General features: G+C 72.6%; 50 protein-coding genes and 1 pseudogene (1 of these 51 cut by a window edge). 27 read left to right on the forward strand and 24 right to left on the reverse strand.

Going from position 1 to position 56,107, the window contains the following annotated elements; genetic code table 11:
• Positions 1–251: 251 nt before the first annotated feature.
• Complete coding sequence (locus tag AB0472_RS39145; RefSeq protein WP_366363981.1) at positions 252–1,910, forward strand: tannase/feruloyl esterase family alpha/beta hydrolase; 1,659 nt, start codon at positions 252–254, stop codon at positions 1,908–1,910.
• 15 nt (positions 1,911–1,925) lie between these two features.
• Here AB0472_RS39145 and AB0472_RS39150 read toward each other — a convergent pair whose 3' ends face one another.
• A complete protein-coding gene (locus tag AB0472_RS39150) occupies positions 1,926–2,546 on the reverse strand; it encodes a LysE family translocator (protein WP_366363983.1) in 621 nt (206 codons plus the stop codon).
• Positions 2,547–2,628: 82 nt separating this feature from the next.
• On the opposite strand from AB0472_RS39150, the gene AB0472_RS39155 reads away from it, so the two are divergent.
• Positions 2,629–3,081: an Lrp/AsnC family transcriptional regulator gene (locus tag AB0472_RS39155; RefSeq protein WP_366363985.1), complete on the forward strand. Its 453-nt coding sequence runs from the start codon at positions 2,629–2,631 to the stop codon at positions 3,079–3,081.
• Between the two features lie 66 nt (positions 3,082–3,147).
• On the opposite strand, the gene AB0472_RS39160 is transcribed toward AB0472_RS39155, so the two are convergent.
• Positions 3,148–3,795: a TetR family transcriptional regulator gene (locus AB0472_RS39160; RefSeq protein WP_366363987.1), complete on the reverse strand. Its 648-nt coding sequence runs from the start codon at positions 3,793–3,795 to the stop codon at positions 3,148–3,150.
• A 122-nt stretch (positions 3,796–3,917) separates the two neighbouring features.
• Here AB0472_RS39160 and AB0472_RS39165 point away from each other — a divergent pair, with 122 nt between their 5' ends.
• Positions 3,918–4,652 carry a VOC family protein gene (locus AB0472_RS39165; protein ID WP_366363989.1) on the forward strand — a complete coding sequence of 245 codons (735 nt, stop codon included), beginning with the start codon at positions 3,918–3,920 and terminating at the stop codon, positions 4,650–4,652.
• A gap of 199 nt (positions 4,653–4,851) precedes the next feature.
• Positions 4,852–7,194, forward strand: a complete 2,343-nt coding sequence (locus tag AB0472_RS39170) for a serine/threonine-protein kinase (protein ID WP_366363991.1) — start codon at positions 4,852–4,854, stop codon at positions 7,192–7,194.
• A gap of 303 nt (positions 7,195–7,497) precedes the next feature.
• On the opposite strand, the gene AB0472_RS39175 is transcribed toward AB0472_RS39170, so the two are convergent.
• From AB0472_RS39175 to AB0472_RS39185, 3 genes are read right to left on the reverse strand one after another with little or no spacing between them, the layout of a single operon-like run.
• Entirely contained in the window at positions 7,498–8,271 is a 774-nt protein-coding gene (locus tag AB0472_RS39175; protein ID WP_366363993.1) for an enoyl-CoA hydratase/isomerase family protein, read from the reverse strand.
• Complete coding sequence (locus AB0472_RS39180; protein ID WP_366363995.1) at positions 8,268–8,681, reverse strand: OB-fold domain-containing protein; 414 nt, start codon at positions 8,679–8,681, stop codon at positions 8,268–8,270. The genes AB0472_RS39175 and AB0472_RS39180 overlap by 4 nt, the downstream gene beginning before the upstream one ends.
• A 1-nt stretch (position 8,682) precedes the next feature.
• Positions 8,683–9,846 (reverse strand): lipid-transfer protein, encoded by a 1,164-nt coding sequence (locus AB0472_RS39185; RefSeq protein ID WP_366363997.1) that lies wholly within the window; start codon positions 9,844–9,846, stop codon positions 8,683–8,685.
• Positions 9,847–9,954: 108 nt separating this feature from the next.
• On the opposite strand from AB0472_RS39185, the gene AB0472_RS39190 reads away from it, so the two are divergent.
• A complete protein-coding gene (locus tag AB0472_RS39190; RefSeq protein WP_366364092.1) occupies positions 9,955–11,511 on the forward strand; it encodes a FadD3 family acyl-CoA ligase in 1,557 nt (518 codons plus the stop codon).
• 84 nt (positions 11,512–11,595) lie between these two features.
• On the opposite strand, the gene AB0472_RS39195 is transcribed toward AB0472_RS39190, so the two are convergent.
• The 3 genes from AB0472_RS39195 to AB0472_RS39205 form a co-directional block, all read right to left on the reverse strand.
• Positions 11,596–11,808 carry a hypothetical protein gene (locus AB0472_RS39195; RefSeq protein ID WP_366363999.1) on the reverse strand — a complete coding sequence of 71 codons (213 nt, stop codon included), beginning with the start codon at positions 11,806–11,808 and terminating at the stop codon, positions 11,596–11,598.
• A 208-nt stretch (positions 11,809–12,016) separates the two neighbouring features.
• Positions 12,017–14,965, reverse strand: a complete 2,949-nt coding sequence (locus AB0472_RS39200; RefSeq protein ID WP_366364001.1) for a BTAD domain-containing putative transcriptional regulator — start codon at positions 14,963–14,965, stop codon at positions 12,017–12,019.
• Positions 14,966–15,078: 113 nt separating this feature from the next.
• On the reverse strand, positions 15,079–15,210 hold the full coding sequence (locus tag AB0472_RS39205; protein WP_366364003.1) for a hypothetical protein: 132 nt from the start codon (positions 15,208–15,210) through the stop codon (positions 15,079–15,081).
• Between the two features lie 43 nt (positions 15,211–15,253).
• On the opposite strand from AB0472_RS39205, the gene AB0472_RS39210 reads away from it, so the two are divergent.
• From AB0472_RS39210 to AB0472_RS39240, 7 genes are all read left to right on the forward strand, one after another.
• Positions 15,254–16,489, forward strand: a complete 1,236-nt coding sequence (locus tag AB0472_RS39210) for an amidohydrolase family protein (RefSeq protein WP_366364005.1) — start codon at positions 15,254–15,256, stop codon at positions 16,487–16,489.
• Positions 16,486–17,409 (forward strand): LLM class F420-dependent oxidoreductase, encoded by a 924-nt coding sequence (locus AB0472_RS39215; protein WP_366364007.1) that lies wholly within the window; start codon positions 16,486–16,488, stop codon positions 17,407–17,409. Before AB0472_RS39210 ends, AB0472_RS39215 begins: the two co-directional genes overlap by 4 nt.
• Positions 17,410–17,418: 9 nt before the next feature.
• Positions 17,419–18,189, forward strand: coding sequence for an SDR family oxidoreductase (locus tag AB0472_RS39220; protein ID WP_366364009.1), 771 nt, complete (start codon positions 17,419–17,421; stop codon positions 18,187–18,189).
• 98 nt (positions 18,190–18,287) lie between these two features.
• Positions 18,288–19,406 (forward strand): LLM class flavin-dependent oxidoreductase, encoded by a 1,119-nt coding sequence (locus tag AB0472_RS39225; RefSeq protein ID WP_366364010.1) that lies wholly within the window; start codon positions 18,288–18,290, stop codon positions 19,404–19,406.
• 122 nt (positions 19,407–19,528) lie between these two features.
• Positions 19,529–21,259: a D-aminoacylase gene (locus tag AB0472_RS39230; protein WP_366364012.1), complete on the forward strand. Its 1,731-nt coding sequence runs from the start codon at positions 19,529–19,531 to the stop codon at positions 21,257–21,259.
• Positions 21,256–22,725, forward strand: coding sequence for an aldehyde dehydrogenase family protein (locus AB0472_RS39235; RefSeq protein WP_366364014.1), 1,470 nt, complete (start codon positions 21,256–21,258; stop codon positions 22,723–22,725). The genes AB0472_RS39230 and AB0472_RS39235 overlap by 4 nt, the downstream gene beginning before the upstream one ends.
• A gap of 196 nt (positions 22,726–22,921) precedes the next feature.
• A complete protein-coding gene (locus AB0472_RS39240) occupies positions 22,922–23,473 on the forward strand; it encodes a DUF3455 domain-containing protein (protein WP_366364015.1) in 552 nt (183 codons plus the stop codon).
• Positions 23,474–23,641: 168 nt separating this feature from the next.
• On the opposite strand, the gene AB0472_RS39245 is transcribed toward AB0472_RS39240, so the two are convergent.
• Complete coding sequence (locus tag AB0472_RS39245; protein WP_366364017.1) at positions 23,642–24,028, reverse strand: nitroreductase/quinone reductase family protein; 387 nt, start codon at positions 24,026–24,028, stop codon at positions 23,642–23,644.
• A 169-nt stretch (positions 24,029–24,197) separates the two neighbouring features.
• On the opposite strand from AB0472_RS39245, the gene AB0472_RS39250 reads away from it, so the two are divergent.
• A complete protein-coding gene (locus AB0472_RS39250) occupies positions 24,198–25,847 on the forward strand; it encodes an alkaline phosphatase family protein (protein ID WP_366364019.1) in 1,650 nt (549 codons plus the stop codon).
• Between the two features lie 50 nt (positions 25,848–25,897).
• Here the strand turns inward: AB0472_RS39250 and AB0472_RS39255 are convergent, their stop codons facing one another.
• Positions 25,898–26,080, reverse strand: a complete 183-nt coding sequence (locus AB0472_RS39255; protein WP_366364021.1) for a DUF397 domain-containing protein — start codon at positions 26,078–26,080, stop codon at positions 25,898–25,900.
• A 130-nt stretch (positions 26,081–26,210) separates the two neighbouring features.
• On the reverse strand, positions 26,211–26,795 hold the full coding sequence (locus AB0472_RS39260) for a 3'-5' exonuclease (protein WP_366364023.1): 585 nt from the start codon (positions 26,793–26,795) through the stop codon (positions 26,211–26,213).
• 68 nt (positions 26,796–26,863) lie between these two features.
• Here AB0472_RS39260 and AB0472_RS39265 point away from each other — a divergent pair, with 68 nt between their 5' ends.
• Both AB0472_RS39265 and AB0472_RS39270 read left to right on the forward strand, forming a co-directional pair.
• Positions 26,864–27,484 (forward strand): hypothetical protein, encoded by a 621-nt coding sequence (locus AB0472_RS39265; protein WP_366364024.1) that lies wholly within the window; start codon positions 26,864–26,866, stop codon positions 27,482–27,484.
• 322 nt (positions 27,485–27,806) lie between these two features.
• Positions 27,807–28,208 (forward strand): annotated as a pseudogene (locus AB0472_RS39270) (DUF6879 family protein); the annotation flags it as partial.
• A gap of 3 nt (positions 28,209–28,211) precedes the next feature.
• Here the strand turns inward: AB0472_RS39270 and AB0472_RS39275 are convergent.
• Positions 28,212–29,723, reverse strand: a complete 1,512-nt coding sequence (locus tag AB0472_RS39275) for a CehA/McbA family metallohydrolase (RefSeq protein ID WP_366364026.1) — start codon at positions 29,721–29,723, stop codon at positions 28,212–28,214.
• A gap of 154 nt (positions 29,724–29,877) precedes the next feature.
• On the opposite strand from AB0472_RS39275, the gene AB0472_RS39280 reads away from it, so the two are divergent.
• The 3 genes from AB0472_RS39280 to AB0472_RS39290 all read left to right on the forward strand — a co-directional run bounded on the left by AB0472_RS39280 (position 29,878) and on the right by AB0472_RS39290 (position 34,251).
• Positions 29,878–30,723, forward strand: a complete 846-nt coding sequence (locus AB0472_RS39280; RefSeq protein WP_366364028.1) for an LLM class F420-dependent oxidoreductase — start codon at positions 29,878–29,880, stop codon at positions 30,721–30,723.
• 274 nt (positions 30,724–30,997) lie between these two features.
• Positions 30,998–33,583, forward strand: coding sequence for a bifunctional FO biosynthesis protein CofGH (locus AB0472_RS39285; RefSeq protein ID WP_366364030.1), 2,586 nt, complete (start codon positions 30,998–31,000; stop codon positions 33,581–33,583).
• Positions 33,584–33,681: 98 nt separating this feature from the next.
• Positions 33,682–34,251, forward strand: a complete 570-nt coding sequence (locus AB0472_RS39290) for a hypothetical protein (protein WP_366364032.1) — start codon at positions 33,682–33,684, stop codon at positions 34,249–34,251.
• Here the strand turns inward: AB0472_RS39290 and AB0472_RS39295 are convergent.
• Together AB0472_RS39295 and AB0472_RS39300 are read right to left on the reverse strand one after the other, a co-directional pair.
• Positions 34,244–35,275 carry a hypothetical protein gene (locus AB0472_RS39295; protein ID WP_366364034.1) on the reverse strand — a complete coding sequence of 344 codons (1,032 nt, stop codon included), beginning with the start codon at positions 35,273–35,275 and terminating at the stop codon, positions 34,244–34,246. The genes AB0472_RS39290 and AB0472_RS39295 overlap by 8 nt on opposite strands.
• Before the next feature lie 104 nt (positions 35,276–35,379).
• A complete protein-coding gene (locus tag AB0472_RS39300; RefSeq protein WP_366364036.1) occupies positions 35,380–35,874 on the reverse strand; it encodes a peptidase inhibitor family I36 protein in 495 nt (164 codons plus the stop codon).
• Positions 35,875–36,119: 245 nt separating this feature from the next.
• Between AB0472_RS39300 and AB0472_RS39305 the strand changes: the two genes are divergently transcribed.
• On the forward strand, positions 36,120–37,094 hold the full coding sequence (locus tag AB0472_RS39305) for a helix-turn-helix domain-containing protein (RefSeq protein ID WP_366364038.1): 975 nt from the start codon (positions 36,120–36,122) through the stop codon (positions 37,092–37,094).
• 23 nt (positions 37,095–37,117) lie between these two features.
• Here the strand turns inward: AB0472_RS39305 and AB0472_RS39310 are convergent, their stop codons facing one another.
• Positions 37,118–37,618: a DUF2165 domain-containing protein gene (locus tag AB0472_RS39310; protein ID WP_366364040.1), complete on the reverse strand. Its 501-nt coding sequence runs from the start codon at positions 37,616–37,618 to the stop codon at positions 37,118–37,120.
• A gap of 149 nt (positions 37,619–37,767) precedes the next feature.
• Here AB0472_RS39310 and AB0472_RS39315 point away from each other — a divergent pair, with 149 nt between their 5' ends.
• Positions 37,768–39,210: an aminotransferase class V-fold PLP-dependent enzyme gene (locus tag AB0472_RS39315; RefSeq protein ID WP_366364042.1), complete on the forward strand. Its 1,443-nt coding sequence runs from the start codon at positions 37,768–37,770 to the stop codon at positions 39,208–39,210.
• A gap of 22 nt (positions 39,211–39,232) precedes the next feature.
• Here AB0472_RS39315 and AB0472_RS39320 read toward each other — a convergent pair whose 3' ends face one another.
• Positions 39,233–40,954 carry an ATP-binding cassette domain-containing protein gene (locus AB0472_RS39320; RefSeq protein WP_366364043.1) on the reverse strand — a complete coding sequence of 574 codons (1,722 nt, stop codon included), beginning with the start codon at positions 40,952–40,954 and terminating at the stop codon, positions 39,233–39,235.
• Positions 40,955–41,113: 159 nt separating this feature from the next.
• Here AB0472_RS39320 and AB0472_RS39325 point away from each other — a divergent pair, with 159 nt between their 5' ends.
• The gene (locus tag AB0472_RS39325) at positions 41,114–43,501 is read left to right on the forward strand and encodes a tetratricopeptide repeat protein (protein WP_366364045.1); all 2,388 of its coding nucleotides are present in this window, start codon (positions 41,114–41,116) and stop codon (positions 43,499–43,501) included.
• A gap of 29 nt (positions 43,502–43,530) precedes the next feature.
• On the opposite strand, the gene AB0472_RS39330 is transcribed toward AB0472_RS39325, so the two are convergent.
• Together AB0472_RS39330 and AB0472_RS39335 are read right to left on the reverse strand one after the other, a co-directional pair.
• A complete protein-coding gene (locus AB0472_RS39330) occupies positions 43,531–43,905 on the reverse strand; it encodes a nuclear transport factor 2 family protein (RefSeq protein WP_366364047.1) in 375 nt (124 codons plus the stop codon).
• Positions 43,906–43,939: 34 nt separating this feature from the next.
• Positions 43,940–44,167: a DUF397 domain-containing protein gene (locus AB0472_RS39335; protein ID WP_366364049.1), complete on the reverse strand. Its 228-nt coding sequence runs from the start codon at positions 44,165–44,167 to the stop codon at positions 43,940–43,942.
• Positions 44,168–44,314: 147 nt separating this feature from the next.
• On the opposite strand from AB0472_RS39335, the gene AB0472_RS39340 reads away from it, so the two are divergent.
• The gene (locus AB0472_RS39340; protein ID WP_366364051.1) at positions 44,315–45,427 is read left to right on the forward strand and encodes an ADP-ribosylglycohydrolase family protein; all 1,113 of its coding nucleotides are present in this window, start codon (positions 44,315–44,317) and stop codon (positions 45,425–45,427) included.
• A gap of 27 nt (positions 45,428–45,454) precedes the next feature.
• On the opposite strand, the gene AB0472_RS39345 is transcribed toward AB0472_RS39340, so the two are convergent.
• The 4 genes from AB0472_RS39345 to AB0472_RS39360 all read right to left on the reverse strand — a co-directional run bounded on the left by AB0472_RS39345 (position 45,455) and on the right by AB0472_RS39360 (position 49,009).
• The gene (locus AB0472_RS39345) at positions 45,455–45,769 is read right to left on the reverse strand and encodes a hypothetical protein (protein ID WP_366364053.1); all 315 of its coding nucleotides are present in this window, start codon (positions 45,767–45,769) and stop codon (positions 45,455–45,457) included.
• Positions 45,770–46,038: 269 nt separating this feature from the next.
• On the reverse strand, positions 46,039–46,224 hold the full coding sequence (locus AB0472_RS39350) for a hypothetical protein (RefSeq protein ID WP_366364055.1): 186 nt from the start codon (positions 46,222–46,224) through the stop codon (positions 46,039–46,041).
• 197 nt (positions 46,225–46,421) lie between these two features.
• Positions 46,422–48,002 carry a sodium:solute symporter family protein gene (locus tag AB0472_RS39355; RefSeq protein WP_366364057.1) on the reverse strand — a complete coding sequence of 527 codons (1,581 nt, stop codon included), beginning with the start codon at positions 48,000–48,002 and terminating at the stop codon, positions 46,422–46,424.
• A 218-nt stretch (positions 48,003–48,220) separates the two neighbouring features.
• Positions 48,221–49,009, reverse strand: a complete 789-nt coding sequence (locus AB0472_RS39360) for an SDR family oxidoreductase (protein ID WP_366364059.1) — start codon at positions 49,007–49,009, stop codon at positions 48,221–48,223.
• 74 nt (positions 49,010–49,083) lie between these two features.
• Here AB0472_RS39360 and AB0472_RS39365 point away from each other — a divergent pair, with 74 nt between their 5' ends.
• The 5 genes from AB0472_RS39365 (at position 49,084) to AB0472_RS39385 (ending at position 54,783) form a co-directional block, all read left to right on the forward strand.
• Positions 49,084–49,923, forward strand: coding sequence for a hypothetical protein (locus AB0472_RS39365; protein WP_366364061.1), 840 nt, complete (start codon positions 49,084–49,086; stop codon positions 49,921–49,923).
• A 135-nt stretch (positions 49,924–50,058) separates the two neighbouring features.
• Positions 50,059–51,228: a low temperature requirement protein A gene (locus AB0472_RS39370; RefSeq protein ID WP_366364063.1), complete on the forward strand. Its 1,170-nt coding sequence runs from the start codon at positions 50,059–50,061 to the stop codon at positions 51,226–51,228.
• Between the two features lie 148 nt (positions 51,229–51,376).
• Positions 51,377–52,573, forward strand: a complete 1,197-nt coding sequence (locus AB0472_RS39375) for an MFS transporter (RefSeq protein WP_366364065.1) — start codon at positions 51,377–51,379, stop codon at positions 52,571–52,573.
• A 133-nt stretch (positions 52,574–52,706) separates the two neighbouring features.
• Positions 52,707–53,081 (forward strand): nuclear transport factor 2 family protein, encoded by a 375-nt coding sequence (locus tag AB0472_RS39380; RefSeq protein WP_089102071.1) that lies wholly within the window; start codon positions 52,707–52,709, stop codon positions 53,079–53,081.
• 76 nt (positions 53,082–53,157) lie between these two features.
• A complete protein-coding gene (locus AB0472_RS39385; RefSeq protein ID WP_366364067.1) occupies positions 53,158–54,783 on the forward strand; it encodes an FAD-binding protein in 1,626 nt (541 codons plus the stop codon).
• Between the two features lie 155 nt (positions 54,784–54,938).
• On the opposite strand, the gene AB0472_RS39390 is transcribed toward AB0472_RS39385, so the two are convergent.
• Positions 54,939–55,772, reverse strand: a complete 834-nt coding sequence (locus AB0472_RS39390; protein WP_366364069.1) for an SDR family NAD(P)-dependent oxidoreductase — start codon at positions 55,770–55,772, stop codon at positions 54,939–54,941.
• Positions 55,773–55,789: 17 nt separating this feature from the next.
• On the reverse strand, positions 55,790–56,107 hold the 3' portion of the coding sequence (locus AB0472_RS39395; protein ID WP_366364071.1) for a VOC family protein. 132 nt of this gene lie beyond the right edge of the window; only the last 318 of its 450 coding nucleotides appear in the window; its start codon lies beyond the right edge, outside the window; the stop codon is at positions 55,790–55,792.

The raw sequence follows: 56,107 nt of genomic DNA on the forward strand, positions 1-56,107 counted from the left end.
GTGGTGGCTTCTCGCGCAGTTCCCCGCGCCCCTGGAAGTCGGGGTGCTGGTGCAGCGCCCCTTCAGGGGCGCGGGGAACTGCGCGATCAGCCACGACGGGCCCGCGGCCGAACATGGGGCCGGCCCCGGTGGGGCATACCGCCGTCGGGGGGTGCGTCGGGTGGTTCGCGGTGCGGCGCACGTGGTGTTCCGGTGCGTGACCGGACGCTGGAGTGGCGCGTTGAGCATTCCCGCCCCCGAAAGGCCGACGAATGACCACACGTGAACCGCTCGCGCCCCAGCGTCCCGCCAGATCGCGGCTCGCGGCCTGCCTCGTGAGCGCCGTGACGCTGTCCGCGCTCGCCGCGCAGCCGGCCGGCGCCGGGAACGGCGCCCCGGCGGCCGGGCCCGGCTGCGCCGACCTCGCGCGGACGGTGCTCGCCGGCTCCCACCTCAAGAGCATCAGCTCCGAGGTCGTACCGGCCTCCGGGACGCTCCCGGCGTACTGCCGGGTCGACCTCGTGCCCACCCGAGCCGTCAACGTCCGCGTCACCCTCCCGCTCAGCACCGCCGACGCCGGCACCGGCGGCACCTACACGGGCGCCTGGAACGGCCGCGTCCTGAACACGGGCGGCGGCGGGTACGCCGGTGACCTCGGCGACCTCGGCGAAGCCGTCCGGCGCGGCGAGGTCGGCTCGGTCACCGACACCGGCCACAGCTCCGCCTGGTGCGACGCGACCGACCCGAGGACCGGCGAGGCCAACGCCCAGCCCGGCTGCGGCGAGGCCGGCGGCGGCTTCGTGCTGTCCCCCTCGGGGAGGCTGAACACCCGGCAGGTCGACGACTTCATCGACCGCAGCCTGCACCTGCAGACGGTCTGGGCGCTCTCCCTCGCGAAGACCTACTACGGCCGGGCCGCCCGGCGGAACTACTGGGTCGGCGGCTCCACCGGCGGCCGGCAGGGCTGGCAGATGGCCCAGAAGTACGGCGACGAGTACGACGGCTTCCTGCTCGGCTACCCGGCGGTCAACTGGAACCGGTTCATCATCGGCGAGGCCTGGCCCGCGGTCGTCGTCAACGAACTCCTCGGCCCCGCCGGCCTGTCACCCGCCAAGAGCGCCGCCGCCGGTGCCGCCGCCGTCGCCGCCTGCGACCCCGAGGACGGCGTCATCGACGGGGTCGTCGCCGACCCCCGCCGCTGCACCTTCGACGCCCGCGAGGTCAAGGGCCTCACCCCCGCGGAGGCCGAGGCGATCGACCTCATCTGGGACGGCCCGCGCGACGCCGACGGCAACCGGCTGTGGGGCGGCATCACCCGCGGCGCCACCTTCTCGGTCCTGCTGCCCGGCGGGAACACCATGAGCCCGCTGATCGAGACGTACCTCCGCAACTGGCTGGAGCAGGACCCGGACTACGACTGGCGCAGGAACCTGACCATGGAGGACTTCCCGCGGTTCTTCGAGGCGTCGTACCGCAAGTTCGAGCGGACCGCCGCCACCGACAGCACCGACCTGTCCGGGGTCCGGAGGAACAACGGCAGGATCCTCTTCTACGCGGGGACCGAGGACCCCCTGATCGTGCCGTTCAACTCCTACAACTACCAGCAGCGCCTGTTCGGCCGATACGGCGTCCCGGGCACCCGCTCCTTCGTCCGCACCTTCTACTTCCCGGGCGTCGGCCACACCGAGCCGGACCTCGCCGGCACCACCGACGCGCGGTCGCGGCTCCTGGACGCCCTGGAGGCGTGGACCGAGCACGGCAGCGTCCCGGAGTCCTTCGACCAGAAGGGCCCCGCCCCGGGCACCGAGCGCACGGTCTGCGCCTACCCGGACACCGCCACCGCCCCTGGCGCGGGCGCCTCGTGCAGGACCCGGACGAGCGTGCCGGCCGACCTCGCCGCGCAGTCGACCACCGTCCTCGACCGGCGCTGAGAGGCCGGGGAGCGGCTAGAACAGCCGCTCCCCCAGCAGCAGTGCCCCGATGCCCAGCATCGCCGCCCCCGAGGTGCGGGTCACCGCGCGGGCGGCACGGGGGCGGGCTGCCAGCAGGACGCGGGAGAGGGCGCCGACGGTCAGGTAGACGGCGGCGCAGGCGGCCATGTGCAGGGCGCCGAGGGCGGCGGTCTGGGCGGCCACGGGGAGGTGGGTGCCCGTCGTGACCAGGAACTGGGGGAGCACCGAGAGGTAGAGCAGCAGCCCCTTCGGGTTCAGGCCGCTGATCGCGGCGCCCCGCCGGAAACCCCGCGGTCCGGCCCCCACCTCTCCTGCGCCCTCGGCCTCCCGCGGGACCGTCGGGCGGCGCAGTACGCCCCAGCCCAGCCACAGCAGGTATCCGGCGCCGGCCACGGTCAGGACCGTGAGCAGCCGCGGTGACCGGGCGACCAGTACCGCGAGGCCCGCGACCGCCAGCGCGGTGTGCAGTGCGTACCCGGCGACCAGGCCCGCGACCGCACGCGGCACCGAGCGGCCGCGCACCCCGGCGGCGATCACGTACGCCCAGTCGGCGCCCGGCACGCACACCAGCAGCAGGTCGACGGCGAGGAAGGAGAGCAGGAGTCCGGTGTCCATGGGAGGGACATTAGGTGCGATTGTCCCGAAAGTGTTTCCGAAATTTGCTCGCGAGTACCGGTTTCGGGGGAGAATCTTGCTCATGGACGACGTGGACCGGAAAATCCTTGCCGAGCTTCAGCAGGACGGGCGGCTGACCGTGACCGAGCTGGCCGGGCGGGTGCGGCTGAGCGTCTCGCCGTGTCACCGGCGGCTGCGCGAGCTGGAGCGGTCGGGGGCGATCGGCGGGTACCGCGCGGTGGTGGACCCGGCCGCGGTGGGGCTGACCTTCGAGGCGCTGGTCTTCGTCTCCATGCGGCAGGAGGACCGGGACACGGTCGCCGACTTCGAGCGGGCGCTCGCGGAGATCCCCCATGTACTGGACGCGCAGCGGCTGTTCGGTGAACCCGACTACCTGCTGCGGGTGGCCACCGCCGACCTCGCCGCCTTCCAGCGGCTCTACGACGAGCGGCTCGCGACCCTGCCGGGCGTACAGCGCCTCACCTCGACGCTGGTGATGAAGCACGTGGTGCGGGACCGGCCGTTGCCGGCTTAGGGCGGCAGGCGGTGGTTCACCCGCTGCGCGGGAACCACCGCCTGCCAGACAGGACCCGGGGTGCGACTACTTCGTCGGCTTCTTGCCGGTCACGCCCAGATGCACCAACAGCGCCAGGTTCGGCTTCAGTTCGGCCTGCTTCACGCCCCAGCTCTGGAAGCCCTTCTGGTGCGCGGCGACGGCCGCGAGCATGGCGACCAGCGAACCGGCCACCGCGGCCGGGTTCACGTCCTTGTCGACCCTGCCCTTGGACTGCAACTCCGTGATGGAGTCGGTCAGGGAGTTGTTGACCGAGTTCAGGATCTTCATACGGATCTTGTAGAACCGTTTGTCCCCCTCGGCCGCTCCGAGATCGACCACGCGCAGGATCGCGTCGTTCTTGCGCCAGAACTCCAGGAAACCGTCGACGAGTTCCTGCGCGGTCGCCCAGCCGGCCTTGCCGACCCAGGAGCGCCCGGCGAGGAGCTCGGTCAACTGACCGCCCTCGGTGGCCATTTGCTCGGCGATCTCCAGGACGGCGCCCTCGACGTCCGGGAAGTACTGGTAGAAGGTCGCGGGCGAAGTGCCCGCCTTCCGGGCGACATCGATGACCTTGACGTCCCGGTAAGGGGAGGAGCTGAGCATCTCGCTGAGGCAGTCGAGCAGCTTCTGCCGGGTCGCCTGCCCACGCCGGCCGGCCACGCGGCCGTCGACGGTACGCACTTGTCCTGTCATGCCGTCAGCTTACCGAGGGGTGATCGGAGCGCGATTCGGCCGACTGCAAATGGGGTGCGCGGGTGTATAGGGGCCGGTGCGGCTGGTCTGCGCGGTGCGGGCCGGGCGGTTACTTTGACGACATGGCCGAAAACAGGGCATCCGGATACGCGACGGGATACGCGGAGGGCGTCCCCTGCTGGGTGGACGTACAGCTCCCCGACGTCGAGGCGGGCAAGCGGTTCTACGGCGGCCTCTTCGGGTGGACCTTCGAGGACGCCGGCCCGGAGGCCGTGTGGGCCCTCCTCGACGGCGCGGCCGTCGCCCGGCTGGCCCGGAAGCGGGACGGCCGGATGCCCACCGTATGGACGGTGTACTTCGCGACCCCGGACGCCCGGGACCTCGCCCGCCGGGTGGTCGCCGCCGGCGGGCAGGTCGTCAACGACCCCGTACCCGTCCGCGACCTCGGCACCGCCGCCCTGGCCGCCGACCCCACCGGCGCCGTCTTCGGCCTCTGGCAGGCCGCGGGCCACCCCGGCTTCGGCGTCCGGCACGCCCCCGGGACCTTCGCCTGGGCGCAGCTCTACACCAACGACCTCGAGGCGGCCAACGTCTTCTACGGCCGGCTCTTCACCGCCGCCCTCTTCGGCGCCGACGCCGAGCCGGACTTCGGCCGAGCCCCGGTGACCGAGGTGTTCGCGGCCGGGATGCCGTCCCAGTTCGTCGTCCACTTCCGCACCGGGGACGTGGCGGCCGCGGCCCTGGCCGTGCAGCAGCTGGGCGGCCGGGTCCAGACGCCGCCCTTCGAGACGTCGTACGGAAAAGCGGCCGTCGTGACCGACAATCAAGGGGCGTTCTTCGCGCTGCTGGAACGCTGAGGCCGGAAACATGCGGGCCTTGGCGGACAAATGTCTCACTTTGTCATGAGACACCCCGATTCGTCGCCGGGTTCGCAACCTGTGCCCGGGCCAGGAAGAATCGGGGTGCGTGCCGCCATGGCGGTGCGGTGGTGAGACGCTGCACGGGGTCGCGTACATATGTGGGTGGACGGGGCCCGTACGGGGAGGTGGCAGGCAAGTGGTGGATCAGCTGACGCAGCACGATCCGCGGCGGATCGGGCCGTTCGAGGTGCTGGGACGGCTGGGGGCCGGCGGCATGGGGCTGGTCTATCTGGCGCGCTCGGCGTCCGGGCGGCGTGTGGCGATCAAGACGGTACGGACCGAGCTCGCCGAGGACCAGCTGTTCCGGGTCCGCTTCACCCGCGAGGTGGAGGCGGCCCGCGCGGTCTCCGGCTTCTACACGGCCGCCGTCGTCGACGCCGACCCGCGTGCCGCGGTGCCGTGGCTGGCGACCGCGTACGTGCCGGCGCCCTCCCTCGAGGAGATAGTGAACGACTGCGGGCCGCTCCCGGCCCAGGCGGTCCGCTGGCTCGCCGCGGGCGTCGCCGAGGCACTCCAGTCGATCCACGGCGCCGGGCTGGTGCACCGCGACCTCAAGCCGTCCAACGTCCTCGTCGTCGAGGACGGCCCCCGGGTGATCGACTTCGGTATCGCGTCCGGTGTCTCCAACACCCGGCTGACCATGACGAACGTCGCGGTCGGCACCCCCGCCTACATGTCCCCCGAGCAGGCCAAGGACTCCCGCAGCGTCACCGGCGCGAGTGACGTCTTCTCCCTCGGTTCCATGCTCGTCTTCGCCGCCACCGGTCACCCGCCCTTCCACGGCGCCAACCCGGTCGAGACCGTCTTCATGCTGCTGCGTGAGGGCCCGGACCTCGAAGGACTCCCGGACGAACTCCGTCCCCTCATCGAGTCCTGCATGCAGATGGACGCCACCGCCCGCCCCAACCCGGCCGACCTCCAGGCCCAGCTCGCCCCCCACCTGTTCGGCTCCGGCTCCGACGACAGCGGTACGGCGTCCGCCTGGCTGCCCGAGAAGGCGGTCGGGCTGATCGAGTCCCGCCGCGGCGGCCGCCCCGCCGTCAAACCCTCCGCCGGCCCCTCCGGCGGCCGCAGCGCGGGCCGCCTCGCCGTCCCGCCGCCGCCCTCCTACGACCCGGTGGTCCCCGGTCCCGTCCCGGTGGGCGCCCCCGACACCGGCCCGGTCCGCCTCGCCGGCGCCCCGGTGCCGATCGGCCCGGGACCGCGCGTCGCCGACGCCCGCGCCGCCGCCGTGAAGGCACCTCCGCCCGAGGCCGGCCTGGTGGCCAGCTGGTCCCGCCCGCACCCCGGCGTCAACGGCGCCGACCCGGCCGTTCCGGCGGTTCCCGCCCTGCCCCCGGAGACGGCCGCCGGCTGGCGGCCCTGGCGGTTCCGGATGTCCAACGACGTCTGGGGCACCCCGTCCGTCGACGGCGACCTCGTCTACGTCACCTCCTTCGAGGTGCACGCGCTCGACGTGGCCACCGGCCGCCGCCGCTTCAAGACCCGCGACGTCGCCTGGTCCATGGCGGTCGCCGACGGCCGGGTCCACGCCTCCGACGGCCCCACCCTGTTCGCCCTGGAGGCTCGCGAGGGCGGGGACCTGTGGCGGCTGTCCACCGACGCCTGGGTGTACTCCCTCAAGGCCGACCGCGGCACCCTCGTCACCGGCACCCGGGGCGGCGGCGTGCAGGCCTGGGAGGCCTCCAACGGGCAGAAGCTCTGGGAGCTGGCCGGCGCGCAGACCGACTTCGAGGCCCCCGAGTCCGGGCCCTGCCTGCACGACGGCAGGGTCTACGTCTGGCAGGACGCGCGCCTGCGCGCGCTGGACGCCCGTACCGGCGACGAACGCTGGTCCTACCCCATCGGCGACGCGGCCTCCTGCGGCGGCGTCCCGGTCCGCCTCACCCACGCCGACGACGGCTTCGTCTACGCCTCCGCGGGCACCCGCGTCATCGCCCTCGACACCGCGAGCGGCCGGGTCCGCTGGCACTTCGAGGCGCCGGCCGTCTTCCTCTCCCCGCCCACCTACGTGCCCGGTCCCGCGGTCGCCGGAGGCGGGATCTACCTCGCGGACTACCTCGGCACCGTCTACGCCCTCGACGCCACCGACGGCCGCGACCGCTGGCGCATCGCGACGGAGGCCCGCGCCTCGATCGAGCCGGTCCTGGTGGCCGCCGGCCACGTCCACGTGGGCAGCGGCAAGGGCCTGTACACGCTCGACGCGGTCACCGGCACGCCCAAGTGGCGCTTCCAGGCGGGCGGCGACGTGGTGGGCGCCCCGGTGGTGGCCGAGGGCCGCATCCACTTCGGGTCCACGGACCACCTGCTGTACACGCTGAAGGCCGACGACGGCCGGCTGCGGTGGAAGCTGGCCACCGGCGGGGAGATCACCGGGTCGCCGGTGGTGCGGGACGGGGTGGTGTACGCGTGCAGCAAGGACCGGTGCGTGTATGCCCTGGACGCCGAGAAGGGCACCGGTACGGCCCGGACCGCCTGAGCGCCGTGGTGGGGCCGGTCGCAGGGCCACCGTGGCTTGGCGGGGGCTCGTCGCGCAGTTCCCCGCGCCCCTGGGTTTGCTGTCGCCCCGGTGGTGGAGATGTGCGGGTGGCCCGTGTGCCGGGTTCGGTCGGCGGGTGGCTGCGGATGGGTGGGGGTTTGGCGCGCAGTTTCCCGTGGCCCCAACAGAAAGGGGGCGCTGCATCGGCGCCCCTTCAGGGGCGCGGGGAACTGCGCGATCAGCCCCCGCGCACCCGCAGTCGCCCGGCGGCAGCCGTCGGCGCTTTCCTGGGCGGTCGGCGGCTCAGCGGATGTGCGGTGACGTGCGCGTGCGGTCGGTGAACAGTTCCGTCTGGCGCTCGGCCGGCAGGTTGCCCAGGGTGATCAGGTGCGGTGCCTGGGCCCACCCCCGGTCCCGGTCCGCCCCCCTCGCCGCCCACAGCGCCCGCACGCTGCCCTGCACGCCCTCCGTCGGATACCCGGCGATGACGGTCGCGCACCGCACGGCCGCCGCCTGCGCCTCCCCGGCGGGCGTCACCTCGGACACCAGCCCCACCTCGTACGCCCTGCGCGCCCCCATCCGCTCGGCGTTGCCCATCAGCACCATCCGGGCCACCTCCCCGTACGGCATCCGCTGCGCCATCAGCACCGACTCGTACGCGCTGACCATGCCGTAGGAGGTGTGCGGGTCGAAGAAGGCCGCGGTCTCGTCGGCGACGACGAAGTCGCACTCGCCGATGAGGTAGAAGGCCCCTCCGCAGGCCATCCCGGCCACCGCGGCGATCACCGGTTTCCACAGGTCGTTCGCCTTCGGCCCGACGGCGATCAGCGGGTCGTCCTGGCTGTACGGCGAGGACGGCTGCGGCACCACGGCGTCCCGGTCGAGCCCGGTGCTGAAGGCGCGCCCGCCGGCCCCGGTGAGCACGACCGCCCGCACCGCGTCGTCGAAGCGCAACGCCCGCCAGGTGGAGGCGAGTTCGGCGGCCGTCGCGAGGTCGATGGCGTTGAGGCGTTCGGGTCGGTCGAGGGTGACGACGGCGATGCCGCTCTCCTTGTCCGCGTCCAGCCGCAGGCTCACGGCCGCTCCAGGACCCACTGCGGCAGACCGTCCGCGAAGACCGCCTGCACCCGGGCGCCGATCCGGATCCGGTCCGGGGGCAGGGAGCCGAGCGGCGCCCCGGCTTCCGTCACCACGTTGCCCACCAGCCGTACCCGGGGCGCGTCGTCGAGCTCCACGACCACCACGTTGTACGGCGCCTGCGCCGCGTACTCGGGCAGCAGCGGCGGGTGCGGGACGACGTACGACCAGATCCGGCCCCGCCCGCTCATCGGCCGCCACCCGCTCGCGAAGGACTGGCAGTGCGGGCAGCAGGGGCGGGGCGGGAAGCGGGGTTCGCCGCAGTCGGCGCAGGCCTGGACGCGGAGTTCGCCGCGGGCCGCGTACTCCCAGAAGGGGGCGCCGTCGGTGTCGGTGACCGGTCGCAGCATGTCAGCTCCGGTTGGTGAGGAGGAGGGCGGAGGTCGGGACGCCCTCGCCCGCGGTGACCAGGCAGGTGGTGGCCCCCGGCACCTGGGCGGTGCTGGTGCCGCGCAGCTGTTTGACGCCCTCGGTGATGAGGTTGAACCCGTGCACGTAGGCCTCGCTGAGGCCCCCGCCACCGGTGTTGACCGGCAGCCGCCCGCCGATCTCCAGGGCGCCCTGCTCGGTGAAGGCCCCGCCCTCCCCGCGGCCGCAGAAGCCGTACCCCTCCAGGGAGAGCGGGACGAGGGCGGTGAACGCGTCGTAGATCTGGGCCACGTCGACGTCCTCGGGCGTCAGGTCGGCGTGCTTCCACAGGTGCCGGGCGGCGGTCCAGGCCGGGCCGGTGAGGGGGTCGTCGTTCCAGTAGTTGACCATGCCGTGGTGCTGGGCGGGCAGGCCCTGGGCGGCCGCGTGGACGTAGACGGGGGTTTGCCGGCAGTCCCGGGCCCGCTCCCTGCTCACCACCACACAGGCGAGCGCGCCGTCCGTCTCCAGGCAGTTGTCGAAGAGGCAGAGGGGCTCGCTGATCCACCGGGAGGTCATGTACATCTCGCGGGTGAGGGGCCGGTCGTACATGACGGCGGCCGGGTTCTGGTTGGCGCGGTTGCGGCAGGCGAGGGCGACGTTGAAGAGGTGGTCGCGGGTCGCGCCGTACTCGTGCATGTAGCGGCGGGTGAGCATGGCTATCTCGTCGGCGGGCCGGAGCAGGCCGAAGGGGCGGGTCCACTGGGCGGGGGTCGGCAGCTGGACGGTGGTGTTGGTCCAGGGGCGGGGGCCGGAACCGCGCTTCCGGGACCGCCAGGCGACGCCGACGGTGGCCTGGCCGCTCGCTATCGCGGCGGCGAGGTGGGCGACCGTGGCACAGGAGCCGCCCCCGCCGTACCCCGCCTTGCTGAAGAAGGTCAGGTCGCCGAACCCGACCGCCTTGGCCAGCTCCACCTCGTCGGTCTCCTCCATCGTGAAGGAGGCGAGCGCGTCGACCTCGCCGGGCGCGATGCCGGCGTCGTCGAGGGCGGCGAGGACGGCCCGGCAGGCGAGGGTCTTCTCGTCCTCGTCGAGCCGTTTGGCGAAGGGGGTCTGCCCGATCCCGACGACGGCGGTGGCGTCCTTGACGCCTCTGAGACCGGCCATGTGCCCGCACCTCCACGGCTGTCACCATTTGCTGACAGGTCGTCAGGCTACAGCTAATCTGACGGACAGTCAGCTATGCGTCCGGGGAGGCCGGTTGTGCGCGGTGACATGGAGTGGGGGACCGTTCCGGGACTGGTGCGGTCGGCGGCGGAGCGGTACGCGGACGTCGAGGCGGTGGTGGAGGGCCGTACCCGGATCACGTACGCCGAACTGGGCGCCCGGGTGGAACGGGCGGCGGCCGCCTGCCTGGCCGCCGGTGTCGGGACGGGTGACCGCGTCGGTATCTGGGCGCCGAACTCCCTGGACTGGATCGTCGCGGCGCTGGGCGCCGTGTCGGCGGGCGGGGTGCTGGTCCCGCTGAACACCCGCTTCAAGGGCGCGGAGGCGGCCGACGTGCTGCGCAGGAGCGGGGCCCGGCTGCTGTTCGTCACCGGGACCTTCCTCGGGACCTCGTACGTGGCGTCGCTGCGGAGGGCGGCGGGGGAGGGGGACGGCAGCGGCCCGCTGCCGGGACTGCCGTCCCTGCGGGACGTGGTGGTGCTGTCGGAGGACGCGCCCGTCGGCTTCCGCACCTGGAAGGACTTCCTGGCGGCCGGGGAGCGTGTCGGCGCCGGTGAGGTCACCGCCCGCTCGGCCGGGTTGGACGGCGGCTGCCTGTCCGACATCGTCTTCACGTCCGGTACGACCGGTCGCCCCAAGGGCGCGATGATCACCCATGCGCAGACCCTGCGCGGGTACGAGATCTGGGCCGACCTGGCGGGTCTGCGCACCGGCGACCGCTACCTGATCGTCAACCCCTTCTTCCACACCTTCGGCTACAAGGCCGGTGTGATCGCGTGCCTGATGCGCGGGGCGACGATGATCCCGCAGCCCGTGTTCGACGTGGCGACGGTCCTGGCCAACGTGGCGGCGGAGCGGGTGTCGGTCCTCCCCGGCCCCCCGACCCTCCACCAGTCCCTCCTCGACCACCCGGCCCGGGACGCCCACGACCTCTCCGCCCTGCGCCTGGTGGTGACGGGCGCGGCCGTCGTACCCCTGCTCCTCGTCGAGCGGCTGCGCGGCGAACTCGGCGTCGAGACGGTCCTGACCGCCTACGGCCTCTCCGAGGCGAGCGGGATCGTGACCATGTGCCGCCGGGGTGACGACCCGACGGTGATCGCCTCGACGTCGGGCCGCGCGATCCCCGGCACCGAGGTGCGGGTGGACGAGACCGGGGAGGTGCTGGTCCGCGGCTTCAACGTGATGCGCGGCTACTTCGAGGACCCGGCGGCCACCGCCGAGACGCTGACGGCGGACGGCTGGCTGCGTACGGGGGACGTCGGCGTCCTGGACCCGGCCGGGAACCTCCGCATCACCGACCGCCTCAAGGACATGTTCATCGTCGGAGGCTTCAACGCCTATCCGGCGGAGATCGAGCAACTCCTCGGCCTGCACCCCGATGTGGCGGACGTGGCGGTCGTCGGCGTCCCGGACGCCCGCCTGGGCGAGGTGGGGAGGGCCTTCGTGGTCCGCCGCCGGGGCGCACTCCTCACGTCCGACGACCTGATCGCCTGGGCACGACGGGAGATGGCGAACTACAAGGTGCCGCGGGAGGTGGAGTTCGTGCCGGAGCTGCCGCGGAATGCCGGCGGGAAGGTGGTGAAGGGGGAGTTGCGGGCTCGTTAGACCAGCGATCGGCACGCGAACACGCCACGGCCGCGACGGCTTCCCCTCCGCGCCGCCGCGGCCGATCCCCGTCGTGGGTGAGCGTCACGCCTTCTCGGAACCGGCGTGGTTCTCCAGGGTCGTCACGACGCTTTCCGGCAGGAGGCCGGCGTGGTTCTCCAGCGGCTTGACGACTTCGCCCTCCGTGACGCTGCCCGCGTGGTTCTCCAGCGGCTCCACCGTCGAGGAACCGTCGTCCGGGCTGCCGGCGTGGTTCTCCAGCGTGGCGATCTTCGGCTTCTTCGATGCTTCGGTCATCGTCGGCACCTTTCTGTTGAACGTCTGAGATGACGACGGGTCCGTCCGGCGACTCCCCCGGGTGTCGCCGGACGGACCTGTCAAGGCCGCTCACACTAGATGGTGGGGCCAGGTGCCGAGCCGTCTGCCCCCCGACGCGACGGTCTGGCACCCATGAGAATGCCGTGCGGGCATAAACAAACGATGAACGTGCCGTTCGTCCGTTTCCTCAGGCCGCCGCGGTCGGCCTGAGAAGGGCCTTCACCTGCTCGGCCTCGGCCGCCCCGAACTTCTCGTGGACGGCGAGCGCCTCGCTCCAGCACGCTCGCGCGCGGTCGGTCTGCCCCAGCTGGTCGAGGGCCTGTCCCAACGTGGTCAGTACGTTGGCCCGCATCCAGTCACCTCCGATGACCTGCAGGGCAAGGGCCTGCTCCGCGTGCCGTGCGGCCAGCGCGAGTTGCCCGCCCGCGAGATGTGCCTCGGAGATACGGAAGTTCGCCGTGCCCTCCCAGAGGCGCTGCCGGTTCTCCTGGAAGAGCCGCAGGGCTTCCTGGAGTTGCTCCAGGGCCTCGGACGTACGCCCCGCCGCGCTGAGGGCGATCCCGAGGGCGAGGCGGGCGTTGGCGACGCGCACGGTCAGGCCGAGCTGGTCGTAGATGGCGAGTCCCCGCCCGGCCAGCTCGACCGCGGTCGTCAGCCGGCCCAGCTTGACGTGGATCCGGGAAAGGTTGCACAGGGCGCTGGCCTCGCCCGGCAGGTTGCCGTCGGCGCGGTAGTTGTCGATCGCCTCACGCAGGTGCCGCTCCCCGTCGTCGTTGCGTCCCTGGTAGAGGGCGATGATCCCGCGGTCGTTCGGGGCCCAGCAGCGCGGCGCGAGGTCCCCCGCGGTCTGGGCGAGCCCGATCGCGAGCCGGGCCTCCTCGTCGGCCTGGGTGAACTTGTCGGAGACCAGGAGGGCGTTGGTCAGCGCGGTGCGCGCCCGGCCCTCGGCGCGGCCGTCGCCCAGCTCCTGGGCCGCGTCCCGCAGTGCCACGGCCGTTGCCTCGTAGCGGTGCGAGTTGGCGCCGGACTCCGCAAGGTCCTTGGCGACCCACAGCAGGTCGACGGCCCGCCTGAGCATGCCGAGGGCCGCGCCCTGCCGGACACACGCCAGCAGGCAGTCGCCCTCGGCGTAGAGCCAGTCGACCGCGTTCTTGGAGTCGGCGAAGGCGAGGCCCGGGTAGGAGGTCGGCTCCAGGTGGTTCACCAGGCGGTCCCCCGGCCGCTCGATCGCGTACACCCGCGCCGCCGTTGCCAGGTAGAAGTCCAGCAGGCGGGACATGGCCGCCTCGCGCTCGCTGGGGGGTTGTTCGTCGCGTTCCGCGCACGCACGCGCGTAGAGCCGTACGAGGTCGTGGAAGCGGTACCGGCCGGGTGCCGCCGATTCGAGCAGGGACGTGTCGACGAGGGTCTCCAGGAGATCCTCGGTCCTGTCCTGCGGGAGGTTCAGGACGGCGGCCGCGGCGGCCAGCGACATGTCCGGTCCCTCGGCCAGGCCCAGCAGGCGGAACGCGCGGGCCTGGGCCGGTTCCAGCTGGCCGTAGCCGAGTTCGAAGGTGGCCTTCACGGCCAGGTCGCCTGCCTGGAGTTCGTCGAGGCGGCGCCGTTCGTCGCCGAGCTTCGCCGCGAGGACGGAGACCGTCCAGGTGCGGCGGGCCGCGAGGCGGGACGCGGCGATGCGGATCGCCAGGGGCAGGAAGCCGCAGGCCGCCACCACGTCCAGGGCGGCCTCGCGCTCGGCGGCGACCCGCTCCGCGCCGACGATCTTCGTGAAGAGCTGCAGCGCCTCGTCCGGGGACATCACGTCCAGGTCCACCAGGTGCGCCCCGGCCAGGTCCACCATCCGTACCCGGGCGGTGACCAGGGCGGCGCAGCCCTCCGTGCCGGGGAGCAGGGGCCGTACCTGGGCCGCGTCCTTGGCGTTGTCGAGGAGGACGAGGACCCGGCGGCCGTCCAGGACCGAGCGGTACAGCGCCGACCGCTCCTCCAGGGAGTCGGGGATGCCGGAGTCCGGGGTGCCGAGGGCGCGCAGGAAGGAGCCCAGGACCGTCTCCGGCTCGGCCGCCCGCGGGCCCGCGCCCTGCAGGTCCACGTACAACTGGCCGTCCGGGAAGGCGGACCGGGCCTGGTGGGCCACGTGGACCGCGAGGGTCGTCTTGCCGACGCCGCCGATGCCCGCCAGCGCCGACACGGCCATCACCCGGCCCTCGGCCGACGCCAGCACCTCGCTCAGCTCGGTGACGAAGGCGGCGCGGCCGGTGAAGTCCGGCACCGTGGCCGGGAGCTGGGCGGGGCGGACCGAGGCGGGCGCAGGGTCCGGCGCGGGCGAGGAGGGTTCGGCCAGGGCCGGATCGGCCTGCAGGATCCGCTGCTGGAGGTCGCGCAGCCCCGGGCGCGGATCCACGCCCAGCTCCTCCGCCAGCAGGCGGCGGGTGTCCGCGTACACCGCGAGGGCCTCCGCCTGCCGGCCGCTGCGGTACAGGGCGAGCATGAGGAGCTCACGGAGGCGTTCGCGGAGCGGGTGGGCCGCGGTGAGCGCCGTCAGCTCGGAGACGGCCTCCGCGTGGCAGCCCTGCTCCAGATCCATGTCGAGTCGGGATTCGAGGAGTTGCAGGCGCCACTCCTCCAGCCGGGCCCGCTGGGCCTCGGCGTACGGGCCCGGCACCCCGGCCAGCGGTTCGCCGTCCCACTGGGCCAGCGCGCGGGCGAGCACCTCCCGTGCCTGGTGCAGGTCGCCGGCGCTCTTCGCCTTCTCCGCCTCGGCCGCCAGGTCCTGCGCGACCGCCACGTCCAGCGCGCCCTCGCCCAGCCCGCGCACCGCGTACCCGCCGGACTCGCTGGCCAGGACCCCGGGGTCCAGGATCTTGCGCAGCCGGGACGCGTACGTGCGCACCGCCGCCAGCGCCTGCGACGGCGGCTCGGGGCCCCACAGCGCGTCGATCAGCTCCGCCGCGGTCGCGGTCCGGCCCTCGCGCAGCAACAGCGCGGCGAGCAGAGCACGTTGCTGCGGGGAGCCGGTGCTGAGCGGCTCCCCGGCCCGCCAGGCGCGCACCGGGCCGAGCACACTGAAGCGCAACGCCGCCGCCTCCGTCGCGGAGGAGGCTCGCCGCTGCTCCGGCACCCGCGGTCCACCGTCCATGCCGGTCCCCCTAGACATCCCGCTTCACCCCGTCAGTCTGCCTTGTCCGGGCGGGTCGCGTCAGCCGGGGGAGACGCCGATCACAGGGCGGCACGCGGTGGTCCACACGGTCTTCACACGGCGGCGGCCCGCCTCAGCAGGCCCGACTCCTGGCGTAACGATTCCGCGTGCAGGTCGGCCTCCTTGGTGCCGGATCCGGCGAACGTCCGCACGAGGTGGGTCACGCGCGCCTGACGAACCGTCATCCCATAGCTGACGGTTCGTCAGATTGGCGCTACCGTGAGCGCCATGGACACCCAGGACGGCACCTTCCCGCTGATCATCTCCGTCGACGACCACACCGTGGAGCCGCCGGACGTCTGGCAGTCCCGCCTCCCGAAGAAGTACCTGGACACCGGGCCGCGCATCGTCCGGGCCCCGCTCAGGGAAATGACCTTCCTCGGCGGCCGGTTCAAGCCGGTCATGGGCAGGCCGGGCGAGGACGGCCCCGTCGGCGACTGGTGGATCTACGAGGACCTGCACCGCCCCCTCACCCGCCTCGACACCGCCGTCGGCTACTCCCGCGACGAGATCAAGCTCGAAGTGATCACGTACGAGCAGATGCGGGCGGGGTCGTACGACGTGCCGCAGCGGCTCGCCGACATGGACGTCAACCACGTCCAGTCCGCGCTCTGCTTCCCGACCTTCCCCCGTTTCTGCGGGCAGACCTTCACCGAGGCCAAGGACCGCGAACTGGCCCTGCTCTGCGTCCAGGCGTACAACGACTGGATGGTGGAGGAGTGGTGCGGCCCGCTGGCCCGGGGCCGCCAGATACCCCTCGCCCTGATCCCGCTGTGGGACGCCGGGCTGGCCGCCGCCGAGGTCCGCCGCAACGCGGCCCGCGGGGTCCGCGCCGTCGCCTTCTCCGAGATACCCCCGCACCTCGGGCTGCCCTCCGTCCACACCGACGACTGGGACCCCTTCCTCGCCGCCTGCGACGAGACCGGCACCGTCGTCGCCATGCACATCGGCTCCAGCAGCAGGATGCCCTCCACCTCCGCCGACGCCCCGCCCGCCGTCGGCTCCACCATCACCTTCGCCAACTGCTGCTTCTCGATGGTCGACTGGCTGATGAGCGGCAAGTTCGAGCGCTTCCCCAACCTGAAGGTGATGTACGCGGAGGGCCAGATCGGCTGGATCCCCTACATCCTGGAGCGCGCCGACGTGGTCTGGGAGGAGAATCGCGCCTGGGGAGGCGTCGCCGACAAGGTCACCCGCCCACCCTCCGAACTCTTCGCCGAGCACGTCTACGGCTGCTTCTTCGACGACGCCTTCGGCCTCCGGAACCTCGACGCGATCGGCGTCGGCAACGTCCTCTACGAGACCGACTACCCCCACTCCGACTCCACCTGGCCGAAGTCACGGGAGGTCGGCGAGTCCCAGATGGGCCACCTGACCCCGGACGTGGTGGAGCGCATCGTCCGCGGGAACGCGATCGAACTGCTGGGGCTGACGGCGGACGGGCTGTGGGGCGGTCCGCGGTGAGTCTCGACCACGGCATCCAGCTCCCGGTGCAGTCCCAGTCCACGATGTACGCCGAGCCCTGGGAGGCCGGGGCGGGTGCCGCCGATCTGGTCGAGATCGCGCGGGCCGTCGACCGGGCCGGCTTCGCCTACCTCGCCGTCTGCGACCACGTGGCGATCCCGCACCGGCTGGCCGGGGCCATGAGCACGGTCTGGTACGACCCGGTGGCCACCCTGGCCCACCTGGCCGCCGTGACCGAACGGGTGCGGCTGCTCAGTCACGTCGCCGTCGTCGGGCTGCGGCACCCGCTCCTGTCCGCCAAGCAGTACGCGACCCTCGACCACCTCTCCGGCGGCCGCCTTGTCCTCGGCGTCGGGGCCGGGCACGTGCGGGAGGAGTTCGAGGTGCTGGGGGTGGACTTCGGGCAGCGCGGGGCGGTGCTGGACGAGGGGATCGACGCGTTGCGCGCCGCGCTCGGCCCGGACGAGTTCCCCTCCCACCACGGCAAGTTCTACGACTTCGAGGGCCTCGGGCAGCGGCCTCGGCCCGCCCAGGAGCGGGTGCCGGTGTGGGTCGGCGGGTCGTCGCCGGCCGCGGTGCGGCGGGCCGCGCTCAAGGGTGACGGCTGGCTGCCGCAGGGTGACCCGCGCGACCGGCTCCCGGCGCAGATCGAACGGCTGCTGCGGCTGCGCGCGGAGGCCGGCGTCGAGGCACCGCTCACCGTCGGCGCGATCACCGAGCCGCTGTACGTCGGCACGCCCGACTGGGCGGTGGGCCGCCGCACGCTCAGCGGCACCCCCGAGGTTCTCGCCGAGTCGCTGCGGGCGTACGGGGCGATGGGCGTGCACCAGATCCAGGTGCGGTTCCGCAGCCGGAGCCGGGCCGAACTCATCGACCAGATCCAGGCGTTCGGGGCGGACGTCGCGCCCCTTCTGAGCTGAGGGAGTGGCATGGGCAAGCTGGACGGGCGGGTCGTCATCGTCACCGGGGCGGCGCGCGGGCAGGGTGAGCAGGAGGCGCGGCTCTTCGTCGCGGAGGGCGCGAGCGTGGTCGTGGCGGATGTGCTGGACGACCTGGGCGAGGCGCTCGCCAAGGAGATCGGGGCGCACTACGTCCATCTGGACGTGGGGGTGGAGGAGCAGTGGCAGGCCGCCGTCGCCGCCGCGAAGCGGGCGTACGGCCGCCTCGACGGGCTGGTGAACAACGCCGGCATCCTGCGGTTCAACGCGCTCGTGGACACGCCCCTCGAAGAGTTCATGCAGGTCGTGCAGGTCAACCAGGTCGGGTGCTTCCTGGGCATGAAGACGGTCGCGCCCGAACTGGACGACGGGGGGACCATCGTCAACACGGCGTCCTACACGGCGCTGACGGGCATGGCCGCGGTCGGCACCTACGCGGCCACCAAGCACGCCGTGCTCGGCCTCACCCGGGTCGCCGCGCTGGAACTCGCCGACCGGCGGATCCGCGTCAACGCGATCTGCCCGGGCGCGATCGACACCGCGATGTCCAACCCGGCGCGGCTCGACCCCACCGCCGACCCGGCGGAGATGAGTCGCGCGCTGGACGAGCTGTACCGCAAGCTCGTGCCGCTGGGCCGGATCGGGCGGGCGGAGGAGGTGGCCAGGCTGGCGCTCTTCCTGACCTCGGACGACTCGTCGTACATCACCGGGCAGCCGTTCGTGATCGACGGGGGCTGGCTGGCGGGGGTCAGTGTCATCTGACGATTCGTCAGCTATTGACGATGACGGCGGCCGGTGCGACAGTCGGCCAACGAAAGGTATCTGACGGAGCGTCAGAAAATATGGGACGGTGAACCGCCTTGGAATTCGGGCTCTTTGTACAGGGATACGTGGGCAAGCGAGCCGAGACCGACCCGCTGGCCGAGCACAAGGCACTGATGGAGGAGACCGAGTACGTCATCCAGGCGGACCAGTCCGGCTTCAAGTACGCCTGGGCCTCCGAGCACCACTTCCTCGACGAGTACTCGCACCTGTCCGCCAACGACGTGTACCTGGGCTACCTCGCGCACGCCACCGAGCGGATCCACCTCGGCTCCGGGATCTTCAACCCGCTCGCCCAGGTCAACCACCCCGTGAAGGTGGCCGAGAAGGTCGCCATGCTCGACCACCTCACGGGCAACCGCTTCGAGTTCGGCAGCGGGCGCGGCGCCGGCTCCCACGAGATCCTCGGGTTCATCCCTGGTGTGACCGACATGAACTACACCAAGGAGATCTGGGAGGAGACCATCGCCGAGTTCCCCAAGATGTGGCTCCAGGACGAGTACGTCGGCTTCCAGGGCAAACACTGGCAGCTGCCGCCGCGCAAGGTGCTGCCCAAGCCGTACGGCAAGTCGCACCCGGCGATGTGGTACGCGGCCGGGTCGCCGCCGTCGTACGCCATGGCGGCGAAGAAGGGACTCGGGGTGCTCGGGTTCAGCATCCAGAAGGTCTCCGACATGGAGTGGGTGCTTGAGCAGTACAAGACCGCGATCGTGAACGCCGAGCCGGTCGGGGACTTCGTCAACGACAACGTCATGGTGACGACGACGGCGATCTGCGCGCCCACGCACGAGGAGGCGATCCGGATCGCGGCGTCCGGGGGGCTGCACTACCTGCCCTCGCTGGTGTTCCGGTACCACGACACCTTCCCGCGGCCCGAGGGGTTCCCGGTGTGGCCGGAGACGCTGCCGGAGTACACGCCGGAGTTCGTGGAGCTGCTCGTCGAGGAGGAGCTGCTGATCTGCGGCGACCCCGACGAGGTGCTGCGGCAGTGCAAGCGGTGGGAGCAGGCCGGGGCCGACCAGCTGAGCTTCGGGCTGCCGGTGGGGGTGCCGAAGGAGGAGACGCTGCAGACGATCCGGTTGATCGGGGAGCACGTGATTCCGAAGATCGACACGGATCCGGTGCACCGGACGACCCGATTCCGGGGTGCCGCGTAATCGCCGTTGCGGGGTGCGGGTGCGGTGTGGCTGGTCGCGCAGTTCCTCCCCCGGCCTTCGGCCGGGGGTACCCCCAGCGCCCCTTCAGGTAGGGCAAGTCCCCGTGTTGGAAAGGGAGCCCCATGCTTGATCACGTCATCAAGGGCGCGACCGTCGTCGACGGGACCGGCGTGCCCGCCTTCACCGCCGACGTCGGCATACGCGACGGTCGGATCGCCGTCATCGGGGCCGTCACCGAGGAATCCCGTACCAGCGAGGACGCGGCCGGGCTGGTCCTCGCGCCCGGCTTCGTCGATCCGCACACGCACTACGACGCGCAGCTCTTCTGGGACCCGTACGCGACACCCTCGCTGAACCACGGGGTGACCACGGTCGCCGCCGGGAACTGCGGGTTCACGCTCGCTCCCCTGAATCCGGCCCGGCCCGCCGACGCCGACTACACCCGTCGCATGATGTCCAAGGTCGAGGGCATGTCGCTGGTCGCCCTGGAGGAGGGGGCGCCCTGGAGCTGGAACTCCTTCGGCGAGTACCTGGACGCCCTCGAAGGCCGGATCGCCGTCAACGCCGGCTTCATGGTGGGGCACTGCGCGCTGCGCCGGTACGTGATGGGGCCGGACGCGGTGGGCGGGCAGCCCAGTGAGGAGCAACTGGCCGAGATCGTACGGCTGTTGCACGAGGCGATGGACGCCGGGGCGTGGGGGTTCTCCACCACCCAGTCCAGCACCCACTCCGACGGGGACGGACAGCCCGTCGCCTCGCGGCACGCGCTCCCGGCCGAACTGCTGGCCCTGTCGAAGGCCGTGGGGGAGCACGAGGGGACGCAGATCGAGGCGATCGTCGCCGGCTGCCTCGACCAGTTCAGCGACGCCGAGATCGAGCTGTTCGCCGAGATGAGCGCGGTGGCCGGGCGGCCCCTGAACTGGAACGTGCTCACGGTCGACGCCGCCGTGCCCGAGCGGGTGCCGCGGCAGCTCCAGGCCAGTGATCGGGCCCGGAAGGCGGGCGGCAGGGTGGTGGCGCTGACGATGCCGATCCTCACGCCCATGAACATGTCGCTCGGTACCTTCTGCGCGCTGAACCTCATCCCCGGGTGGGGGCCGATCCTCGGGCTGCCGGTTCCGGAGCGGATCGAGAAGCTGCGCGACCCGGACGTACGGGCTCGGATGCTGGCGCGCGCCCAGTCCAAGGAGGCTGGGGTCTTCCGGCGGCTGGCGAACTTCGGGCGGTACGTCATCGGGGACACGTACAGCGAGGCGAACGCCGGGCTGTCGGGGCGGGTGGTACGTGACATAGCACAGGAGCGCGGCCAGGACCCCTTCCACACCCTGGTCGAGATCTGTGCCGCCGACGACCTCCGTACCGTCCTGTGGCCCATGCCCACCGACAACGACCCGGCCTCCTGGGCGCTGCGCGCCGAGACCTGGCAGCATGAGGACGTCATGCTCGGCGGGTCGGACGCCGGCGCGCATCTGGACCGCATGTGCGGGGCCCCGTACACCACCCGCTTCCTCGGCGACTGCCTGCGCGGCCGCAAGCTGCTCGGGCTCGAGCGGGCCGTCAAGATGCTGACCGACGATCCCGCCCGGCTCTTCGGGCTGCGGGAGCGCGGGCGGATCGCGGAGGGCTGGCATGCGGACCTGGTGCTCTTCGACCCGGAGCGGATCGCCGCCGGCCAGGCCACCCTGGTGCACGACCTGCCGGGAGACAGCCCGCGCCTGGACTCGAAGGCGATCGGGGTGCGGGCGGTCTGGGTCAACGGTGTCGAGGCCATCCGGGACGACGTGGTGAGCGGATCCGTACCGGGGAAGGTGCTGCGCTCCGGGCGGGACACCAGGACGGTGAGCACCCGGTGAGCGAGGCGGGCGCAGGGGGGGACGGGCAGCGGCTGTTCGTCGGCGGCCGGTGGGTGGTGCCCGACGACGGGTACTACGACGTCGTCGACCCGGCGACCGAGGAGACCGTGGGCCGGGCCCCCGAGGCCTCCGGGGAGCAGGTGCTGGCGGCCTGTGCGGCCGCCCGGGAGGCCTTCGACGGCTGGTCGCGGACGCCGGCGGGGGAGCGGGCGGCGGTGCTGGGCCGGGCCGCCGACCTCATCCGCGGCCGGCTGGGCGCGTTCGCGGACCTCGCCCGCGCCGAGACCGGCGCCACCACCGGCACCGCCCGCGCGATGCAGGTGGGGGTGGCGGTGGCCCGGTTCCGCCGGTACGCGACCGTCGAACCGGCCGAGTGGGCGATCCCGCCGCAGATCAACGAGGCCGGGCCGATGGGGAGGGCGGGCGTGATGGGCGCACTCGCCGTGCGCCAGCCGGTCGGGGTGGTCAGCTGCATCACCTCGTACAACAACCCGTGGGCCAACCCGGCGGGCAAGATCGCGCCGGCGCTCGCGATGGGCAACACGGTGGTGGTGAAACCGGCCCCCCAGGACCCGCTCTCCGTCTACCGGATGGCGGAGGCGCTGGCGGCGGCTGGGGCCCCGCCGGGCGTGGTGAACGTCGTCTCCGGGCGGTCCACCGGTGTCGGCGAGGCGGCCGTGGCCTCCCCCGACGTCGACATGGTGAGCTTCACCGGCTCCACGGCCGTCGGACAGCGCATCGCCGAGGTGTGCGGGCGGGACATGAAGCGCCAGTTGATGGAGCTGGGCGGCAAGGGCGCCGCGGTCGTCTTCGACGACGCGGACGTCGCCTCGGCGGTGGCCGGGATCGGCACCACCTTCTCCTTCTACAGCGGGCAGATCTGCACGGCGCCCACCCGGGTGCTGGTGCAGCGCGGGCTGTACGAGCGACTGGTGGACCAGCTGGCCGCCTACGCGGGACGGCTGAAGGTGGGCGACCCGGCCGCGCCGGACACGGTGGTCGGACCGCTGATCAGCGCGGAGCACCGGGCGCGCGTCGAGTCGTACGTCGAACTCGGCCGGAAGGAGGGCGCGGCGGTGGTGGCGGGCGGCGAACGCCCGGCGCTGGACCGGGGTTTCTACGTCTCTCCCACCCTCCTCGCCGACTGCACGAACGACATGCGGGTGGCCCGCGAGGAGATCTTCGGCCCGGTCGTCTCCGTCGTCCCCTTCGACGACGAGGAGGAGGGCATCGCCCTCGCCAACGACTCCGACTACGGCCTCATCGACTACGTCTGGTCCGGCGACGTGGCCCGTGCCTTCCGGGTGGCGCGGCGGCTGCGGGCGGGCGGCGTCGGGATCAACACCGTGGGGCGGAACATGGAGGCGCCGTTCGGCGGGTTCAAGAAGAGCGGGGTGGGCCGGGACGTGGGCTCCTACGCCCTGCACGCCTACAGCGAGGTGCAGGCGGTCGTCTGGCCGGGATGACGCGTCAACCGGGCCTGCCCGCTTGCCCTTTGGGGCGACGAAGTCTTACGGGGGGACAAAGAACGGGCAACCTGCTTCGCGGCCGGGCCATGCGTCCGTAGCGTCCGGGGGGACAAGGGGGACGGCCCGTTTCCGGTTCGGCGGCGGCCCGCTCCCCTCCCTGGACACGCACGGATCCCGTTCGGAGACCCCCCTCATGGAACACGTCAAGCGAATCGCCCTGACCACCACGGCCGTCGCCGCCGCGGCCGCCGCCACCCTGCTGGGTACGACCGCCGTCCAGGCGTACTCCGCGCGACCCGCGCGCCTCCCGGCCGTGCACGCCCCCGCCGCGCTCGCAGTGCCCGACGGCAACAGGCTGACCGGCGTCTACTCCGCGCACGGCGTGCAGACCTACACCTGCACCGACGGTGCCTGGAAGCTCCTGGAGCCCGCCGCGACGCTCTCCGACAAGCGGGACCGCGCCCACCGCCCGGTCGCCCTGCACTCCCGTGGTCCGGTCTGGGTCTCCACGGTCGACGGCAGCGCGGTCAACGCATCCGCGGTCGCCAGTTCCGCGAAGGACGGCGCCGTTCCCGAGCTGCTCCTGAAGGCCACCGCCACCCGTGGCGCCGGGACGTTCGAGGGTGTCACCTACGTGCAGCGGCTGGACACCGAGGGCGGCGTGGCGCCGGCGGCTGCGTGCACCGGCACGGACCAGGTCTCGGTGCCGTACTCGGCGACGTACGCGTTCTACAAGGCGAGCTGACCGCTCCGCGGAAATGCCGCGATCTGTCGTCCGCCTTCCGCGGCTGCGTCGTGGCTGGTCGCGCAGTTCCTCCCCCAGCCTTCGGCCGGGGGGACCCCCAACGCCCCTTCGGGGCGCTCCTGCTCGGGGCGCTCCTGCTCGGGGCGCTCCCGTTCGGGGTGCTCCCGGTCAGTCGGCGAGGTCGACCCGGATCGTCAGGAGCTGTGTGCCCAGTGCCTTCACGGCCATGCTGTTTCCCCTGGGCAGGGTGCGCAGGCGGGCGACCGGGTCGTCGTCGGGGAGCAGGTGGGCGGTGCCGGAGTGCCACCGTCCGCCGATCCGTACCCGGACCCGCGGATCGGCCTGGATGTTCCGCACGTACTGGGACTTCGTCCCGAACTCCGACACCAGCCAGAAGGAGTCCCCGACCCGCTTCCCGCCCAACGGCGTCCGACGCGGCTGTCCGGAGACCCGGCCGGTGGTCTCCAGCAGCGCCTGGAAGGGCATGAGCCGGGTCAGGGGGTTGGCGACGTGCCGCTGGAAGGCGGTGGTGATGCGGAATCTGCGGTCGGACATCGTTCCTCTGTTTCCGAAGTGGGCTACAGCCGGTCGGCTTTGCATTGCGACATGACGTTCTTTGACAGAATCGGGCACGCAGGTCCGGTTCCGTACACGTTCTCCCTCTCGAATGTCGGTGCGTCACCCGCAGGGGCACAAGCTCCGTACAGCTTCGAGGAGAACCACCGTGTTCCGACACCCTCTCCGTCCTGTCGCGGCTGCCGCCGCCGCGCTCGCCGCCGTCGGCGGTCTGACCGCCGCGACAGCCGGTCCCGCCTCGGCCTCCCCCGCGTCCCGCTCCCGGCACGTCCTGCTGCTGTCGGTCGACGGCCTGCACCAGTCCGACCTGGCCTGGTACGTGGCCCGGCACCCGCGTTCCGCGCTCGCCCGCCTGGCCGGCGGCGGCGTGGAGTACACCCACGCGAGAACCACCATCCCCTCCGACTCCTTCCCCGGCATGGTGGGACAACTGACCGGCGGGGACCCCGGCGTCACGGGGGTCTACTACGACGACACCTACAGCAACGCCCTGCTCCCGGCCGGCACCACCCACTGCGCGGGCGTCAAGCCGGGCGCCGAGGTCGACCTCACCGAGGACCTCGACAAGAACCAGAACTCCCTCGACGCGGGCCAGGGCCTGTCCGGCCTGCCCGGCAGCATCCTGAACATGACCGGTGACGCCGCCACCCTCATCAACCCGGCGAAGCTTCCCGTCGACCCGAAGACCTGCCGGCCGGTCTATCCGCACTCCTACCTCAAGGTGAACACGGTCTTCGACGTCGCCCGCAAAGCGGGGCTGCGCACCGCGTGGTCGGACAAGCACGTCGCCTACGAGATCCTCGACGGTCCGTCCGGCAAGGGCATCCAGGACCTGTTCGCCCCGGAGATCAACAGCCAGGCGATCGGCTACCCGGCCGGCCAGGACTGGACGAAGGACAACGCGGCCACCGAGCAGTACGACGCGTACAAGGTGAAGGCCGTCCTCAACGAGATCGACGGACACGACCACAGCGGCACCCACAGGACCGGCGTCCCGGCGGTCTTCGGGATGAACTTCCAGTCCGTGTCCACCGCCCAGAAGCTGCCGGTCTCCGACGGCCTGACGGGCGGTTACACCACGCCCGGCATCCCCGGCCCGCTGCTCGCGAAGAACCTCGCCTTCGTCGACCGGGAGGTCGGGGCGTTCCTCGACGAGATCCACCAGCGGGGCCTCGACGGCAGCACGACCGTCATCCTGTCCTCCAAGCACGGCCAGTCGCCCACCGACCCGAAGGCACTGACCCGCATCGACGACGGGCCGCTGCTCGACGGGCTGAACGCCGCCTGGAAGGCCGCCCACCCCGGCGCCGGTGACCTGGTCGCCCACGCCGTGGACGACGACGCCATGCTGCTGTGGCTCAACGACCGTTCGCAGGCGGCCACCGGGTTCGCCAAGGCCTACCTGCTCGCCAGGTCCGGCACCGGCAACGGCATCGACGGAGCCGCCAAGCCGTTCACGGCGAGCGGCCTGAAGACCGTGTACGCCGGTGCGGCGGCCGCCCGGTACTTCCACGCCCGGCCCGGCGACTCGCGCGTGCCCGACGTGTTCGGCATCAGCCAGTACGGCGTGGTCTACACCGGCGGCAAGGGCAAGATCGCCGAGCACGGAGGAGCAGCCGCCGACGACCGCGACGTGCCGCTCGTCGTCTACGGCGCCGGGACCCCGCACGCCGTGCGCGTCGACGCGCCGGTGCGGACCACGCAGATCGCGCCGACGATGCTGCGGCTGCTCGGCCTGAACCCGCGTGCCCTGGACGCCGTGCGCATCGAGCACACCAGGTCGCTGCCGGTGCGCTGACCACGCAGGAGGGCGCCCCGCCGGCCGCCGTCGTCCGGCGGCCGGTGGAGTCACCGTCCGCCGGACGACTTCAGCATGTCGAGAAGACCGCCGAAGGCCTTGGCGCCGACGGTGAGGACGCTCCGGGGCGGGTCGGCGTCGGCTGTGCGGACGAGGGTGGGGGCGGTGGATATGTGGACGCAGGCCTCTCCTTCTTGGCAGTAGGACGACTTCCGCCAGGGGCGTGTGGGCATGCCGGCTCCTCACATGTTCTGGATGATGGCGTGGATCAGGTCGCGGGAATTCTCAGGGCTGAGGGCGGTGGCTTCTACGACGTCGACGCGTGTGTCGAGCCCATCGCCCGGAGGCCGGTGGATCCTGGCGTCAGGCGAGGCGTGCCACCGGGGCCGGCCGGCGGTCCCGCGCGGAGAGGTGGAGGACGAGGGCCGCGATGTTCCAGGCGTCGTCCTCGCCGCGATGGTGCCGGCCTTCGAGCGGCAGCCCGGCGATCTCCAGGGCCCGGGCCATGCCGGGGCGCTTGCGCAGGCCGTACGCCTCGGTGAAGGCGGCCTTCGCGTTGGTGTGGCGGCGGTTGAAGGGATAGGGCGTCCGGGCCGCCTGGCACTGCCGGGTGAACTGGTGGCGGTCGTAGTCGCCCCAGCCGGCCCACGGCCGGGCGCCCGCGTGGTGCTCGGCCGCCAGCAGCCGGCACGCCTCGGCGAAGGTGACCCCCCGGTCGACCTCGGGCTGCGTGAGGCCGGTCAGCTCCGTGCAGAACGCGCTCACCGTGGACCGGGCGGGCCGCACCAGGATCCGGTGCCGGGCCAGACGCTCACCGGCCGCCGGGTCGACGACGGTCAGCCCGACCTCGATGATCTCGCTGACCTCGCCGGGCGGCGGGGAACCGGCCCAGCAGGTCGCCTCGACGTCCACGACGTTGACGAGCTCCTCGGCCCAGGTGCTGTCCATGACCGGAAGCGTAGGGAGGTGCGGCGGCCGGGGCACGCGGGTTTCGGCGCGGATGGCACGATGCGCCGGTGACCTACTTCTCGTACTCCCGCGTCGGTCCCGGCCACGACCGGCCGCGGCTCCCGCAGCCCAGGCCGGCCGAGCCCGGTGAGTGGCCGAAGCTGGAGGCCGCGCTCGCCGTGGTCAACCGTGACGTGACGGCGACCCTGCCGGGGCAGGACGCGTTGGTGCTGATGGTCGACACGCGGCCGAGCCCGCCCCCGGGCGGTATCGATCGAGGGCAGGTCCACGTGGCGATGCCCGACGGCCGTTGGCAGGGCAACCAGGTGAACGCGTACGACCCCGAGGAGGGCGACCCGCTGGAGCCGGCCGACGAGATGACGGTGCTGACCGTGGTCGCGGAGGCGGCGCAGGAGACCGTCGTGGAGCTGCTCTGGCAGGTCTGGCCGGTCTGCGGGGAACACAAACTCGGCATGCACCCGCGTCCCGCGGGGACCGGGGCCGACTGGTACCCGGGTGCTACGGACGCGTCGGGGCCGCCGGTGTGGTGGTGCCGGGGCGGCCGGGACGGCGAATGTCATGACGTCGCCCCGGTGGGCGAGCTGGCCGCCACCCTCCCGGGAAAACAGCGGCGCGCACTGCGGCGCGAACTGCGGCGCACCGAGCGCGGAAGGGACGGCCGCCGCTGAGCGCTTCGCGGGAAGTCCCGCTGCTGGCAGTGCGTACGCCAGCCCCCGGGGGCGACCGTGGTTCACATCGCGACAGCGCGGACAAAATCTTCCGGTGACCGAGCCGACCGAGGCTGCTGAACGAGTTCATGGCGCGGGTGCGTTCGGTCACTGCTCTCAGTCGCTCTTCGGCTGTGGCACGCCGGACCTGACGGGGGTCGGCGTCCCATTCCCGACCGCCGGCCACCGGGCGCGGCTGGACGTAGGGGCCCTCATGGCCCATCACGTAGCCGAGCAGGTCGCGGGCGGTGTCGACGACCAGGGAGCCGGCGGTTGGTTCTGTCCGCCGACCACCGGCCAGCTGTATCTGCTCGCCTACGGCGACAAGAACGCGGCGTTGGGGGAGGACGTGCGCACCGTGTGGCGGGAGGACGCCCAGCGGGTCCACCTGCCCGACGAGGATTTCTGGATCTTCGACGCGCACCTCGTCGCCATCCTCGATTTCGATGATGATGACGACCTCACGGGCGCAGAGCTGATCACGGAACCGGCAGCCGTGAACCAGTACATATACGACGATCGTGAGGTCGTCACCGAGACCTGGCACGCCGAACTCTGGCTCGACGACTCCGACACCCTCGCCCTCTGCCTCCGCACCTGGAAGACCTTGCGCGAGTCCGCCGTCTACGGGACCGGCGCCCACAGCCTCATCGACGCCGCCCGCCGTGACCTGAACCCGTCCTGAAGGTCACCGCCCCAGGAAGATCGGGTTGGTGAGGGCCGCGAGGGCGCCCGGGACCGGGCCCGCCGCTGTTTCGTGGCGGATCTCGGCGCGGACGTACGCGGCGTACGACGGGGTCGCCTGCCATTCCACCGTGCCCGAGCCGGTCACCGGGAGCGGGTCGCTGGTGAGCAGGACGCCCTCGTCGGTGACGAAGCGGACCGTGCAGCGGGGGACGCCGGAGGCCTCCAGCCGGACGGTCACCGGGGCGTCGGGGGCGACGGCGAGACGTTCGCCGATGCCGGCCCGCTCCCCGCGGCCGCCCGTCGCCGTGAAGCTCAGCGTCACGTTCTTCGACTCGGCGATGTAGGAGCGGCCCGCGCGCAGGCCCGCCTGGATCGCCTCGCGGCTCAGGTCGTCGGCGAGGACGACGGTCTGGGGTGAGCCGACGGCGTCCGGGTCGCGGTGGGCGTCGCTGTTGCCCATGCCGGGCAGCCACTGCCGGTTGTTCCGTACCGAGGCGACGAGCGTGGCGTCCCAGGAGGCGAGGGCGACCTCGTCGTCGGGGGTGTACGGCCCGTTCCACACCTCGACGGCGTCCGCGTCCCCGAAGCCGAACTTCCAGGCGCAGCCCACGCATGTGGCGTGCGGGTGCGCGGGGACGACGAGGCCGCCGGCCTTGTGGATCTGGTGGGCGAAGTGCCCGAACCGGTTGTCGCGGGCCCGGTAGCGCCAGTCGACGAAGGTGCCGGGGTCGGTGCCGAGGGCGACGACGTGACCGTTCCTCGTGGTGATCTCCTCGCCGAGCATGATCAGCAGGTCGTCGCCGGCCTGGTCCGCCCAGTGCGGGTGCGAGGAGTGCGTGTTGTGGTCCGAGGAGTTGATGAAGTCGAGGCCGGCGGCACGGGCGAGGGCCGCGATCTCGGCCGGGGTGCGGCGGCCGTCGGAGTACCAGGAGTGCAGGTGGCAGTCGCCGCGGTACCAGTCACGGCCGCGGCCCTTGGCCCGGGCGGGCGGGTAGACCGGGCGGACGGGGGTGCCGGGTTCGCCGAACGTCAGGGTGATGGTCAGCTCGTACGACAGGCCCTGCGGGGCGACCGTGTACGGGCCGAGGGCGATGTACCAGGTGCCCGCGTGGACCGGGCCCGGGATGTAGCCGGGGGTGGCGTCGTCGGCGCGGACGAAGAACTCCGTGCGGGCGCCGCCCGACCAGCCCCGGAAGCCCCTGCCGCCCAGTTCGGTGCCGTGCTGGTCGAAGAGGCCGATGTCGAGCGCGTTGCCCGTGGTGCCGGCCGGGACGCCCGGCCGGTCGTAGGTGTAGGAGACCTTGATCTCCCGTACGCCGGTGGGCACTTCGACCGGTACGTACACGAAGTCCGGGCAACCGGGCGGCAGGGTGCCGCTCACGGTCGCCGTCCTCGGGGTCCCCTGGTCCTGGCCGTCCGCCGCCGCGAAGCTCACGCTTCCCAACGTAAGGGCTGTGGTCGCGCCCGTCACGATCAGTGCGCGTCTGCCGATGCCGTGCGTGTCCTCACACATGCCGCTCACTCTCCCCTGTGGACGTGAACTCCCACGGAAGGGGAGGGGATCCACAGGCGTCCGTCTGTCATGTGCATAGCCCTGTGAAAGGCGGGGCGTATGATGCCGACCAGTCGGTATGGACATATCGAGCCACCCCCGGTACAGATGGGGCATGCGCATAGCCGTCACGATCTTCCTCACCGACGAGACCATCGCCCCGGTCCGGCTCGCCCGTGAACTGGAGGCACGCGGGTTCGCCGGGCTGTACCTGCCCGAGCACACGCACATCCCGGTCGAGCGGACCACCCCGTACCCGGCGGGCGGCGAGCTGCCCCGCGAGTACGGCCGCACCCTCGACCCCTTCGTCGCCCTCGGCCAGGCCGCCGCCGTCACCGAGGGCCTCGGCCTCGGCACCGGCATCACCCTGGTCGCCCAGCACGACCCGATCGACCTCGCCAAGCAGATCGCCACCCTCGACCACCTGTCCGGCGGCCGCCTCACGCTCGGCGTCGGCTTCGGCTGGAACGTCGAGGAGGCCGCGGACCACGGGGTGCGCTGGCGGTCGCGGCGGGAGCTGACCCGGGACCGGATGGCCCTGATGCGGGCCCTGTGGGCGGACGAACCCACCGCCTACGAGGGGGAGTTCGGGAGCGTACGGGCGTCCTCCGCCTACCCCAAGCCCGTCCAGAAGCCGCGCGGGCCGGTGGCCGGGCCGCGCACGCTGGTCGGCGGGGCGGCGGGACCGAAGCTGTTCGCGCACATCGCCGAGTACGCGGACGGGTGGATGCCGATCGGGGGCCGCGGCCTCACCGAGTCGCTGCCGGTCCTGCGGGGCGTGTGGGCGGACGCCGGGCGCGACCCGGCCGCGCTCCAGGTGGTGCCGTACGCCGTCTTCCCCAGCCCCGGCAAGCTCGCGCACTACGCCGAGCTGGGCGTCGAGGAGGTCGTGGTGCAGTTGCCTCCGGCGGGGGAGGCCGAAGTGCTGGGGGTGCTGGACACGTACGGGGAGTACCTGTGAGGGGCGTGCGCCGAGTCTCCGGGTGCGGGTGCGTCATGGCTGGTCGCGCAGTTCCCCGCGCCCCTGTCGGGGCGCCCTGCAGCGTGCGTTCCTTGAGCCGGGGAGAGGTGCGTCGTGGCTGGTCGCGTAGTTCCGTGCGCCTCGGAAAGGAGGGGCGCTGTAGTGCGCCCCTCCAGGGGCGCGGGGAACTGCGCGAGCAACCCCCGTTCACCCGCACCCGGCAACGCACCGACACCCCCACGGACCCCATCGAACCCGAACGTATGCTCAAAGAATGACGACTTCCGCGACCCCCGGAACCGGCCCCACCGAGAACTCCATGCGTCGCGCCCTCAAACGCGCCCGGGACGGCGTCGCCCTCGACGTCTCCGAGGCCGCCGTCCTGCTCCAGGCGCGCGGTGCGGCCCTGGACGACCTCGCCGCGTCCGCCGCCCGGGTCCGGGACGCCGGACTGGAGGCGGCCGGCCGGCCCGGTGTCATCACGTACTCGAAGAGCGTCTTCATCCCCCTCACCCGCCTGTGCCGCGACAAGTGCCACTACTGCACGTTCGTCACCGTCCCCGGCAAGCTCCGCCGTGCCGGGCACGGGATGTTCATGTCTCCGGACGAGGTCCTCGACGTCGCCCGCAAGGGCGCGGCCCTCGGCTGCAAGGAAGCCCTGATCACCCTCGGCGACAAGCCCGAGGACCGCTGGCCCGAGGCGCGCGAGTGGCTCGACGCGCACGGCTACGACGACACGATCGCCTACGTCCGCGCCATCTCCGTCCGCATCCTGGAGGAGACCGGCCTGCTGCCGCACCTCAACCCCGGCGTGCTGTCCTGGACCGACTTCCAGCGGCTCAAGCCGGTCGCCCCGTCGATGGGCATGATGCTGGAGACGACCGCGACCCGGCTGTGGTCGGAGCCCGGCGGCCCCCACCACGGCTCCCCGGACAAGGAACCCGCCGTCCGGCTGCGGGTCCTTGAGGACGCGGGCCGCTCCTCCGTGCCGTTCACCTCGGGGATCCTGATCGGCATCGGCGAGACGTACGAGGAACGCGCCGAGTCCCTCTTCGCGCTCCGGCGGGTGGCGCGGGCGTACCACGGCGTGCAGGAACTGATCATCCAGAACTTCCGCGCCAAGCCGGACACGGCGATGCGCGGCATGCCGGACGCGGAGCTGGACGAGCTGGTGGCCGCGGTGGCGGTGGCGCGGCTGGTGATGGGGCCGGCCGGCAACATCCAGGCGCCGCCGAACCTCGTCGACAGCGAGTACGAACGGCTCATCGCGGCGGGTATCGACGACTGGGGCGGGGTGTCGCCGCTCACCATCGACCACGTCAACCCCGAACGGCCCTGGCCGCAGATCGAGGAGCTGGCCCAGAAGTCGGCCGCCGCCGGCTTCGAGCTGCGGGAACGGCTCTGTGTGTACCCGGAGTTCGTCCGCCGCGGCGAGCCCTGGCTGGACCCGCGGCTGCGCCCGCACGTGGCCGCGCTGGCGGACCCGGAGACCGGCCTCGCGGTGCCGGACGCGGTCGTCCAGGGGCATCCCTGGCAGGAGCCGGAGGAGGTCTTCGTCGCCTCCGGCCGTACCGATCTGCACACCGCCATCGACTCCGAGGGCCGTACGGCCGACCGGCGCGACGACTTCGACGAGGTGTACGGCGACTGGGGCGCGCTGCGGGAGGCGGCCGCCCCCGGGATGGCGCCGGAGCGCATCGACACGGACGTGCGGGCGGCGCTCAGGACGGCGGCCGACGACCCCACGAAGCTCACCGACGCCGAGGCCCTCGCCCTGTTCCACGCGGACGGACCGGCCCTCGACGCGCTGACGGGGATCGCCGACGACGTGCGGAGGGCGGCCGTCGGCGACGACGTCACCTACATCGTCACCCGCAACATCAACTTCACCAACGTCTGCTACACCGGCTGCCGCTTCTGCGCCTTCGCGCAGCGCCGCACCGACGCCGACGCCTACACCCTCTCCCTGGACCAGGTCGCCGACCGGGCCCAGCAGGCCTGGGACGTCGGCGCGGTCGAGGTCTGCATGCAGGGCGGCATCCACCCCGACCTGCCCGGCACCGCGTACTTCGACATCGCGAAGGCGGTCAAGGACCGCGTCCCCGGCATGCACGTGCACGCCTTCTCACCGATGGAGGTGGTGAACGGCGCGACCCGCACCGGTATGTCGGTCCGGGAGTGGCTCACGGCGGCGAAGGAAGCGGGTCTCGACACCGTGCCCGGGACGGCCGCCGAGATCCTGGACGACGAGGTGCGATGGGTGCTGACGAAGGGCAAGCTGCCCGCCGCCACCTGGATCGAGGTGATCACCACCGCGCACGAACTGGGCATCCGCTCCTCCTCCACCATGATGTACGGCCATGTCGACCAGCCCCGCCACTGGCTGGGCCACCTGCGCACGCTGGCCGGCATCCAGCAGCGCACCGGCGGTTTCACGGAGTTCGTGACGCTGCCCTTCATCCACACCAACGCGCCCGTCTACCTGGCCGGCATCTCCCGGCCGGGCCCGACGATGCGCGACAACCGGGCGGTGACGGCGATGGCCCGGCTCCTCCTGCACCCCTACATCCCGAACATCCAGACAAGCTGGGTGAAACTGGGCACGGAGGGTGCGGCGGAGATGCTCCGCTCGGGGGCCAACGACCTCGGCGGCACCCTGATGGAGGAGACCATCTCGCGGATGGCCGGGTCGTCGTACGGCTCGTACAAGTCGGTCCGCGACCTCGTGGCCGTGGCCGCGGCCGCCGGGCGTCCGGCGAAGCCGCGTACGACGCTGTACGGGCCGGTCCCCGAGGAGCGGCAGCGGGCGGCCGAGGCCTCCGACGGGCACCTGCCGGAGCTGCTGCCGGTGCTGGACTGAGCCGTCGGGCGGCCGTGCGGCGCACAGTACGATGATCCGACCCCTGTGCGAACAGGCAGGGGGCCTCGTAGCGCTCACAGCGGAGGAGATGCGTACCCGTGGCTGCCCGACTGCTGCCCTCCTGGGTGTGGGTCACCGGTCTGACGGCGGGGGCGACGGTGGCCGTCGTCCTCCTCGCCGTGCAGGCCGACAAGGGGCCGCACCCCACGGCCGCCGCGGTCCGCCCGTCGGCGAGCGCGTCGGCGGGCGCCCACCCCTCCGCGTCACCGGCCCCCGTGAAGGCCCCCGCCGTACCGGCGGCCTCCGGCACCGGCCGCCGCATCGTCTACTCGCTCGGCGCCAAGCGGGTGTGGACGGTCGACGCGAGCGGCAAGGCGACCCGCACGTTCACGGTGTGGCCGGGGACGGTCTCTCCCGACCCCGGCACCTACACGATCTCCAGGACCCGGGCGGCCACGACCGGCTCGGACGGCGTCCAGATCGAGCACATCCTGTACTTCGCGTCCAAGTCGGGGCTGTCGGTCGCCTTCTCCAACGCGGTCGACGGCGCCTCGCCGGCGCCCGCCGCCGGCAAGCAGACCAGCGGCATCCGGATGCCCAAGGCGGACGGCGCGGCCCTGTGGACCTTCGGCACGGAACCGAACACCAGGGTGACGGTCGTCAAGTAGACCGCACGATGCGCCGTGCGGCCGCCGTCGCCCGCTGCCAGTCCTGCGCCAGCTCCGCCATGGCGGCCTTCTGCCGCGCGGTCAGCAGGGAACCGGCCAGCCGCTTCCTGATCGCCACGACCTCGGAGGGGATCCGCAGCCGCAGCGCGCAGGTACCGTCCGCGACGGCGGTCGCGATCTCCTGCCTGCGCAGCGCCGGGGTGGCGCCGGACCGCTTGTACGACGCCTTGAGCCGGGCCTGGGCCTCGCTCGGCAACGCGTAGTGGTAGCCCCTCTCCGCCATGCAGGTGCTCCACTTTCGCATCAGGGCCAGGTAGGCGGGGTCGCGCTGGACGGGGGCGGTCAGCGTGGCGTTCAGGTTCTGCGGGACGGCCGCCAGTTCCGCGTAGGTGGTGAGGCTGCCGTACAGGCGTCTGCGGCTGTCCGCCTCGCAGCCCTTGACCGAGAACTCCAGCGAGCCGTCCGCCATGCGGAAGGTGCGCAGGTCCGACGTGCGGCCGCGCAGGGCCGTCATGTAGGCGGCCGCCCGGCCGGCGGGCAGGCTCCGGACGTAGGCGTCGTTCGACGAGGCGTTGTTCGCCGGGGCCGCGTCCGAAGCGGTGGGCCGCGTCGGTCTTCCGGCTGCGGCCGCGTACTGCTCGTACAGCCCGTAGCCGTGGGTGCGCCGTCGTCGGAGGTCCACCTGGGCGCTCGGCGCGGTCGCGGACGCCGATCCGGAGTCGGCGACCACGTAGCGGAGCCCCTGGGCCGTCATGCAGGAGGCGATGAGCCGGGACTCCGCGCGGGTCAGCGACGTCTCGGCGTTCGCGTAGGTGCCGGAATCGGTCAGCAGGTCGAGCCCGGCCGGTGTGAGCACGGTGGTCCGGGCGGCCTGCGGGGCCGGGGCGGAGCCCGCGCATCCGGTGAGGACGAGGGCACCCGCCGCGGCGCACGCGAGGAGGCCGCCGATCCGGGGCGCGCGGGACGGGTGCGTGGACGCGGGGGCGACGGGCGTGGGGGTGAGGGACGTGGAGGCCGTGGGCATCGTGGAGGTGCTCCTGCCACTGGGGCTGCGACGGGGAGGGAACGTGCCGGAACGGGCGGGCGGCCGGAACCCCGGCCGCCCGCGAGGCCGTCAGCGGGGCGCGGTCAGGGCGCGACCCACGAGTTGGACGAGATCACGTCGTTCCAGGCCGCGGAGACGTCTCCGCCCACGCCCCGGTCGATCACACCCGAACTGCCCGAGTAGTTGGCGTCGGTGTAGACCACGGCGTTGTCGTTCACGCCGTCGTTGTAGAGCGACGAGGCGCAGTCGTTCCACGTCTTGGTCTGGCAGGTCGGGTGGGCGAAGACGGTCCAGTTGGCGTTCGACCCGTCCAGCTTGCCCGGCCCGTCCTGGTAGCCGCTGTTGACCCAGAAGCACAGGTAGCCGGCCGAGCAGCCGGAGGGGACGGCGGCCGGAGTGGCGACCTGGGCGGAGAGGGCCGAGGACGCGGAACCGGCGATGACGGACGTGCCGGACGCGACCGCGTGCCCGGGCGCCACGGAGGTGCCGGACGGGTCGGCGGCCGCGGTGCCGACCGCGGCGCCGAGCAGCAGGACGACGCCCGCCGCGACGGCCGACATTCTCTTCGTGCTCTTCATGGTGTCGCTCCCTGAACGGTGACTGAGCAGCGTGAATGGCATGGACGGGATTCACGGTGTCAGAGGCGCCAACAGGTGGCCATGATGTGCAGCGTGGCCTTAAAGAAGCAGGTCAACGAGGGGGAACAGGTTACTCCGCAAGTTTTTCGGGTTTCGTGGTCCTTTCGTGGTGTTCAGGGGCGGACGGGGCTGGCCATGCTGAAGCGGACAGGCCTGGACCGGGCCCATGGGGGTGGGGGACCGCCGTGCTCCGCATTCATTTCACGGACGCCGACCTTGCCCGGACGCGGGTGATCAACGATCCGGACCCGCTGTGGGAGCTCGCGCAGAGCCTGCACCGCTTCCAGACCCGCCAGGGGCGCTGGGCCTACGCGCACTGGTACCGCGGCACCTGCCGGCGATTACGGGAGAACGGACAGCAGCGGATCCTGCGCGAGTTGCTGCTGCCGCTCTTCCACCGGGGCCTCTACTACCCGGACTTCCTCAATCCGGCCGAGTCGTCCGAGGGGCTGGAGGCCGGCCTGGAGGCCGTGCTGGCCGCCCCGCCCCGCCGGGTACTGGACGAGTTGCAGACCCTCGCCGGGGTCTCGGGAGGCCCGGCCGGGGCGCCGGAGCTGGCCCGCCGGGACGGCCGCCGCGAGCTGGTCCGGGCGCTGCGGGACTACCACGACACGGCGATCGCCCCGTACGGCGAGGAGATCCAGGCCCGCATCGACGCCGACCGGGTCGTCCGGTGCCGGGCGCTGCTGGACGGCGGGGTGGAGGCCCTGCTCGGCGGTCTGGGACCGGACATCCGGTGGAGGCGGCCGGTCCTCCACGTCGGCCATCCGACCGTCGACCGGGACCTCCGGCTCGGCGGCCGGGGCCTGAAGCTCGTGCCGTCCTACTTCTGCTGGCAGACGCCGGTCTCGATGGCCGACCCGGACATGCCTCCGGTCCTCGTGTACCCGCTGCACCAGCAGCCGAGCCCGGTGCAGAGCGCCGGCGCCTCGCTGACCTCGCTGCTGGGCCGGACCCGGGCCACCGTGCTGCGCGCGGTCGCCGGCGGCGCGACCACCGGCGAACTCGCCCGCGTGGCCGGGGTCTCCGCGTCCTCGATCAGCCAGCACACCAGCGTGCTGCGCGAGGCGGGCCTGATCATCAGCCAGCGGCAGGCCGCGAGCGTCCTGCACACCCTGACCCCGCTCGGCGCCTCCGTGCTCCGCGCCAACCTCGGCTGATCACCGGGCCCGGCCCACCCCGGTCACTCCGTGGCCGACCGGTCCGACAGCTGTACGACGACGAGCGCGACCCCGGTCAGCACCAGCACCCGGGTCGCCGCGTCCAGCCCGTTCCAGGTCTTGGACTGCCACATGGAGAACCACTCACCGCCGATCCCGATGAACCCGGCGCCGAAGAGCAGGACCAGCATCAGCAGACCGTAGGTGGAGACGCGCCGCGCGCGCACGTCGTCACGGCGCACCCAGAGCCAGGTGCCGGCGATCAGCACGAGCGCGGCCAGCGTCTCCCACCCGATGATGAGGACGTAGGCGGTGTTCTCTAGCCCCTTGTCCGTGATGGCCCGCCACATCAGGTCGTCGTCCTTGAACGTCGTGTCCATGGCCAGCACATGTTGGACGAAGGCCTGGTTGGTGCCGAAGTCGGTGATGTTCCCGAAGGCGACGAGGGCGATGTAGAGCGCGACCGTTCCGGTCAGGACGGCAGCGGCGAGCGAAAGCGCACGAGGCGCGTGGGAGGTGGACATGTCATCGTCCTTCCCCGGTACCTTCCCTTCCCAACCCGGCGGCCCACACCCCCTGTTCAGCAGTTTCCGGGCGGGCCGACGTCGTGCCGCGGCAGTGAATCGCTCGTACGCGGATACCGTTGTCGAAGGTTCATGCGAGGGGGGTTCTCATGGGTACGACAGACGCCACCGGATGCATGCGCAACGGGGAGGCGGAAGGCCCCGACGGCTTCGCGGAGCTGCGGGCGCGCGAGTTCGGCTACCTCGACGAGGGCGGACACACCTACCTCGACCACACCGGCGCCGGGCTTCCGCCGCGCTCCCTCGTCATGGGCAGTGCCCGGCGGATCACCGGCGGGCTGTTCGGCAACCCGCACTCCGAGAGCCCGGCCTCCCGCGCCTCCGGGCACCTGCTGGCCGAGGCCCGGCGGGCGGTGCTCCGCCACTTCAACGCCGACCCCGACGAATACGCCGTGATCTTCACCTCCAACGCCACCGGCGCCCTGCGTCTGGTCGGCGAGGCGTACCCCTTCACCCCCGGCAGCAGGCTCGTGATGTCGCTCGACAACCACAACTCGGTCAACGGACTGCGGGAGTACGCGCGGGCACGGGGCGCCGCGACCGTGTACGTACCGGGCCTGCGCCTCGACGAGAAGCGGCTGTTCGCCGCCCTGTCCGCACCCGGCGACCGGGCCGCCACCGGCGGTCTGTTCGCCTATCCGGCGCAGAGCAACTTCACCGGCGTCCAGCACTCACTGGACTGGATCGCCGCCGCCCAGGCGCAGGGCTACGACGTCCTGCTCGACGCGGCGGCCTTCGCGCCCACCAACGTCCTCGACCTGAGCCGCCACCACCCGGACTTCACCGCCGTCAGCTGGTACAAGGTCTTCGGTCACCCCACCGGCGTCGGCAGTCTGATCGCCCGCCGCACGGCCCTCGCCAGGCTGCGCCGGCCCTGGTTCTCCGGCGGCACCGTCTACGCCGTCAGCGCCCAGGCCCAGTGGCACGTCCTCGCCGCCGACGAGGCCGCCTTCGAGGACGGCACGGTCAACTTCCTTTCCCTGCCGGACGTCACCGCCGGGCTCGCCTGGATCGACGGCGTCGGCATGGACCGCGTGCACGCCCACGTCGCCGCCCTCACCGGCCGGCTGCTCAGCGGTCTGCGGGCGCTGCGGCACAGCGACGGCTCCCCGCTGGTCCGGGTGTACGGCGCCGACGGTGCCGACGCCGGCCGCACCGATGCGGACCGCGGCGGCACGGTCGCGCTGAACGTGCTCGGCGCGGACGGCCGGATCGTCGACGAACGCGTCGTCACGCGCGACAGCGCCGCCCACGGCATATCCCTGCGCGCGGGCTGCTTCTGCAATCCGGGCGCCGGGGAGGAGGCGTTCGACCTGCCGCTGACCCGGCTGCGCACGGCGGCCGACACACAAGTCGGGTCGCTGGACGCCTACCTGGAGCTCCTGGAGCTGCCCTCGGCGGGCGCCGTCCGGGTCTCCCTGGGGGTGTCGTCGCAGCCCGGGGACGTCGAGACGTTCCTGGCGTTCGTGGCCGGGACCTACCGGGACCGGGTGCCGACGGCGGCCGGGCTGGCCGCGCGGGAGAGCTGCTGAGCCGGGGCCGCCCCGCGGGGTGTCACCGCCCGGCCCGGCTCCGTGCCGCGCCGTCCCGGCACTTGCGGACCAGAATCACCCACGTCCAGGCCAGGAACACCAGCGCGAAGCCCGCCAGGATCACCCACCCGTGGCTCGCCGGCCGCCCGAACGAGTCCCCGTACGAGGCCAGCAGCGGTGGCCCGAGCCGCGAGCCGCCGTCCCGCCACAGCGACGCGAGCCCCACCCCGCTGCCCAGTGCCTCGAACGCCCAGCGATTGGTCATCGCCCAGCTGATGGCCTTCCCGGCCGCCGTCATCCGCGGCACCGGCACGAAGGCGCCCGAGAACAGCACCTGGGGGAAGCAGAGCAACGGCAGCATCAGCGTCGCCTGCCCCGGCTCCGACACCGCTGCCGACGCGAGCAGCCCCAGCGCGAGGGCGGCGGCCGAGGCCAGCACACTCGACACGAACAGCGAGGTGTAGGTGCCCCGGTCCGCCGCGGGCAGCCGGTCGAGGGCGCGCAGCACCGCCAGCAACAGCGCGTCCGCGACCGCGAGCACCGGCAGCACGGTCGTCAGCTTCGAGGCGACGTAGGGCCCGAGCCGCAGTCCCGCCAGCCACTCACGGCGCAGCACCGGCAGCTCGGTGCAGATCTGGAGCAGGCCGTACGTCAGGCCGAAGAAGAACGCGCCGAACGCGATCCAGAACATGATCATCGCCGACGACCCCGGATCCGGTGCCGCCGGATCGAAGGCACCGGCCCGGAACAGCACCGCGAACATCGCCACGATCATCACCGGCGAGCCCGCCAGCACGGCGACCGAGAGCCGGTTGTGCAGCATCAGGGCGGTACCGCGCCGGGTCAGCAGCGTCCACTGCCGCAGCGCGCCGACACGCCGCGGCCGCACGGCCGGTGATCCGGCGCCAGGAGGCTCCGGGGCGTCCGCTGCCACGGGCCGCCCGGTTCCGGACCCCGCGCGGGCGCCGCCCGCCACCGCCTCGTACACCTCCTCCACGGTGTCGGCCCCGAAGGCCTCGAACAGGGCGGCCGGGGCGCCCGCGTAGGCGACCTCGCCGGCGGCGGAGAGGAACACGACCTGGTCGGCACGGTGCAGGTCGGCGAGGACGTGCGTGGTCAGCACGACGGTGGTGCCGTCCTCGGCGAGCGTCCGCAGGGTGCGCAGCAGGGCCGCGCCGGTGACCGGGTCGAGCCCGGACGTCGGCTCGTCGAGGAAGAGCACGCGGGGCCGGGTGAGCAACTCGACGGCGATACTGGCCCGTTTGCGTTCGCCGCCGCTCAGCGCGCGCACGGGGGTCTCCGCCCGCCCCGCGAGACCGAGCGTGTCCAGTACCCGGTCGACGCTCTCCCGTACCGTCCCGGCCGCCGTACCCGCAGGCATGCGCAGGCCCGCCGCGTACACCAGGGTGCGGCGCAGCGGCAGCTCGCGGTGGATGATGTCCTCCTGCGGAACGAACCCGAAGTCCGGCCCCGGCGGCCCGGGCCGCACCCCGTCGTGCAGCACCTCGCCCGAGGTGGGCGCGCTCAGCCCCGCCAGCGTCTGCAGCAGCACCGTCTTGCCCGCCCCGCTGCTTCCGGCGATCACCGTGAGCTGCCCCGGGGCGGCATCGACGGATATGTCGTCCAGTATCCGGCCGCCCCCGCGGACCTCCCGGCTCACCCGACGCGCGCGCAGGTGAAGGCCGTTGACGGAGGGGCGGGGGGCCTCGACGGACGCGGGCGGGTGCGGGGGCGGTGTCGGCATGGGGGCAGCATGTCAGGCGGACCCGCCGCCGGTACCCGGACTTCGCAGGTACCCGGACTCCGCCGGACCCGCGCTGCCCCGGCTCGGTCCGGTGCACGGGTCCACGGCGCCGGGAGGGTCTGCCAGACTCGCGGTGGGCCGACTGCGGGGGAGGCGTGGATGGGGTCGACACGGCCGTCGATGCAGGAGCTGATCGGGCGGCGCCGGAGAGCGGGGTTCGTCGGGCGGGCCGAGGAACGGGCCGCGTTCCGGCGCAACCTCGCGCTGCCGCCCGAGGACGAACGGCACCGGTTCCTGTTCCATGTGCACGGTGACGCGGGGGTCGGGAAGACCCGGCTGGTACGGGAGTTGGAGCAGATCGCCCGGGAGGCCGGGGCGCTGACCGGGTACGTCGACGAGGGCGTGGCCGGTGTGGCCGAGGCGATGACGGTGCTGGCGCGTCAGTTCGCGGCCCAGGGGCGGCGGTTCAGGGAGCTGGAGCGGCTGCTGGCCGCGCACCGGGAGCGGCGGCACGAGGCGGAGGCCGCCCTGGCGATGGGCGGTCCGGAGGAACGGGAGGGGCCGTCGGCGGGGAGCCTGGCGGTGGCGCGGGCGGCGCAGGTGGGACTGGGGATGGTGCCGGTGGCCGGGGCCTTCGCCGCCGCCCTGGACGCGGACCGCCTGGCCCAGGGCGCCGACCGGCTCCGGGCCCGCTTCCGCAGTCAGGAGGACGCCCAGCTGGTGTTGTCCCCCGAGCGGGTCCTCACCCCCGTGCTGCTGACGGAGCTGGCGGCCGTGGCCGACGTCGCGCCGTGGATCGTGCTGCTCCTGGACACCTACGAGCGCACCGGACCGTTCCTCGACCCCTGGCTGCACGACGTCATGACCACCGACCGCCACGGCGCGCTGCCCGCCAACGTCGTCGTGGTCACCTCCGGCCAGCACCCGTTCGACACGGCCCGGTGGGGCAGCTTCGCGGACTTCAGGACGGACCTGCCGCTCGGCCCGTTCACCGAGGAGGAGGCCCGGGGGCTGCTCGCGGACAAGGGGGTGCGGGACGAACCGGTGGTCGCCGAGGTACTGCGGCTGACGGGCGGCCTTCCGGTGCTCGTCTCCACGCTGGCCGAGTCCGGGCCGGTCGGCCCGGGGGACGTCGGCGACCCGAGCGCCACGGCGGTCGACCGGTTCCTGAAGTGGGAGCGGGACCCGGTGCGCAGGGCGGCCGCGCTGGCGGGCGCGCTGCCCCGGCGGCTCGACGAGGACGTGTTCCGTTCCGCCGTGGACTGCCCCGAGGACCAGGCGGACACGCTCTTCGGCTGGCTGCGGGGCATGCCGTTCGTCAGCGAGCGCGGCGGTCTGCTGCAGTACCACGACGTCGTGCGGGAGCCGATGCTGCGGCTCCAGCGGCTGCGCTCGCCCCAGGGCTGGACCGAGCGGCACACCCGGCTCGCGGAGGCGTACGGCAGGCGGCGCACCGAGGCCGAGACCGGCCTGCGGCCCGACGAGCTGTGGGCGGACGCCGGGTGGCGGGACCTGCGCCTCGGCGAGTCGTACCACCTGCTGTGCGCGCGGCCCCGCGCCGCGCTCGCCGGGGCCCTGGCCGATGTCGTCACCGCCTGCGGCTACGGCGACGACGCGGTACGGCCCTGGGTGCGGCTGCTGGCCGAGGCGGGTGAGGACACGGCCGCCGAGGCGGTACGGAGCTGGGGCGGCGACCTCTCGGAGGCGCTCGCCGGGGGCGGGCTCGCCGGGCTGCTCCGGCTGCTGCTCGGCCGTGCCCGGGGCGACGAGCCGTGGCGGGCCACGGCCTGGGCGCTGCGGGCCGACGCGCTCGCCCGGGACGGCGCGCCCGAGCAGGCCCTGGAGGAGTACGAGCACGCCCTCGCCCTGGACCCCGCCCTGGTCCGGGCCCACCGCGGCCGGGCCGTCACCCGGGGCGGGACCGGCGACTACGAGGGGGCGCTCGCCGACCTCGACCGGGTGCTCGAACTGGAGCCGGACAACCCGTGGAACGTCATCCTGCGTGGCGAGCACCACCGGCTGGCCCGTCACCACGACGAAGCGGTCGCCGACCTGACCGAGGGCATCCGGCGCGACCCCACCAGCGAGTTCGCCTGGGCCTCCCGCGGCGCCGCCCACGAACGCAACGGCGATCTCGACGCGGCCCTCGCCGACTTCGAGCGCGCGCTGGGGCTCAAGCCGGACTACGCCTGGGCCCTCGCCCGCCGCTCCCGTGTCTGGCGCGGCCTCGGTGACCAGGCCCGCCGCCTCGCCGACCTGGACCGTGCCCTCGTCCTGCAGCCCGACTGGGCCTGGGGCCGCTGCGAGCGCGGTGACGCCCTGCGGGTCACCGGCCGCGACGAGGAAGCCCTGGCCGACTACGACCGGGCCCTCGAACTCGACCCGGGTTACGCGTCCGCGTACGCGAGCCGAGGCGTGTCCCGGTCCAGCCTGGGCCGCCACGAAGAGGGCCTGGCCGACCTGGACCGCGCCCTCGCGCTCACCCCGGACTACCCCTGGGCCCGGGATCGGCGGACGGCGGTGCTGCACCGCATCGGCGAGGTGTGAACCCGGGACCGGCGCCGCGGCAGGAGGGCTCAGGAGGCGGACCCGATCTCCCCGGCGAAGACGATGACCTGGTCGATGAGGCTCCGCCGCAGGTGGACGACGTCCGTTCCGGCCAGCCGGGGGCCGCCGTCGGGCGTGGTGAAGACCCACCGGTACCGGGCCCACTCGTCGGGCATGTCCACCGCCGAGCAGCGCACCATCGTGCCGGTCCCGGCCGGATGGCGCCGGATGTCCAGCACGAACCGCTCGACCGCCTCGATCCCCTCACTGCGGCCCAACGGCCCCCAGAAGACCACGTCCGAGGTCAGGGCCTGGGAGAGCAACGCGGTCACGTAACTGTCGTCCGAGGCGTTGAACGCGGAGATGAACGTGTCGATCGCGGACTGTGCGGTCTCTTCCTGCATGCACCAGTCATACCAGCCGCTTCGCGGACGGCGCTCAACGCCGGGCGAACGCCACGAAGTCGGCCCACGGGGCGTCGGCGAAGGCGAGCCGGGCCCTGTCCTTGTCCTTGTCCTTGGAGTCGCGGACGTGGACGGTGGTGTCGGCGGGGGGGGGTGTCGCGACCTCGATGCAGTCGGGGCCCTCGGTTCCGCTGCAGCTGCTCTTGAACCGGTCGGCTGACCCCCAGCCACCCGCCGTCCACCCCCCCCATCCACCCGCCATCCCTCCCGACCTGGCCGAAATCCGGTCACCCGGGGCCACACAACCCACACTTCGCATACCTAACTGCCCCCTGAACGGACCGTTCCCGGTCGATTACAGTGCTGTGCGCTCGTATGTACGGACGGTGCCCGCGAGGAGGTCATGGTGGTGAGTGCGACGTCGGGTGCCGTCTGGGGGCGTGCCGAGCAGCAGGACTTCCGGAGCCGGGTGCGGGGGACGCTCCTCGGTACCGCTGTGGGGGACGCGCTCGGCGGGCCGGTGGACGGGCTGACGCTGGAGGAGATACGGGCGGCCTACGGCCCCGAGGGGCTGGTCGATCTCGGGTTCGGGTACGGGCGGCGCGGGACGGTGACCCACCACACGCAGCTCACCCTCTTCACCGTGGACGGGTTGATAAGAGCCCAGGTGAGGAGGGACACCGGGGCCTGGCATCCGCCCACCGACCTGCACCGGGCCTACTTGCGGTGGGCGGCCACGCAGCGGGACTGGGGGCCCGACGAGCGGCGGAAGGAGGACGGGTGGCTCGCCAGGGAAGAGTGGCTGTACGCGCGCAGGGAGCCGACCCGGTCCCTGCTGCTCGGGCTCGGGGACGACAGGATGGGGACGCTGGAGTCGCCGAAGAACCCCGATGACATGGGGCCGGAGGCGGTCGCGCGGTCGGCGCCGTTCGGGCTGCTGGTCGGGTGGGAGCCGCAGCTCGTCGTACAGCTGGCCGTGGAGTGCTCGGCGCAGACGCACGGGCATCCGACCGCCTGTCTGTCGGCCGGCGCGTACGCGGTGATCGTGCACGGACTGGCCCGCGGCCAGTCCCTCGACGGGTCGGTCCAGCAGGCCCTCGCCCTGCTCGCCGCCCGGCCGGGACACCGGCCCGTCCTGGACGCGTTGCAGCATGCGCTCGGGGCGGTACGGCAGGGGATGCCCTCCCCGGGCCGGGTCGAGGAACTGACCGGGGACGGGGCGGCGGACGGGATGCTCGCCGCGGCCGTGTACTGCGCGCTCGTGGGGGAGGACGTACGGCACGGGCTGAGCCTCGCCGTGAACCAGGCCGGGCCCTCCGCCGTCGCCGGCGCCCTCACCGGCGGCCTGCTCGGCGCCCTGCACGGCGAGACGGCCCTCCCGCCGGCCTGGGTGGCCGAACTGGAGGGCCGCCAGACCATCCTCGAACTCGCCGACGACTTCGCGATGGAGATGACCCAGGGGCCCGCGCTGCACAGTCCGGTGGGCGCGTCACCGGGGTGGCTGACCCGCTACCCGCGGTAGCGGCTGCCGGGCGCCCGGGCATCCCGCTCAGAGGGCGCGCCGGATCCTGACTCCGTCGGCTTCGAAGTCGTAGACGAAGCGGTTGATGCGCAGGCCGTCGACGGCGCCGATCCACATGTCGTCGCGGCCCTTGCTCACCCCGGCGGTGTAGATGACAGGGGCGGCGCCGCCGTCGTTGAGCGCGGAGAGCAGGTCCTGGAAGGTGCACTGGGTGGTCAGGTTGCATCCGGTCGTGGTTCCGGCACTCCCCGTGAGGAACCAGGTGCCTGTCGTGGTGGCGTCCAGATAGGGACTCCACCGGTTCAGCTGGCTCGTGGTCAGCGGAGGCGGGTTCCACACCATCGAGGAGTAGGTGGTGGGGTTCGCGCCGAGGTTGGGGTTGATCTCGAACTTGATGTCCGGAAGATTGCCGGGGCCGCCGTAGGAGACGTTCTCGCCGGTCTGGAAGACGTGGAAACCGACCTCGCGGAGCCCCAGTACCGGGTTGCCTTAGAAGTCGACCTCGTTGCCGAAGTGGACGGCCTCACTGGGTGGGGTGAGGGAGGTGGACCTGTCCGCCACCTCGATGCCGAGGCTGCCGCGTCCGTAGGGCGGCCGTGCGCTGGGGCCGGTCAGAACGGCCCGGTGCGCAGCTCGGCGACGGGAGAGCCGATCGTGTTGCGGGTGATGACGCCCCAGTGGTCACCGTCGGAGGCGGCCGCAGCCGGTGCAGGGACGGCCGAGGCGGCGACCGCTGTCAGCGCCGTGACGCCTAGCGCGGCTTTCCGCTTCACTCCGGAGCAGGCTTTCACGCTCACTGCCTTCCCTCCGTGGTCCGTGCGGGAGCAGGACGGGCACCGGGGCCGGGTCCTGCGTGGCGCACGCCACGGTATGGACTCGCCGAACCGGAACCACCGCGACGCACCAGTGATATGGACTGATTAATCACGATGGTGGACCGGACGACGGCCCTCCGGTGCGGGGGCCCGGCCGGGCCCCCGCACCGAGCGGCCGGTCAGTCCTTGGCCGGTGCCTCCAGGGTGTCGCCGCCGCCCGCCGGGGCCTGTGCCGGGACCGGGACCGCCGCGGCCGTGCTGTCCCCGTCCGTGTTCACGGTCTCGATGATCGCCAGGCGTTCCGGGGTGTCCTCCGGCTTCAGGTAGCCGATGAGGATGTAGAGCACCAGGGAGACGGCCAGCGGGACCGAGACCTGGTACTGGAGCGGGACGCCGCCGTCGACGTTCCAGTTGATCGGGTAGTTGACCAGCCAGAAGGCGAACAGGCCCGCCGCCCAGCTGGTGAGCGCGGCCGTCGGTCCGGAGCGGCGGAAGGGGCGGAGCAGGCCCAGCATCATCGGGATCGCGATCGGGCCCATCAGGCCGGCCACCCACTTGATGACCACGGTGATGATGTCCTTGAAGGTGGGGGAGTTGATCTGGGTGGCCACCGTCATGGACAGGCCGAGGAAGACGACCGTGGTGACGCGGGCGGCGATCAGGCCCGAGCGCTCGTTCCACGTCCGCGCCCGCTGGGACAGGACCGGGGCCACGTCGCGGGTGAAGACGGCCGCGATCGCGTTGGCGTCGGAGGAGCACATCGCCATCGTGTGCGAGAAGAAGCCGACGATGACCAGGCCCAGCAGGCCGTGCGGGAGGAGCTGTTCGGTCATCAGGCCGTAGGAGTCGGACCCGTCCGGCTTCTGGGCGTGGACCAGGAGCGGCGACATCCACATCGGGAAGAACAGGACCACCGGCCAGACCAGCCAGAGAGCGGCGGACAGGCGGGCGCTGCGCTCGGCCTCCTTGGGGCTGCCCGTCGCCATGTAGCGCTGGGCCTGGTTGAGCATGCCGCCGTTGTACTCGAAGAGCTTGATGAACAGGAAGGCGAGCAGGAAGACCGTGCCGTAGGGGCCGACCAGCGGCTTGCCGTGGCCGTGCAGGGCCGGCTGGTCGAAGGCGTCGAAGATGCCGATGCCCTTGTCGTTCAGCTTCAGGACGACGGCGACGAACATCGAGATGCCGGCCAGCAACTGGATGACGAACTGGCCCAGTTCGGTGAGCGCGTCCGCCCACAGGCCGCCGATCGTGCAGTAGACCGCGGTGATCGCGCCCGTGATCAGGATGCCCTGGTTCAGGGTCACCCCGGTGAACACGGACAGCAGGGTCGCGATCGCCGCCCACTTCGCCGCCACGTCCACGATCTTCAGCAGCATGCCGGACCAGGCCAGCGCCTGCTGGGTGGAGAGGTTGTAGCGGTTCTTCAGGTACTCCAGCGGGGACGCCACGTGCAGCCGGGAGCGCAGCCGGTTGATGCGCGGCGCGAAGAGCTTGGAGCCGATCGCGATGCCGAGCGCGATCGGGAAGGACCAGGTGACGAACGACGTCACGCCGTAGGTGTAGGCGATGCCCGCGTACCCGGTGAACATCACCGCGCTGTAGCCCGACATGTGGTGCGAGATGCCGGACAGCCACCAGGGCATCTTGCCGCCCGCGGTGAAGAAGTCACTGACGTTGTCCACGCGTTTGTGCGACCAGATGCCGATCGCGACCATCACACCGAAGTAGCCGATGAGCACGGCCCAGTCGAGCCCGTTCATGCGCCCCCCTTCCAGGGTCCGCCTACTGAACTCCGCTCAGCTGGCTGGCACTTCGCATAAGCGGAGCGGGGACGGGGAAGGCCGCGAAGTGCCCGCTCATCGTGGGTTCCGTTACGTGGGCACGACAAGCGGGCGTAAGGTCAAGGGGAGGTAAAATCGTTCGCCTTCCTGACCTTGGTTCATGCATATGAATTTGTCGAGAGGGTGTGAAAAGCCCCTCAGTGCATCAGCTCCCCCGCGTTGACCAGCAGCGACTGGCCCGTGATGGCCCGTGCGCGGTCCGACGCCAGGAACACCGCCGCGTCCGCCACGTCCCCGTCCGTCGCCAGCTCCGGCAGTGCCATCCGCCCGGTCAGCCGGCCCAGCACCTCGTCCTCCGGCACCCCCTCCGTGTGCGCGGTGAACTGGACGTACGCCTGCACCGGCGGCCCCCACATCCAGCCCGGCAGCACGGTGTTGACCCGGATCCGGTGCGGTCCCAGCTCCCGGGCCAGCGAGTACATCGCGCTGGTCAGCGCCCCCTTGGAGGCGGCGTAGGCGGCCTGCCTCACCTGCGAGGGCGCGGCGACGGCGGACTGGGTGCCGATGAAGACGACCGAGCCGCCCCCGGCGGCCTTCAGCGCCGGCAGGCACGCCCGGGTCATCCGCAGCGTCCCCATCAGGTTCACGTCGATCACCGAGGCCCAGGTCGCGAAGTCGGCGTCCTCGACCCCGCCGAAGTAGGAGTCCCAGGCGGCGACGTGGACCACCGCGTCGATCCCGCCGAACCGCTCCCGGGCCAGCGCGGCCAGCGCCTCGCACCGGCCCTCGTCGGTGATGTCGGTGGACAGGTACGCGGTCCGGGTGCCCTCCGGGTCGATCCCGGCCGCGCTCTTCGCGAGGTTCGCCTCGGTCCGTGCACCCATGACCGCGTTCCCGCCGTCCCGTACGACGGCAGCCGCGACCTGGTGCCCGAGCCCGGCGCCGACTCCCGAGACGACGACGGTCTTGCCCGCGAGCAACGACATGGAAGCCTCCTGAACCCTGGCGCTTTATCTGACGGAGCGTCAGAGTATGGGCGACCACCGGAAAGGGGAACCGCATGAGCGACGACACCCGCAGTGACGTCTACGCCGAACTCGCCGCCGTGGGCCCGTACGGCGTCCACCCGGGCCACGCCCTGATCACCATGGTCGAGCCGCACCCCGGGCACGAGTACGCGTACAACCGCTGGTACGAGGACGACCACTACTACGCGGGCGCGATGGCCATGCCCTGGATGTCCGCGGGGCGCCGCTGGGTCGCCACCCGCGACCTGCAACTCCTGCGCTACCCCGAGAAGTCGGCCGTCGCCCAGCCGGTGACCGCGGGCTGCTACATCTCCACGTACTGGATCACCGACGGCCGCTACGCCGACCACATGAAGTGGACGGTCGCCATCAACAAGCGGCTGAACCGGGACGCGCGGGTCTACCAGGACCGCACCCACGTCTTCACCGCGTTCCAGGACCACGTGGCCACCGTGTACCGGGACGGGGCCGCCGGACCGCGCGACTTCCACGCCCTGGACCACCCCTACGCCGGTCTCGTGGTGGAGGTCGTCGACAGCGAGTCGGCCGGGCAGCGGGCCGAACTGGTGGAGTGGTTGCGCGGACGGCACCTGCCGAGGAAGCTGGCGGGTTCGCCGAGCGCCATGGTGACCGTCTTCCGGCCGACCCCGCTCCCCGGGGACCGGATGACGTACGTGAAGCAGGTGGAGGGGGCCGACACCCGGCTCACCCTGCTGTGGTTCCTGGAGACCGACCCGCGCGAGTGCTGGGACGACCGCTTCACCGGCCTGGACGAGGAGGTCGCCGGGTCGGGGCTGGGCCGGGTGGAACTGGTGGCTCCGTTCGTGCCGACGGTGCCGGGCACCGACCGGTACGTCGCGGAGCTGCGCTGAGCCACGCTCGGTCATGTGACGTGAACCGGCCGTCCGACGGCCGATCTCGGACAGCCGGGGCCGGGACTTCGCGCAGTACCCGCCGGGTTTCCACCGCGTGCGGGCGCCAGGCGGAGCCCGTGTCCCCATACAGAAATGACCGACGCAACCGCAGCGACGACCGCTCCCGCCGTTCCGGCGCGTGAGCGCACCACCTGGGCGGAGCTCTTCTTCGACCTGGTCCTCGCGTTCGGCGTGAGCCAGGTCGCCCACCCGGTGGCCGCGCACCCGAGCTGGCCGGTGCTGGGCGAATGCCTGCTCGTGCTGGTGCCGCTCTGGTGGGCCTGGGTGGACGTGGTCATGGCGATGAACGCCGTGCTGGAGACCAACCTCCAGCGGGTGTTCCTGCTGCTGACCGCGCTCACCGTCTACGGCATGGCGGTGGCCGCCCCGCTCGCCCTGGAGGACCGGGAGGCGGCCCTGCTGTACTCCGGAAGCTACCTCGCCCTGCGCCTGCTGATCGGGGAGGCGATCCGCAAGGAGTGCGCCCTCTACACCATCCACCCCTACCGGGCCGGACTCGGCTTCGCCCTGGTCCTGTTCGCCTGCGCGGCCGTCCCGGCGCCCTGGCGCGAGGCCTGCTGGGCCTGCGCGGTGGTCGCGGAGATCGCCGCGCCCGTCGTACTCAGCGGCCACCTGCGCCAGTTGGCGTTCGGCGCCAACCATCTACCCGAACGCTTCGGCCTGTTCGTGATGATCGCCCTCGGCGAGAACGTCTTCGCCGTCGGCGCTGGCGCCGCCACCGGCACCTTCACCCCGGCCGAACTGACCGCCCTCGTACTCGCCTTCCTGGTCGGCTGCGCCCTGTGGTGGCTCTACTTCCACCTGGTGGCCTCGGCCGTCGCCCACGCCCTGCGCACCCACCCGACCCCGTCGATCGTCGTCCGCGACGTGCTCAGCTACGGCCATCTCGTCCTGGTCGTCGGCCTGTTGCTCGTCTCGGTCGGCGCCACCCGCACCGTCCGACACCCGCTGCAGACCCCGGACGGGCTGGGCGCCGCCCTGCTGCCGTCCGGCGCCGCCCTCTTCATGCTGGCGTTCTGCTACACCCGGCGCCGGATGTTCGGTGCCGCCTCCGCCACCCGGTTCTACTGCGGCCTCGCCCTGCTCGTCCTCGCGCTGCCGGTCTGGCGGCTGCCGGGCGTGGCCACCCTCGCCGTCACCACCGTGCTGCTCCTGCTGGTCAACGCGGTGGAGCACTGGCTGATCAGCTCCGGTCGGCAGGTACCGCTGATCCTGCGGAACCGGGCGTTCGGGACGACCTGACGTAGTAGCCCGACCGACCTGGGGGAGTGCCGGACGCACTCCCGGAGCGGCCTCGGCGGGACGCCGGGCGTTCCTAGGTTCGCTGTAGGGAACCTTCCGGCTCCCGCCTTCCCGGCACCGATGACGAAGAGGAAGAGAAGGTGGCTCGATGCCGTCCCGCAGTGCCTTACCCGCCCTGCTCTCCCTGTCACTTGGCTACTTCAGCCTCGGGACGATCTCGCTGGCGGTCGTCGGCCTGAACGGCCCGATCGGCGACGACCTGCACGTGCAGCCGGCCACGGTGGGCATCCTGGTCACCGTCTTCGCCCTGACCTTCGCGGTCTGCGCGCCGACCGCCCCCATCCTGCTGCGCCGGTGGAACCGCAAGCGGGTGCTGCTCGTCGGCGTCGGCCTGCTCACCGTCGGCGCGGCCCTCGGCGCCGTCGCGCCCACCTACGGCTTCCTCACCATCACCCGGGTGCTCGGCGCGATGGGGGCCGCGGTCTTCGGGCCCGGCGCCTCGGCGGCCGGCGCGCTGATCGTGCCGCCCGAGCGCCGGCAGCGGGCCCTCGCCACGGTCTTCGGCGGCATGACGGCCGCCGCGGTGCTCGGCGTGCCGCTCGCCTCCTTCCTCGGCGGCTCGCTGGGCTGGCGCCCGGCGCTGCTCGGGGTGGCCGCGCTGTCGGCGCTCTCCTTCGTGGCGGTCCTGGTGTTCGTCCCGGAGATCCCGGCCGGCGAACCGCCGACGGTCGGCGCCTACCGCGCGGCGATGCGCACCCCGGCCACGGCCGCCACGGTCACCACCACCCTGCTGTTCATGGCCGCCCAGTTCACCGTCTACGGCATCGCGGGCGCCTACCTGAAGGACCGCTTCGGCGCGTCCGGCGGGCTGATCTCGCTGACCCTGCTCGCCTTCGGGATCATCGGGGTGGCGGGCAACGCGTGCGCACCGCGGATCGCCGAGCGGCTGGGCGGCGGGCGCACGGTGAGCGTCGCGGTGCTCGGGCTCGCGCTCGGCTTCGTGCTGCTGCTGGTCGCCCCGCACTCCGCGCCCGGGGTCGTCTTCTTCGCGTTCTGGGCGTTCTTCAGCCAGATGTACCAGGCGCCGCAGCAGGCCCGGCTGGTGGAGCTGGTGCCGCTGCAGCCGGGGCTGATCCTCGCGATGAACGCCGCGGCGCTGTACCTGGGGATGAGCCTCGGCAGCTTCATCGGCAGCAGCCTGCTGCCGGACCTCGGCGCCGGGCCGATTCCGTGGGCGGCGCTGGGTGTGCTCGTGCTGGCCGGGGTGGCCCATCTGTCCTCGCTCCGGCAGGTCGCCTCGGCGGCAACCGCCGACCGGACCGTGACCCCTGTGCACACCAGCTGAGTTCCCAGCCGGTCGTCTGCGGCGCCGCCGTGGCTGGTCGCGCAGTTCCTCCCCCCAGCCTTCGGCCGGGGGCACCCCCAGCGCCCCCTTCGGGGCGCTGTTCCCCCCCCCCCGTTAGTCAAAAGGAGACCCCATGAGCAGTCACCAGGTGAACTTCGTTCGGGAGTACATCGAGACCGTCTGGAACCAGGGGCGGACCGAGCTGGCCGACAAGTACCTGGCCGAGGACCTCATCCAGCACAACCCGAACCTGCCCGACGGGCGGGCCCCGCTCGTCGAGTTCGTCGACGGCTTCCACAAGCAGTACCCGCGCGCCCGGTTCGAGATCCGCCGTGCGGCCGGCTCGGGAGACCTGGTCTTCCTGCACACCCGGTTCCGCGGCGACCCGGACGACCGCGGCATGGTCGTCGTGGAGGTCTTCCGCATCGACGAGGGACTGATCGTCGAGCACTGGGACGTCCGCGACGAGATCCCCGAGACCACCGTCAGCGGACACGAGGTCGTCTGACGGTCCGGTCCACCGCCGCCCGGGAGGCTCCGTGCCTCCCGGGCGGCGGCCGTTTCCCAACGATCAGGAGAGACCTGTGACACGACAGCAGCAGCCGGACCGGCGCCCCGCCGCCGGACTCACCCGCCGCGGACTCCTCGGCACGGCGGCGGCGGCCGGGGCCGGCGCGGCCCTCCTCCCGGCGCCCGCCCGGGCGGCCGAGGAAGCCGCCGGCACGCCCGCCGCGGTCACCGTCGGCGCCTCCGACGCCCGCTATCTCGACCTCACCTCGCGCGGCTACAACGCGAGATTCACCGCCGCCCCCGACTCCGTGCGGCTCGTGCACAGCACCGAGCAGGTGGTGGCCGCCGTCCAGGAGGCCGTGCGCGACGGCAGACGGATCGGGGTGCGCGGCGGCGGGCACTGCCTCGAGGGGCTCGTCGACGATCCGGACGTACGGATACTCGTCGACATGTCCGAGATGGACGCCGTCCGCTACGACCCGGCGCGCCGGGCCTTCCTGGTCGAGGGCGGGGCGACCCTCGGGCACGTCTACCGGACCCTGTACCTGGAGTGGGGGGTCGCCCTGCCGGGCGGCACCTGCCCGACCGTCGGGGTCGGCGGGCACGTCACCGGCGGCGGGTACGGCGCGATGTGCCGCCAGTACGGCGCGGTCGTCGACCACCTGTACGCCGTCGAGGTGGTGACCGTCGACGCGTCCGGCACCGCCCGCGCGGTGGTCGCCACCCGGGAGCCGGACGACCCGCACCGCGAGCTGTGGTGGGCGCACACCGGCGGGGGCGGCGGCACCTTCGGCATCGTCACCCGCTTCTGGTTCCGCTCCCCGGGCGCCACCGGCTCCGATCCCGCCGGCCTGTTGCCCAGGCCCCCGAAGACGCTCCTGAAGTCCACGGTCACCATCAGGTGGAGCGACCTGACCGAGGCCGCCTTCACCGCCCTCGTCACCGGTCACGGCGCCTGGCACGCCCGCAACAGCGTGGCCGGCTCCGCCTACGACAGCCTGCACAGCGTGCTCATCCTCTACAACCGGGTCCAGGGCAGCCTGGTGCTCAACTCCCAGATCGACGGCACCCGTCCGGACGCGGCCGCGCTGCTCGACGCGTACGTCACGGCGGTGGCCGGCGGTATCGGGGCGCCGTACAGCGAGGTCCGTTCGTCCTGGCCGTGGATGAAGACCACGCTCAAGGACCCCTACGACACCGGCCTGTACAACCGGACCAAGTCCAAGGGCGCCTACCTGCGCAGGGGCTGGTCCGCCGCGCAGGCCTCGACGCTCTACGGCTACCTCTCCGACGCCGGCTACGACGGCCACGCCGGGATCCTGCTCTACTCCTACGGCGGCAAGGTCAACACCGTCGCGTCCTCGGCCACCGCGCTGGCCCAGCGGGACTCGGTCCTGAAGGCCAACTTCACGACGTACTGGCCCGACGCCGCCGACGACGACCGGCACGTCGCGTGGATGCGCGCCCTCTACCGCGACCTGTACGCGGCCACCGGCGGGGTGCCCGTGCCCGACGACACCAACGACGGGTCGTACATCAACTACCCGGACACCGACCTCACGGACCCCGCCTGGAACACCTCGGGGGTGTCCTGGCAGAGCCTCTACTTCAAGGCCAACCTGCCCCGGCTGCAGGCCGTGAAGGCCGCCTGGGACCCGCACAACGTCTTCCACCACCGGCTGTCCGTCACAGTGCCCTGAGCAGGCGCCCCCGAGGGGGCGCCGGGGGAGGGACTGCGCGGCCGGCCACGACGGCTCGGCAGCCGGAGAACCCACCGGGGCACGGACGAGCCCCCGCCTCGCTGCGGTGAGGCGGGGGCTCGTCCCGTTCGGGGAGGCGAGGGAGGGCGCCGGGCTCAGCCGAAGCTGGCCGGGAACGCCACCCCGGTCAGCGACTCGCTCAGCCTGCGCAGCTGCGCGCGCGCGTCCTCGTCGTACGCCTGGGCGCCCGCCCTCGACCGCGTCGAGCGGTTGAAGTAGACACCCGAGACGTCGTCCAGGGCCGGGTCGGTGATCAGCCGCAGGGTGTTGCGCATGCCGTCGGCGACCGTGCTCTGCGGGGTGAACAGGTTCACCACCATCTTGGTCGGCATGTACGACGCCGGGTGCAGCGCGTTGGCGGTGACCCCGGTGCCGCGCAGCCGCTCGGCCAGGTCGAAGGTGAGCGAGATCTGGGCGAGCTTGGCCTGGCAGTAGGCCTGCACGCCGTCCCAGTTGCGCTCCAGCATGACGTCCCGGAAATTGATCGGTGCCTGGCCCGCGGAGCTGACGTTGATGATGCGGGCCGGGGCCGAGGCCACCAGCAGCGGGGCGAGCCGGCAGCTGAGGATGTAGGCCGCCAGGTAGTCGACCTGGAAGGTGAGCTCCAGGCCGTCCTGGCTCTCCTGGCGGGCCAGCTCGACGCCGATGCCCGCGTTGTTCACCAGCACGTCCAGCCGGTCGTACGTGGTGAGGATCCGCTCGGCCAGCTTGCCGATGTCCTCCAGGGAGGAGAAGTCGGCCAGTTCGTAGCTGAGCCGGCCGGTGGCGCCGGCCGCGCGCAGCTCGGCCAGCAGGTCCGCGCCCTTGGACGCACTGCGGCCGTGCAGGATCAGCGACGCGCCCTGCGCGGCGAGTTCACGGGCGACCGCGCGGCCGAGACCGTCGGTCGCGCCGGTGATGAGAATGGTCTGCTCGGGAACGGCCTTCATAGTGGGGAACTCTCCTGTCAGGCGTACGTTGCCAGTTCTTCGGTGGACTGGTCGGTGTATCCCTGGCTGACCTCCACCACGACGCCGTCCGGGTCGGCGACCCAGACCGTCTTCCAGCCGGGGATGAACTCGTCGAACGTCAGCGGCCCGAGCGTCGGCTCCAGCCCGGCCCCGGCGGCGGCGAGGAACGCGTCCACGTCGTCGACCTGGAAGGCGAGGTGGCGCACGGTGCCGGGGGCGGCCGGACCGTCCTGCGCGGCCGTCACGAGCGGTTCCGCGTCGGTCGCGAACAGCTCCAGCCAGGCCGGGCCGTTGCGCAGGAACACCACGCGGGT

It is taken from the genome of Streptomyces sp. NPDC086777 (assembly GCF_040702065.1).
GTDB lineage: Bacteria > Actinomycetota > Actinomycetes > Streptomycetales > Streptomycetaceae > Streptomyces.

Coding starts and splice junctions, on each gene's coding strand:
- AB0472_RS39375 (WP_366364065.1), top strand. CDS start 51,377: ATGCCGTCCCGCAGTGCCTTACCCGCCCTGCTCTCCCTGTCACTTGGC.
- AB0472_RS39300 (WP_366364036.1), bottom strand. CDS start 35,874: ATGAAGAGCACGAAGAGAATGTCGGCCGTCGCGGCGGGCGTCGTCCTG.
- AB0472_RS39195 (WP_366363999.1), bottom strand. CDS start 11,808: ATGACCGAAGCATCGAAGAAGCCGAAGATCGCCACGCTGGAGAACCAC.
- AB0472_RS39200 (WP_366364001.1), bottom strand. CDS start 14,965: ATGGACGGTGGACCGCGGGTGCCGGAGCAGCGGCGAGCCTCCTCCGCG.
- AB0472_RS39355 (WP_366364057.1), bottom strand. CDS start 48,002: ATGAACGGGCTCGACTGGGCCGTGCTCATCGGCTACTTCGGTGTGATG.
- AB0472_RS39325 (WP_366364045.1), top strand. CDS start 41,114: ATGGGGTCGACACGGCCGTCGATGCAGGAGCTGATCGGGCGGCGCCGG.
- AB0472_RS39285 (WP_366364030.1), top strand. CDS start 30,998: ATGACGACTTCCGCGACCCCCGGAACCGGCCCCACCGAGAACTCCATG.
- AB0472_RS39320 (WP_366364043.1), bottom strand. CDS start 40,954: ATGCCGACACCGCCCCCGCACCCGCCCGCGTCCGTCGAGGCCCCCCGC.
- AB0472_RS39390 (WP_366364069.1), bottom strand. CDS start 55,772: ATGAAGGCCGTTCCCGAGCAGACCATTCTCATCACCGGCGCGACCGAC.
- AB0472_RS39180 (WP_366363995.1), bottom strand. CDS start 8,681: ATGCTGCGACCGGTCACCGACACCGACGGCGCCCCCTTCTGGGAGTAC.
- AB0472_RS39220 (WP_366364009.1), top strand. CDS start 17,419: ATGGGCAAGCTGGACGGGCGGGTCGTCATCGTCACCGGGGCGGCGCGC.
- AB0472_RS39185 (WP_366363997.1), bottom strand. CDS start 9,846: ATGGCCGGTCTCAGAGGCGTCAAGGACGCCACCGCCGTCGTCGGGATC.
- AB0472_RS39165 (WP_366363989.1), top strand. CDS start 3,918: ATGGCCGAAAACAGGGCATCCGGATACGCGACGGGATACGCGGAGGGC.
- AB0472_RS39360 (WP_366364059.1), bottom strand. CDS start 49,009: ATGTCGTTGCTCGCGGGCAAGACCGTCGTCGTCTCGGGAGTCGGCGCC.
- AB0472_RS39280 (WP_366364028.1), top strand. CDS start 29,878: ATGCGCATAGCCGTCACGATCTTCCTCACCGACGAGACCATCGCCCCG.
- AB0472_RS39255 (WP_366364021.1), bottom strand. CDS start 26,080: ATGCCCACACGCCCCTGGCGGAAGTCGTCCTACTGCCAAGAAGGAGAG.
- AB0472_RS39190 (WP_366364092.1), top strand. CDS start 9,955: ATGGAGTGGGGGACCGTTCCGGGACTGGTGCGGTCGGCGGCGGAGCGG.
- AB0472_RS39160 (WP_366363987.1), bottom strand. CDS start 3,795: ATGACAGGACAAGTGCGTACCGTCGACGGCCGCGTGGCCGGCCGGCGT.
- AB0472_RS39260 (WP_366364023.1), bottom strand. CDS start 26,795: ATGGACAGCACCTGGGCCGAGGAGCTCGTCAACGTCGTGGACGTCGAG.
- AB0472_RS39315 (WP_366364042.1), top strand. CDS start 37,768: ATGGGTACGACAGACGCCACCGGATGCATGCGCAACGGGGAGGCGGAA.
- AB0472_RS39150 (WP_366363983.1), bottom strand. CDS start 2,546: ATGGACACCGGACTCCTGCTCTCCTTCCTCGCCGTCGACCTGCTGCTG.
- AB0472_RS39210 (WP_366364005.1), top strand. CDS start 15,254: ATGGACACCCAGGACGGCACCTTCCCGCTGATCATCTCCGTCGACGAC.
- AB0472_RS39310 (WP_366364040.1), bottom strand. CDS start 37,618: ATGTCCACCTCCCACGCGCCTCGTGCGCTTTCGCTCGCCGCTGCCGTC.
- AB0472_RS39240 (WP_366364015.1), top strand. CDS start 22,922: ATGGAACACGTCAAGCGAATCGCCCTGACCACCACGGCCGTCGCCGCC.
- AB0472_RS39295 (WP_366364034.1), bottom strand. CDS start 35,275: ATGCCCACGGCCTCCACGTCCCTCACCCCCACGCCCGTCGCCCCCGCG.
- AB0472_RS39230 (WP_366364012.1), top strand. CDS start 19,529: ATGCTTGATCACGTCATCAAGGGCGCGACCGTCGTCGACGGGACCGGC.
- AB0472_RS39380 (WP_089102071.1), top strand. CDS start 52,707: ATGAGCAGTCACCAGGTGAACTTCGTTCGGGAGTACATCGAGACCGTC.
- AB0472_RS39275 (WP_366364026.1), bottom strand. CDS start 29,723: ATGTGTGAGGACACGCACGGCATCGGCAGACGCGCACTGATCGTGACG.
- AB0472_RS39335 (WP_366364049.1), bottom strand. CDS start 44,167: ATGGCGGGTGGATGGGGGGGGTGGACGGCGGGTGGCTGGGGGTCAGCC.
- AB0472_RS39145 (WP_366363981.1), top strand. CDS start 252: ATGACCACACGTGAACCGCTCGCGCCCCAGCGTCCCGCCAGATCGCGG.
- AB0472_RS39330 (WP_366364047.1), bottom strand. CDS start 43,905: ATGCAGGAAGAGACCGCACAGTCCGCGATCGACACGTTCATCTCCGCG.
- AB0472_RS39365 (WP_366364061.1), top strand. CDS start 49,084: ATGAGCGACGACACCCGCAGTGACGTCTACGCCGAACTCGCCGCCGTG.
- AB0472_RS39345 (WP_366364053.1), bottom strand. CDS start 45,769: ATGGTGTGGAACCCGCCTCCGCTGACCACGAGCCAGCTGAACCGGTGG.
- AB0472_RS39205 (WP_366364003.1), bottom strand. CDS start 15,210: ATGACGGTTCGTCAGGCGCGCGTGACCCACCTCGTGCGGACGTTCGCC.
- AB0472_RS39155 (WP_366363985.1), top strand. CDS start 2,629: ATGGACGACGTGGACCGGAAAATCCTTGCCGAGCTTCAGCAGGACGGG.
- AB0472_RS39370 (WP_366364063.1), top strand. CDS start 50,059: ATGACCGACGCAACCGCAGCGACGACCGCTCCCGCCGTTCCGGCGCGT.
- AB0472_RS39245 (WP_366364017.1), bottom strand. CDS start 24,028: ATGTCCGACCGCAGATTCCGCATCACCACCGCCTTCCAGCGGCACGTC.